Genomic DNA, 56,543 nt, shown 5'->3' on the forward strand with positions numbered 1-56,543 from the left:
CGAGACGGCCCAGGTTGACGCCGAGGCCGTGCCGGGCGCGCAGCGTCTCGGGATCGGCCGGTCCCTGCACCCGGGTGCGGTCGTCGACCAGCGCCCGGTAGAGCTCCAGGGCCTCCGCGCTGCGGCCGAGCCGGCCCAGGCTGATGCCGACCTCGTAACGGGCGGCGAGGGTGTCGGGATGGTCGGCGCCGAGCGCCAGCGCGCGGGCCTGGGCGACCTCTCGGTACGTCTGGAGGGCCTCCGCCCAGCGCCCGAGCTGCCCCAGCGCGTACGCGACTTCGTACCGCGTGACGAGCGTGTCCGGGTGCGTCGCGCCGAGCACCCTGGCGCGCGTCGTGGCGACCTCGTGTGCCATACGGTACGAGTCCTCCAGGCGCCCCAGCCTGCTCAGGTTGAACGCCAGGTTGTGCCGGCAGCGCAACGTGTCCGGGTGGTCGGCCCCCATCGTGCTTTCCCGGGAGGCGAGGACGGCGGCGTACACCTGGTGTGCCTCGAAGTGCCGGCCGAGCTGCCCGAGTACGTACGCCGTCTCCTGGCGCGCGGCGAGGGTCTCGGGGTGGTCGGGGCCCATGGTGCGCTCGCGGCCCTCGGCCACGCGGCCGAACTCGCGCAGGGCGTCGGCGGCGCGCCCGGTCCGGCTGAGGGTGAAGCCGACCTCGTAGTGGCTGGCGAGGGTGTCGGGGTGGTCGGGGCCCAGGGCGTGTTCGCGCTCGGCGGCGACCGCGCGGTGCACCTCGCCCGCCTCGTTCCAGCGGCCGAGGCGGCCGAGGCTGAGACCGGCGTTGTGCCTGCTGTTGAGTACGGCAAGTACCTCGGGCGGGGGTGTCGGCCGCTCCGGCCGGCGCGCGGCCGGGACGGCGGCAGCGGCCCGCAGACCGACGCCGGTGGTCCACTCCCCCGTCAGGCCGGCGGAGTGGTCGGGCGGGGTCTGCGGCAGCGTCCACGTACCACTCGCCTTGTGGCCGGTGGTCATACCGCGCGTCCAGGACGGCAGGCGGGGGGCGCGGGAGGGCGGCTGTTCGGGGCGCACGGCCGACGGGCGCGGTGCGAATGCGGCGGCCGGGCCGGACGCGCGCCCCGCGGTCAGGCGGTGCGCCAGTTCCCTGGAGTCGGCGGGCCGTTCCTCGGGGGTCTTGGCGAGCAGGTCGAGGACGATGCGGTCGAAGAACCCGGGAAGGTCCGGGCGGTGGGTTCGCGGCGGCTCGGGCTGCGTGTCGCGATGGCCTACAAGTACCGCCCAGGCGTCGTCGAGATCGAACGGCGGAACGCCGGTGGCGATCTCGTACAGCACACACCCCAGCGAGTAGAGGTCGCTGCGGTGGTCCACCTCGACGCCGCCGATCTGCTCCGGCGACATGTAGTGCGGGGTGCCCATGGCGATCCCGGTTCCGGTGAGCCGGGACGTGAAGCCGATGTCGTGGCCCAGGCGCGCGATGCCGAAGTCGCAGATCTTCACCGTGCCGTCGGCGAGCCGCATGATGTTGGCGGGTTTCAGGTCCCGGTGGATGATGCCCTGTTCATGCGTGTAGGCGAGGGCCCAGGCGACCTGTTCCGCGATGTCGACGACATCGGCGACGTCCAGCGGGTGCGCCCTGTTGTCTTCCAGGAGCTGGCTGAGGTTGCGCCCGTCCAGCAGTTCCATGACGAGATAGAGCACGCCCTCGTGCTCACCGAAGTCATGGACGACGGTGACGCCGCGGTGCTGCAGCGCGGCCGCGACGCGCGCCTCCCTGCGGAAGCGTTCGCGCAGCACTCCGGTGAAGGACGGGTCGTGCTGAGGCCCCACCGGCTTGAGGCATTTCACGGCGACCTTGCGCCCCAGCGACTCGTCGTGGGCACGCCACACCTCGCCCATGCCCCCGCGCCCGATCAGATCGAGCAGCCGGTACCGGCCTTGGATCAGCCTGGTGTCCGCCATCTCGTGCTGTCGCCCCCGTCACTCCGCTGCGCCCTCCCCGGCCCGTCCAGTATGGCCGCCTGTCTGCGGAGTTTGTACGGTGCGGGGCGCGCATAGGCGCCGAGGCGCGCCATTGCCTTCAGAATGTGACCGGGCGGCAGTTGCCACCGCACACGGGAAGGGATGCAGCGCAGGGCCGTTCCGGTTACGGCGAGCCTGCGCGTCACCGTGTCCGGCGCCGCGGCGGGGCGGCCGTACAGCTCATGGGCGTAAGGGGGCAGTGAGGCGTACGCCAGAGCGGCCACGCGCCGCCACAGGAGTGCGCGCGCCGGTACGAGCAGCGGATGCACCGGGGGTCTGCGGAGGAAATCGTCGACTTCGCGGGCTTCGGGTCCGGCGGCGAGTTCCGGCCGGACCTTCTCGAAGTAGGCGGCGAGCCCGGCCGTCGTCCCCGGGACCCGCGCCGGGTCGAGGCCGACCAGGCGGGCGCCTTCGCGCTGTTCGTCGAGGTACTGGTCCGCCTGGGCGTCGCTGAGCGGGAGGCCGGAGCGGCGCGCGACGTCCAGGTACGAGCCGACCTCGGCGCAGTGCACCCACAGCAGCAGCTCCGGCTCGCCGACGCCGTACCGCTCGCCGGTGTCCGGGTCGGTGGCCCCCAGCATGCTGTGTATCTTGCGCACCCGGGCGCCGGCCCGTTCGGCGGCTTCCGTGGTGCCGTAGGTGATCGTGCCGACGAACGAGGCGGTACGCAGCAACCGCCCCCACGCGTCCCGTCGAAAGTCGCTGTTCTGCAGAACGCCCCGTACCGCGCGCGGGTGCAGTGCCTGGAGATAGAGCGCCCGTACGCCCGCGATCCACATCATCGGGTCGCCATGCATCTGCCAGGTCACCGATTGGGGCCCGAAAAGCCCCGGGTCGGCGTCGCCCATGCCCCTACCTCCTGCCTGGCCGGTACGGCCACGCTAACGCCGACGGCCGTCATGTGGCGCCGGCCGAACGCGCCGGTCAAGGAAGTCGATCACGCGCTGGGTACTCAGAAACCGCCGGCCGTGCGCAGGCCCTCAGCGGCGTACTCGAGGCATTCCCAGGCCGATCCACGAGATGATCTCGCGCTGGATCTCGTTGTTGCCGCCGCCGAAGGTGAAGATGACGGCGCTGCGGTAGCCGCGTTCTAGTTCGCCGTGCAGGACGGCGCCCGCCGAGCCCTCTTTCAACGGGCCTGCCGCGCCGAGAACTTCCATCAGCCAGGCGTAGGCGTCGCGGCGCGCCTCGGAGCCGTAGACCTTTACCGCGGAGGCGTCCTGCGGGGTGAGGGTGGAGTTCTGGAGGGCGGAGACCATCTGCCAGTTGAGGAGCTTCATCGCGTCGAGCCTGGTGTGGGTCTTCGCGAGCCGTCCGCGGACCCAGCCGAGGTCGATGACGCGGCGCCCGTCCGCAAGCTTGGTACCGGCGGCCCAGCGCTGGACGTTGTGGAGCGCGCGGACGGCCATGGTGCCGTGGGCGGCGAGGGTGACGCGTTCGTGGTTGAGCTGGTTGGTGATGAGGCGCCAGCCCTTGTTCTCGTCGCCGACGCGACGGGAGACGGGGACGCGGATGTTCTCGTAGTAGCTGGCGGTGGTGTCGTGCGAGGCGAGCGTGTTGATGAGGGTGCAGGAGTAGCCGGGGTCGCTCGTCGGTACGAGCAGCATGGTGATGCCCTTGTGGGGCGGTGCGTCCGGGTCCGTCCGGACGGCCAGCCAGACCCAGTCGGCGGTGTCGCCGTTGGTGGTCCAGATCTTCTGCCCGTTGACGGTGTAGTGGCCGGTGGCCTCGTCGCCCTCGCGTACGGCGCGGGTCTTCAGGGCGGCGAGGTCGGTGCCCGCGTCGGGCTCGCTGTAGCCGATCGCGAAGTCGATCTCCCCGGCCAAAACCTTGGGGAGGAAGTACGCCTTCTGTTCGTCCGTACCGAAATGCATGATCGTGGGGCCCACGGTGTTGAGGGCCATCAGCGGCAGCGGCACGCCGGCCTGGGCGGCCTCGTCGAAGAAGATGAACTGCTCCATCGGTGAGAGCCCTCGCCCTCCGTACTCCTCGGGCCATCCGACACCCAGCCAGCCGTCCGCGCCGAGGCGGCGGACGGTGGCGCGGTAGAAGCGCTTCTGGGCCGCCGGCTCGGCGTACCGGGCGTACGCGTTGTCGGGCACCAGCTCGGCGAAGTACGCACGCAGGTCGGTGCGCAACCGCGTCTGCTCAGGCGTGTATTCGAGGTGCACGGCCCCTCCAGAGTGTCGCGTTCCCTACGGCGGCGCCACACTAGAACGTGTTGCAAGAATCCGGAAGGGCTTCCCGCACCCGATCGCCGCGGTCGCCGTGCCCGTGAATGCGCGCGACGGAGGCTGACGCGCTCGGCGGGCAGCGCGTGGAACGCGCTGCCCGCCGGATCGGTCCATGACCGGATACCACCAGAACGTCCCTCTGGGCGTCCTCACGGTCAGTCGGTGGACAGGGCCTCCAGGAGGTCACCGACCTGCGGTTCGGGCAGCGCCTTGGCGACGTCCGCCTGGGCGATCATGCCGACCAGCCGGTGGTCGTCGATCACCGGGAGCCTGCGCACCTTGTGCTGCGTCATCTTGCGCAGCACCTGCTCGACGTTGTCGTCGGCCTGTACGAACACCACCTCGCCCTGAGCGAGTTCGGAGGCCTTCGTCGCGTTCGGGTCCTTGCCGGCGCCGAGCGCCCGCACCACGATGTCGCGGTCGGTCAGCATGCCCTTGAGCTTCTCGTCGGTGCCGCAGATGGGCAGAGCGCCCACGCCGAGGCGCGTCATCAACCGGGCGGCGTCCGCCAGGGTTTCCTGCTCGCCCACGCACTCCGTACCTTTGGACATGATCTGGCGTGCGGTTGTCATCGTCTCTCCTGATTCGGGGTTGACGGGCCGTTCGCTGGAACCGTCCGGGTACCCGGGCGCGGGACGGGCAACCGTTCTGCGGCGGTGGCTCGTGTCGCACCAGGGATAGCGGCGGCTGCGCCGGCAGGTGCAGACGGCCACCATGAACCGGTCGGAGCGGGCGGTCGTGCCGTCCTCCAGCGTGATCTCGACCGGTCCCTCAACGAGCACCGGGCCCTGGGGGTCGACGACGACCCGTCGGGCCGGCCGGCCGTCCTGCGCTCGGGAACTCTCAGTCTCGCCAGGCACGGATGACCACCAGTTCCTCTTTCGTCTCGCCCGGGGCCACCAGGCCCTGGGCCTCCAGCCAGGCCGCGTGCCGCCGCATCACCGGTCCGTACGGCACTGTCTCCTGGGCCACGGCCGTAGCCCGCAGCCCCTGGGCGGTCAGGGCCTCCACGGTCGCGCCCGCCCCGGACAGCGCGGACTGCACCAGAAGGAGTACGCCGCCCTCCCTCAGCAGGGGCGGTGCCTGGACGCACAGCCTGTCCAGCACCGCGCGGCCGTCCGCGCCCGCCCACCAGGCCAGGTCCGCGCTCTTCGCCGGTACGCCGCCGGGTGAAGCGACGTACGGTGGATTGGAAAGGATCAGATCGAAGCTCCGCCCCGCGAACGAGGTCAGCAGGTCGCCTCGGTGGACCCGGATGGGGTGTCCTCGCAGCCTGGCGTTGAACCGGGCCGCGAGGACGGCTCTGCGCGACAGGTCGGTCGCGGTGACACTGGCGGCGCCGCATTCGGCGGCCACCAGGGCGAGAGCCCCTGTACCGGTGCCGACGTCGAGCACGTCGGCACCGGGCGTCCGCGGCTCCTCCCGGGTCACTCTTGCGAGGAGTTCGGTGTCTTCCAGTGGGGCGTAGACACCGGGTGGTCTGAGTAGGCGCATGGGACGGGGGTACCTCGAAGAGCCCTGGTCGTAACGGCACCTTCCAGAAGGAGCAGCAAATGAGGGATGTCCCCGTCCGCCCCGGTTCGTACTGGATGGAGTACGGCGACGACCCGGCGCGGCCCCGGCCGCCCGACGGTCTCGACGTGGATGTGGCGGTGATCGGCGCGGGCATCGCCGGGATCTGTACGGCCTGGGAGCTTGCCCGGGCCGGGAGGACGGTCGCACTGCTGGAGGCGAACCGGGTCGCCGCCGGAGTGAGCGGCCACACCACGGCGAAGCTTTCGGCCCTGCACGGGATCGTCTACCAGCGGCTGAACAGCACCCGCGGCGCGCAGGGCGCCGCCCTGTACGCCCGTTCGCAGCAGGACGCCATCGGCCATGTGGTGGCCGTGTGCGAGGAACTGGGGATCGACTGCGACCTGGAGCGCGCCCCCGCGTTCACGTACGCCGAAACGGCCGAGGAGGCCCATACGGTCGAGGCGGAGGCGCAGGCCGCAGGCGCCGCCGGGCTGCCCGCGTCGTACGTGAAGGAGACGGGGCTGCCGTTCCCCGTCGCGGGCGCGGTGCGCGTGGAGGACCAGGCCCTGTTCCATCCGCGCAAGTACCTGCTCGCTCTTGTCGCCGATCTGGAGCGGCGCGGCGGGCAGGTCTTCGAGGGGACCCGGATCGTCGGGCTGCGCGAGGGCGAACCGTGCCGGCTGACGACGGAGGACGGACGCACCGTCTCGGCCCGCGACGTCGTGGTCGCCACGCACTACCCGCTCTTCGACCGTTCGCTGCTCTTCGCACGGCTGAAGCCGCACCGCGAGCTGGTCGTGGCGGGGGTGATTCCGGCCGAGCGGGACCCGCTGGGGATGTACCTGACGCCCGAGGGAACGACGCGTTCGGTGCGGACCGCTCCGTACGGCGAAGGTGAGCGCCTGCTCATTGTGACGGGAGAGAAGTTCACCCCGGGAGCGGGCCGCGTGGAGGAACGGTACGAGCGGCTGGAGCAGTGGACCACGCAGCGCTTCCCGGACGTACGGCTCACGCATCGCTGGGCCGCCCAGGACAACGAGACGACGGACGGCGTCCCCTTCGTGGGCGCGCTGCATGCGCGCGCGCGTCACACCTTCGTGGCGGCGGGCTTCAACGGCTGGGGCATGGCCGGCGGCGTGATGTCGGGCAGGTTGCTCGCCGCGCGGATCACCGGACAGAAGCTGCCGTGGACGGACCTGTACGACCCGGTGCGTTTGCAGCCTCTCAAGGAGGCCCCGTCGCTGATGCGGTTCCAGGCCGCCGCGGCCGGTCATTTCGTGGGCGACAGGCTGCCGTTCGTGACAGGAGGCGGGCCCGCCTCCAAGATCCCGCCCGGCGGGGGCGCGGTGGTGCGCAGTGGAGCACGTCATGTGGCGGTGCACCGCGACGAAGCGGGTGAGCTGCACGCGCTGTCGGCCCGGTGTACGCACCTGGGGTGCCTGGTCCGGTTCAACGACGCGGAACGCACCTGGGAGTGCCCGTGCCACGGGTCGCGATTCGGGACCGGGGGCGAGGTGCTCCAGGGACCGGCCGTGCACCCGCTCGAACGGGTGCACGGCTTCGAGGAGGAGGACGACGACGAATGACGGCCGCACCTGAGCTGCCCTCCGCTCGCGGGCCCCTCTCGGGCGCCGTGCGGGACATACTGGTCGGGTCTCCCCCGTCCCGGCCACCGCTCGACGAAGCCGCTTCCGCGGATCCGTTCGGGGACGATCTCCAGTTGGCTCTTTACATGGCGTACGAGCCGCACTACCGGGGCTTCCAGGGTGTCTCCGACGCACGGGAGTGGGACCTGGAACTGCTGCGGCTGCGCGGCGCCTTGGAGGACGCGTTCCTGGGTGCGCTGCGCGTCGAGGCACCCGGCGGCGACGACGTGACGGCCGAGCTGGACGCGCTGCTCGCCGAGCCGGTCGAAGGGCAGGGTGTTTCCCACGAGCTGATGCACGACGGCACCTGGGAGCGCATGCGTGAGTACCTCGCCCACCGCTCGCTCTACCAGCTGAAGGAGGCCGACCCGCAGGCATGGGTGATCCCACGGCTGGAGGGGCAGGCCAAGGCGTCGCTGGTGGCGGTCGAGTTCGACGAGTTCGGCGGCGGGCGCGGTGAGAACGTGCACGCCAGGCTGTTCGCCGGCCTGATGGAGGGCGCGGGAATGGACGCGCGCTACGGCCTGTACCTCGATTTCGCGCCGGCCGTCACCCTCGCCCCCGTCAACGCGATGTCGCTCTTCGGGCTGCACCGCGCGCTGCGCGGCGCCATGGTCGGGAACTTCGCCACGCTGGAGATCACCTCTCCGCCGGGCGCGCGCCGGATGGCGAAGGCTCTGGAGCGGCTGGGCGCGGGCGAGGAGTGCACGCGTTTCTTCACCGAGCACATCGAGGCGGACGCCGTGCACGAGCAGGTGATGCGGCGCGACGTGATCGGGGACCTGCTCGCCAGGGAGCCGGAGCTGGCCGGGGACGTCGCGTTCGGCATCAGGGCGAGCGTGCTGCTGGAGACGCGCTGGGAGGAGCACGTACTGGGCGCCTGGCGGGAGGGCCGCAGTTCGCTGCGGCCCGCAGCGCCCGGCATCAGCCGCCCGGCATCGCCCCGGTGAGCTCCAGCGCGCGGGTCAGGCCCCTGGGGCGGCGCACGCCCTCCGCGGGGCGCGTACGGCTCCACCAGGACGCGGTCGGCCGTGGGCCGCGTCCTGGACCCGAGGGACGACGCCGGGCGGCCCCGTCCTGCGTACGGCCTCGGACAGGGCGCCGACGTACCCTCCCGCCCGCCTCGTCGCCGATGGTGGCCCAGGTGCGCCGATGGCGCGCAGGGCGGGCGTCATCACGTCCTGCGCCCCGCACAGGACGGCCTGTGCGGGGCGCAGTGCGTGCGTACGGGTGTGATGTCGCGGCACTAAGGAAGCTGCGTGTCGATCGCCGCTCGGCCCTCCTTCTCCAGCCGGCGCCGCGCCCACTCCAGCGTCGCCGGAGTCACGTCACGCCCCGAGGAGAGCACCAGGTCCTCGGGCGTCACGTCGTCGGTGGCACCGGTGTGCAGCAGGCTGTCGGGTGTCACCTCCGACTGCTTCGGCCTCGAAACGGATTCCTCGCTCATACCGCCTCCTTGTTTCGTCGATCAGTCGGCATTCTGGTTCTCGCGTACCCGCACCGCATCCGGTGAACATCTCCTGACCCTGTGGCCTTCTTCTGTTCCGGATGCGAGGGGCGGCTGCCTGCGGGAGCGTGGGCAATGAGGGGCAGCCCAATCGGGCCGGACGAGGCACGGAGTGGGACACATGAGCGAAGACAACACGGTTCCTCCTGAGGACGACGGCGTGCTCGACGCACAGGACACGCTCGAGAGCGACGATCTGGAGTACGACCCGCTCGACGCGGGCATCGCGCCCCCCGAGCACTGGTCCCCCGCGGAGTTCTTCGGCAACACGGCGGAGGAGGCTCATCGGGGCGAGTCGCTCGACCAGCTGCTCTCCGAGGAGGAGCCGGACATCGATCCGGACGCCCCCGACGAGGACGAAGAGGACGACGAACTCAAGGGTCTCGACGAAGAGCTCGAAGGCCTCGACGAGGAACTGGAAGACTTGTAGCCGACGGCTACGCGGGCGACTGGCCCCCAGCGGCCGGACCGCCCTCGCTGCCCTGTCCGTCCTGCCCGCCCTGCCCTTCCTGCCCGTACCGCCGCTCGAACTGCGCGATCCGCCCCTCCGTGTCCACTGTCCGGGCCTTGCCGGTGTAGAACGGGTGGCTCTCCGAGGAGATCTCGACATCGACGACGGGATACGTGTTGCCGTCGTCCCACTCGATGGTTTTCTCGCTGGTGGCGGTCGACCGGGTGAGGAACGCGTACCCCGCGGACCGGTCCCTGAAGACCACCTGTTGGTAGGAGATGCTGGCGTCCGGCTTCACATCTGGCTCCTTGCCTCGTTGCACGGCGAGTACGGGAAGTACGCGCGTACGGGTCGGGCCTTCTCAGGCTAAGCCGGACCGCGCCCGTCGGCATCCGTCGCCGCCGCGCCCGCTCCCCCGCGCACTGCCGCGCCCCTGAACGTGGAGCGGTAGGCGCTCGGCGAGACCCCCAGCGCCGCGTGCAGATGCTGGCGCAGCGAGACCGCCGTACCGAAGCCGACCGCCGCCGCCACCCGGGACCGGCAGGTCCGTCTCCTCCAGCAGCTGCCGTGCGCGGTCGATGCGCTGCCCGGTGAGCCACTGGACCGGCGTCTGCCCGCCCTCCTCGCAGAACCGGCGCGAGAACGTGCGCGTACTCATTGCGGCGCGGTCGGCGAGCTCGCGCAGGCTGATGGGGCGGTCCAGGTGCTCGAGGGCCCACGTGCGGGCGGGCTGCGTGGACGACTGGCGCGGGGCCGTGACGGGACGCGGGATGTACTGCGCCTGGCCGCCGTCGCGGTGCGGCGGGACGACCGTGCCGCGGGCCACCTCGTTGGCCACCCGTGAGCCGTGGTCGCTGCGGATCATGTGCAGGCACAGGTCGATGCCGGAGGCCACGCCCGCCGCCGTGAGGACGCCGTCCTCGTCGGTGTAGAGCACGTCCGGGTCGACACGTACATCCGGGTGGAGCCGCTGGAGATCGGCGGCTGAGCGCCAGTGCGTCGTGGCGCGCTTCCCGTCGAGCAGCCCGGCCGCCGCCAGGACGAAGGAGCCGGTGCAGATGGAGGCGATGCGCGTGCCGGGGCGGATCCGGTCCAGGGCCTTCGCCAGGCCGGGCGGCAGGTGGGGCGCGGCGCGGGGCGTGTAGTCCTCGTCGGAGGCCGGGACGATCACGGTGTCGGCCTCGGTGAGGATGTCCGTACCGTGCGCGACGTGGACGGTGAAATCGGCGTCCGTGCGGATGTCACCGGGCTCGGGTGTGCAGGTGAGGACCTCGTAGAGGGGTTCGCCGCCGGACGAGACGGCTTGTCCGAACAGCCGGTGGACGATGCCCAGTTCCATGGTGAGCAGCCCGTCACGCACCAGGACGGCGACCCGGTGCAGGTCCCCTGAGGTGCGGAAGCTGCGGATTGCTGTCTCGGCCGGCATGGCGAGATTCTTTCACACCACGGCCTTCTCGCCACTGGTACGGGTGCACGTCCCGGGCGCAGGGTCGGACGCATGGTTCAGATTCGGCTCACGGAGAGTCCACACGAGCGGCCGCCGCGACGGGCAGGCGTGCACCGGGCCTGGCTGGTCGCGTCGGTCGCCGCCCTGGCGATCGTCGCGGCCGGGGCCTTCACCACCATGGCGGGGCTGCTGACCGGCCCGCTCCACCGGGAGTTCGGCTGGTCGCGCTCCACGATCGGGCTCGGCGCGTCGGTGAACATGATCCTGTACGGCCTCACCGCGCCGTTCGCGGCCGCGCTGATGGACCGCTTCGGGATGCGCCGGGTCGTCGGCGGCGCGCTGGCTGCCGTCGCGACCGGAGCGCTGTTCACCACGGTGATGACGGAACCCTGGCAGTTCGTACTCGCCTGGGGCGCCCTCGTCGGTGCGGGCTGCGGGTCGATGGCCATGGCGTTCGCCGCGACCGTCACCGATCGCTGGTTCGTACGCCACCGCGGACTGGTCACGGGTGCGCTCACCGCGGCCGGCGTGTTCGGGCAGTTCGCGTTCCTGCCGCTGCTGTCCTGGATCACCGAGCGGTACATGTGGCGCGCCGGGACCGTGACGCTCGTCGTGGCGACGCTGATCACCCTGCCGCTCGTACTCCTGCTGCTGCGCGATCGTCCGATGGATGTCGGACTACGGCCGTACGGGGCTCCACAGGACGCGGAGAGAGCGGAGGAAGCGGAGAACGCTTCCCGGGAACGGCACGCGCGCGTTCCCGGGGCGGCCCTGCGGACCGTTCACGTGCTCGCACGGTCGGCGCGCACCGGTCCCTTCTGGCTGCTCGCCGCGACGTTCGCGATCTGCGGCGCGTCGACGAACGGTGTCATGTGGACGCACTTCACCCCGGCCGCGCACGACCACGGCATGCCCGCCACCGTCGCCTCGTCACTGCTCGCGACGATCGGCGTCTTCAACGTCGCGGGAACGGTCGCTTCGGGCTGGCTGACCGACCGACTCGACCCCCGGCGCCTGCTCGCCGCCTACTTCGCACTGCGCGGTCTCACTCTGCTCACCCTGCCGCTGCTGTTGACGGCCCACGTCGACACACCCCTGGTGGCCTTCGTCGTACTCTTCGGGCTGCTCGACGTCGCCACGGTGCCGCCGACGCTCGCGCTGTGCCGGGAGTTGTACGGCAAGGACAGCGCCATCGTCTTCGGCTGGGTCGGAGCGGCGCACCAACTGGGCGCCGGGCTCGCCGCGTTCGCGGGCGGCGCGGCCCGGGACGCGTTCGGTTCGTACGACCCGCTGTGGGTGGGCGTCGGCGCGCTGTGCGGGGCCGGTGCGCTGCTGGCGCTGATGGTCGTACGGCCGCGAGCGGCGGCCTGAGGCGCGTGGAAGAGCGGAGGACCCGGCCACTTACCCCGCCCCCCGGACTCGCAAGCCACACCGGCCGGAATTCAGGCAAAAGCATTACTACGTTAGGAAACTGACCGTAATCGGCCTGTACGGTGCCCCGCATGGACGGGGTTCGGGGCGCATGCTCCTTCGGGGAAGAACTGCGGCGCCTGCGGAGTGAGCGCGGCGTCTCGCTCACGGCACTGGCCCGGTCGGTCCATTACAGCAAGGGCTACCTCAGCAAGATCGAGAACGGCGGCAAACCACCGACGCCCGACGTGGCCAGGCGCTGCGACGAGGCACTGGGCGCGGGCGGCGCGCTCGTACGACTGGTGGCCGACGTACCGCCCGCGCGCCGGCCGACGACGACGCAGACGACGCAGACGACGCCCCAACTCCCCGCCCCGGCCGACGCGGTGTGCCCGTACCGGGGCCTCGCGGCCTTCGGGCCCGAGCACGCCCAGTGGTTCTTCGGCCGGGAGCGGGCCACGGCCGAGCTGGTCGGCCGGCTCGCCGAACGCGCCGGCGGCGGGCCGCTCGCGGTGGTGGCCTCCTCCGGAGCGGGGAAGTCCTCACTGCTGCGGGCCGGTCTGGTCCCCGCGCTGCGGCGCGGCGCCCTGCCGGTGGAGGGGTCGAGCGGCTGGCCGGTGGTGATGTGCACGCCCACCGCGCATCCGCTGAAGGAGCTGGTGCGATGCGTGACCGAGGCGCTGGGGGCGGAGCTCGGGGTGAGCCCGGAGTCGCTGCCGGTGCGGCCGCGGGCATTCGCCGACGCCGTACGGCCGCTGCTCGCGGCGGGGCGGGGGCGGCTGGTGCTGCTGGTCGACCAGTTCGAGGAGACGTTCACGCTGTGCGCGCAAGAGGCGGAGCGGCGCGCGTTCGTCGCGGTGCTGTCCGCGCTCGCCACCCCCACCGAAGGGGACGTCGAACAACCGCCCGCTGTCGTGGTGCTGGGGGTACGGGCCGACTTCAGCGGCCGGTGCCTCGACCACCCTGAGCTGGCGGCCGTCTTCTCGCACGGTCTGTTCGCGCTCGGTCCGATGACCGGCGCCGAACTGCGCGCGTCCATCACGCTTCCCGCCCAGCGCGCGGGGCTGGCCATGGAGCCCGGTCTCGTCGGCCTGCTGCTGCGTGACGTGGGAGCCAAAGGCACTGGGCAGGGCAGCCAGGACGACCTCACACCGGCCTCGCCCGGCGCACTGCCCCTGCTCGCCCACGCGTTGCTGGTCACCTGGCAGCAACGCACCGACCGCACGCTGACCGTCGCGGGCTACGAGACGACCGGCGGCATCCACGGCGCGATCGCACGGACGGCCGAAGCGGTGTTCACCCGGCTCCGCCCCGGCGAGCAGGAGATGGCGCGACGGGTGCTGGTGCGACTGGTCCAGGTCGGCGCCGGGGACAGCGGAGGCAACGAGGGCGGGGACAGCGACACGGCGACGCGGCGCCGGGCGAGCCGCGAGCTGCTGCTGGAGCAACTGCCCGACCGCCGCGCGGTGGAGACGGCCCTCGACGCGTTCGTACGGGCCCGGCTCGTCACCGTGGACAGCGACGCGGTGGAGATCACCCACGAGGCGCTGCTGCGTGCCTGGCCCCGGCTGCGCGGCTGGATCGGCACCAACCGGGCCGGGCTGCTCATCCACCAGCAGCTCGCCGAGGCCGCCGCGCAGTGGGTGCGTGACGACCGCGATCCCGGGCTCCTGTACCGGGGGACGCGGCTCGCCGCCGTGCACGAATGGGCTCAGCAGACCGACGGGCGGGCCGAACTCGGTCCGTACGAAACCGAGTTCCTGGACGCGAGCAGTGCGCAGGAGGTGGCCGGAAAGCAGGCACAGCGGCGGCAGGTCCGCACTCACCGCAGACTGCTGGTGCTGCTGGGAGCGCTGCTCGTACTGGCGCTCCTCGCGGGCGGAACGGCGTTCCACCAGCGGTCCCGCGCCGTCGACGAGCGCCGGGTCGCCCAGTCGCAGGCGATGGCGGTCCAGTCCGGCGCGCTGGCGTCGGGGCAGCCCGAGGCGTCGATGCGCCTGGCGGCCGAGGCGTACCGCACGGCGCCGACCACCGAGGCGCGCGGCGCGCTGCTCAGTACACAGGCGCAGTCCTTCGCGGGTCGTCTCACCGGGCACACGGGGCCGGTCAACAGCGTGGCGTTCAGCCCCGACGACAAGTTGCTGGCATCGGCCAGTTCGGACGGCACCGTGCGGCTGTGGGGAGGGGCGGGCCACCGCCGCCCCGTGGACACGCTCACGGGCCACGGCGGTCCGGTGATCTCCGTGGCGTTCAGCCCGGACGGGAGGCTCGTCGCGTCGGCGGGCTACGACGGGACGGTACGGCTGTGGAGTGTGCCGGACCGTCAGCAGGCCGGGACGCTGCTCGGCCACGGCGGCGCCGTACGGTCGGTCGCCTTCGGCCCGGGCGGGCGGAGCCTCGTATCGGGCGGTGCCGACGGGACGGTGCGCGTCTGGGACGTGGTGCGCAGGCAGGTCCGGGCGACGTTACGGGGCCACGGCGACGGCGTGTACGGGGTCGCTTTCAGCGCCGACGGGCGCAGCGTCGCTTCCGGCTCGTCGGACCGCACGGTGAGAATCTGGGACGTGGCCGCGCGCACGTCGCGGGCGACGCTGCGAGGGCACAGCGACGGCGTTCTGGGGGTCGCCTTCAGCCCGGACGGGGGCAGCGTGGCCTCGGGAAGTGCGGATCGTACGGTCAAGATCTGGGACGTGCGCCGCCACCGGATCCGGGCCACGCTCACCGGCCACAGCGACGATGTCAACGCGGTGGCGTACGGCGCGGACGGAGCGACCGTCGTGAGCGCCGGCGGGGACGGTGTGGCGAAGGTGTGGGACACGGCGAGCCACCGGGTGACCGCCACGCCGGCCGGGCACACCGACTACGTGCTCGGCGCCGCCGTCAGCAGCGGCAACGTGGTGGCGACGGCGGGCTTCGACCAGTCGGTGGTGCTGTGGGACCTGGACCGGGAAGCGCTGACCGCGCGGCCGTTCGCCGAGGCCTGGCAGTCGGCGGTCACGCCGGACGGGCGGCTGCTGGCGTCGGCGAGCGTGGATCGTACGGTCAAGCTGTGGGACGTACGCCGCCACAGGCTCCTCACCACCCTCACCGGACACACCGGCTCCGTCTTCGGCGTCGCCTTCTCCCCCGACGGACGCCTCCTCGCCTCCGCCGGCGCCGACCGTACGGTCAGACTCTGGGACGTACGCCGCCACAGACTCCTCACCACCCTCACCGGACACACCGGCTCCGTCTTCGGCGTCGCCTTCTCCCCCGACGGACGCCTCCTCGCCTCCGCCGGCGCCGACCGTACGGTCAAGCTCTGGGACGTACGCCGCCACAGACTGCTCACCACCCTCACGGGCCATCAGGATTTCGCGAACGCCGTCGCGTTCAGCCCGGACGGCTCGACGCTCGCGGCGGGCGGTGACGACCTGACGGTGCGGCTGTGGGGCGTGGCGGACCGCAGGGTGCGCGCGGTGCTGCGCGGACACACGGGTTCGGTGCGCGGTGTGGCGTACAGCCCGGACGGGCGGACGCTGGCGAGCAGCGGAAACGACGGGACGGTGCGTCTGTGGAACGCGGCGGACCAGCGCGTCACCGCCACGCTTACGGGCCACAGCGGCGCGGTGCGGGCGGTCGCCTTCGATTCGAGCGCCGGTACGGACGGCGCGACGCTGGCGAGCAGCGGCAGTGACGGCACGGTGCGCCTCTGGGACACCACGCGCCACCGGCTCACCGCCACTCTCACCGGCCACAGCGGCGCGGTCTGGGGCGTCGTGTTCGACCCGCGGACGCACGCCCTGGTCAGCAGCAGCAATGACGGCACGGTACGGCTGTGGAACACCGACGTGAGGGTTGTTTCCCAGGGCGTTTCCCGTTTCCTGTCGCATCAGGAGACAGCCGGCTCCTCGACAGCCGCCGGCTTCACGGCCCAGGCTCGAAGGGCCGGACCGAACGGACTGAACGGACCGAACGGATCTAAGCCGACGAACCGGAAGCCTGACGGAAGATGAACGGGGATCAGAAAATGCGCAGTCGATGGAGAGCGGCAGCCGCGGCAACAGCCGTCGCGCTTTCGCTCATCGCCTGGCCGGCGGAGGCGGGGCAGCCGCCCCGGGCGGCGGTTCCGAGGACGACGGCCGCCACCGAAGGATGCGACGTCCTCGCACCCGGAGCCTCCGTGGCGGCCGAGAAGGCGGTACGGGCAGCCTGTTCGCAGATCGGCGTCTGGTACTCGTGGGGCGGCGGCCACGGCCCGGCTCCCGGGCCCACGTACGGGGTGGTGGACCCCACCGACCCGGCCAGCGAACACGACCCGCAGCGGCGCGGCTTCGACTGCTCGGGTCTGGTCAGGTACGCCTACGCCGAAGCCACCGGCCAGGACATCCTGAACGGCACGGCCCACAGCCAGTACAACACCCCGCACGCCACGGCCCGCTTCGCCGCCGGGGACGGGACCGGGCCGCTGGCCCCGGGCGATCTGCTGGTGTACGGGAACGCCCGCAAGGTGCATCACATCGCGATCTATCTCGGCGCCGGGAAGATGGTCGAGGCGAAGCAGTCCGGCACTCGGATCATGGTCAGCGATGTGCGCCTGGGCGGCGACTACTTCGGGGCTGTACGCGTCAACGGCTCCCCGGGCCAGGGCACGTTCAGCACCTGGGGCACGGATGTGTGGACGCATACGGAGGCGTCCACGACGAGCGCGCGGGTGCACAGGTTCGCGGGGCCGACGTCCGTGCGCGTCGAGTGCCAGAAGCATGCCCAGCCGGTCACCGCCGAGGGCATCACCAACGACGCCTGGTCCTATCTGCCGGACCACAGGGCGTGGATCACCAACATCTACATCAAGGGCCCGGCCTGGCTCGACGGCGTGCCCACCTGCCCGTAACCCACCTGACCCACCTTCCCTTAAGCAGCACGACACCTCAAGGAGAGAACATGTACAAGCACCTGAGCCTGAGCCTCACCAGGAAGCTCGCGATCACCCTCGCCGCGACCGCGCTGACCGCCGGCATGGCCGGCGTCACGGCTCCCGCCACCGCCGCGCCGGCCGGCCCCGCCGCCGAATGCGGGGTCCGTTCGGACGGCAAGCTGTACTGCGGCAACCGGGCCGGTGCCAAGGGCTACGAGCACCGGTCGTACCACTCGGCGGTGCGCGGCCGGATGAACACGACGTTCAGCTGGTTCCAGTGCTGGGGCCGTGGCGACAGCCACCCGGGCGGCAACAACATCTGGTACTGGACCAAGCTGGACAACGGCCAGTGGGGCAACATGGCGGCCGTGGACGTCCACACATCGGTGGACCCGGCACCGGGCCTGCGCGAGTGCTGAGCGCACTTCCGTACTGAAGAGCGGGCCGCCCCTGTGGACTTGGGGCGGCCCGCTCGCGGCGCGTCGCGCTCCCCTACGCCGCGATGGCCACGGCCGCCCTGCTGAGCGCCGGTTCGGCCGGTGCCGGGTGCTCGGCGAAGACGACGAGACGCAGAACCGCGAAGCGGCCGATGCCCGCGAGGGCGGAAGCCGCGAGGTAGACCGCCTGCTCGGTCAGCGCCGAGGGAGCGGACTGGACGGCGTACAGGCCGAGCAGCGCGCCGGTCGTGAACGCGTAGCTCACCAGGACCGTGAGGCCGGACCGCAGGTGGGCCCCCCAGCCACCGCGCCCGCTGCGGAAGGACACCCTGCCGTGCAGCTCGGTCGCGATCAGGGTGGACACGACCGTGACCAGGGCGTTGGCGACGGCCATGGGCATCAGGTCGGTGAGCAGCAGGAGAACGCCGCTGGAGGCCAGCCCGACGCCGCCGCCGCAGACGACGAAGCGTACGAAGGACGCGATCATCGGGCGGAGCGAACGCTGGTGCGTGCGGGTGGTCACGGGGAGCCTCCGGGGAGCGGTTGAACCGTTGCTGCGATTCCACTCCACTACGTGTGGATCACGCATCATCCGAACGGCAGAGCTGGCCCCCCGACTCTCTTAGGGGTCGACCCCACCTTCGGCCCTGGGGAAACCCCCGGCCCGGGGTGTGCCGCGTCCCCCGTACGACGGTCTGCGGTGCCGGTCTGCGCGCACACCGGCAGCCGGGTCGGTGCACGGAATCCGTGGCTCTCTGCGCCAGGGTTGACCGAGCGAACAACCCACGAGCGCACTGTTCCTCAACTGCACCCTCAAGCGCTCACCGGAGGTCAGCAACACGGAGGGGCTGATCGACAGGAGTCGCGGCGTGATGGAGAACAACGGGGTCACGACCGAGGTGATCCGCGCCGTCGACCACGACATCGCCACCGGTGTGTGGCCGGACATGACGGAGCACGGCTGGGAGTCCGACGCCTGGCCGCGGTTGTACGAGCGTGTCATGGCGGCCGACATCCTCGTGCTGTGCGGGCCGATCTGGCTGGGTGACAACAGCTCCGTGATGAAGCAGGTGATCGAGCGGCTGTACGCGTGCTCCAGCACCTCGGCTACACCGTCCCGCCGCAGGCCGACGCCGGCTGGATCGGCGAGGCCGGGCCCGGCCCGTCCTACCTGGACCCCGGCTCGGGCGGTCCCGAGAACGACTTCACCAACCGCAACACGGCCTTCATGAGCTGGAACCTGATGCACCTCGCGGCCATGCTCAAGCAGGCGGGCGGCATCCCCGCCCACGGCAATCAGCGCTCGGCGTGGGACGCGGGCTGCCGGTCGGACTTTCCCAACCCCGAGCACCGTTGAGTACGACGTCACAGGAGAAGCACCATGAGCGCACCCACCATGCGGGCCGTGAGCCAGGACCAGTTCGGTGGCCCCGAGGTACTGCACCCCGTCACACTGCCCCGCCCCGAGCCGCTCCCGACCGAGGTGCTGGTGCGGGTCGTCTCGGCCGGGGTCAACCCGGTCGACTGCAAGACCCGGGCCGGCGCCGGAATGGCCGCGGTCCTGGGCGAGCCGCCCTTCGTCGTCGGGTGGGACGTGTCCGGTGTGGTGGAGGCAACCGGCTTTGGCGTGCATACGCTGAGCGCCGGCGACGAGGTGTTCGGCATGCCGTGGTTCCCCCGCCAGGCCGGTGCGTACGCCGAGTACGTGACGGCGCCCGCCCGGCAGTTCGCCCGCAAGCCGGCCCGGCTCAGCCACGACGAGGCCGCAGCTGTTCCGCTGGCGGCGCTCACCGCCTGGCAGACGCTGGTGGACGCGGCCCGCCTCCAGGCCGGGCAGCGCGTGCTCGTCCATGCCGCGGCCGGCGGGGTCGGCCACTTCGCCGTCCAGATCGCCCACCATCTGGGCGCGCACGTCATCGGCACCGCGCGCGCCGCCAAGCACGACTGGCTGCGCGAGCTCGGAGCCGACGAGGTCGTCGACTACACAGAGGTCCGCTTCGAGGACGTGGTCGGCGATGTGGACGTCGTCATCGACCTGGTCGGCGACGCCCACGACAGCAACAGCACCCGTTCGCTGGACACCCTGCGCCCCGGCGGTCTGCTCGTCGCCGTCCCCTCCGGCGCCTCGCCCGAGCTCATGGAGAAGGCCGGGGCGCGTGGCCGCCGCGCCACCGGGTACCTCGTGGAGCCGGACGGGCACGCGCTGGGCGAGGTCGCCCGGCTGATCGACGCGGGCGTTCTGTCCGTGGAGGTCGAGGAGGTGTTCCCGCTGGAGAAGGCCGCCGACGCGCACCGCCGCGTCGAGTCGGGCCGTACCCGGGGCAAGCTCGTGCTGCGCGTCGCGCCCTGGTGAAAAAAGGCCCACAACAAAAAAGACCCACAGCCTCAAACCGGCAGAAACAGGGAATCAACCAAGGAGCACGTCCGAACGGCGGGCCGCCGGCCGTCCCCTGCTTTGTGCCCGGGGCGGCCGGCAGACTGGTCAAAAGGAGCCGGAGTCATGACGACGAACGACAACCGCACGATCACCGCGGACAGCGAGGCTCCCGTGCACCGGGAACACGACGACCAGTCCTGGCAGGCATCGGACGCGGCGCAGTACCAGGCCGCTCAGGCCGCTCTGGAAGCCGTCCGGGCCCCGGTGCCGGTGCCGGTGGAGAAGGCTCTCAAGAAGGAACTCAACCAGCTCTGGCACACCCTCGAAACCCGCCCGGTGATCGGCCTGGCCCGCAGCATCGTCATGACGCTGGGAGGCTGCAGCCACGAAGAGGCGTTCCAGGTCCTGGTCGACGTCTCCCGGTACACCAACATCGAGCTCCGCGAGATCGCCCAGCGCCTGGTCGACAGCGTCGACGGACCGCCCCCCAGCGGACCATTGCGTACGGCCCTGCACAACGCCTTCGAACGGCTCAACACCACCGCCGTCCGGCCCGACGCCGCGGTGTGAGCGGGCGCCCGCCTCCGTCCGCTCCGGATGCGAATGCTGGATGCGGATGCGGATGCCAGGCGGGCTGCCCCCTTCCCGTACACGAAACCCTTCAAGAACCGCTGGATTACGGAGCCGACGATGCCACGGACACCCCCTCTGCTGGGCCGTACGGCGGTGGTCACCGGCGCCGCTCGCGGCCTCGGAGAAGGCGTGGCGCGCGCTCTCGTGCGGCGCGGAGCCAACGTGGCCCTGCTCGGCCACGAGGAGTCCGAACTCGCCCGGGTCGCGGCCGCGCTCCCGGGAAGGGCCGCCCACTGGCCGGTCGACGTGACCGACGAGGCCGCGATGGCGCGTACCGCCTCCCAGGTGGAGCAGCGCTTCGGGCCGCCTTCCGTGCTGGTGGCCAATGCCGGTGTGGCCGCGGGCGGCCTGTTCCTCGACGACGACCCGGCGACCTGGCGACGGGTCGTGGAGGTCAACCTGATCGGCAGCGCGGTCACCGCCCGGGCCTTCCTGCCCGCGCTTCTCCTCACGCGCGGCTACTACCTCCAGGTCGCTTCGCTCGCGGCGATCGCCCCCGCTCCGCTCATGTCGGCGTACTGCGCCTCCAAGTCGGGCGTGGAGGCCTTCGCCCACGCTGTACGCGCGGAGGTGGCGCACCGGGGTGTGGCCGTGGGCGTCGCGTACCTCAGCTGGACCGATACGGACATGATCCGGGGCGCCCAGCACCACGATTCCCTGCGCGCGCTGCGCGCCCGCATGCCGTGGCCCGCCGACCGGATCTACCCGGCGCAGCCCGTCGTCGACCGCCTCGTCCACGGCATCGAGCGACGTTCTCCCGCCGTGTACGCCCAGCCGTGGCTGCGCGCCGCGCAGGCGGCCCGCGTGTGCCTGCCGGCAGTCGTCGCCCGCCGGGCCCGGCGCGAGTTCGGCCGGCTCGAGGGCCGCGCCGACCTCTCGGCGACCGGACTGCTCGGAGCGGGCGGAGAGGCCGACACCGACGTACCGGGGCCGGGTCCGGGTCCCGGGTGAAGGATGCTCACGCCGAGGCGGGGTCCACGTGTTCGCCGCTCCTGTCGCGCCGGCTGAGAGCGCGCTGGGTACGGCTGAGTACGCCGCCGAGAGAGCGGCTGCGCAGCGCCGCCCGGGCCGCGTTCGCCCCCGGAGCACCGTGGACGCCGCCGCCGGGATGTGCGGCGGCGGAGGCGAGGTAGAGCCCCCGGACGGGCGTTTCGGGGCGTCCCGTGCCGGGGACCGGGCGGAAGACGAGCTGCTGGTGGATGGCCGTGGTGCCGCCGTTGATCGCGCCCCCGTGGAGGTTGGCGTTCATCGACTCCAGCGTCGGAGGGGCGAGGATGCGGCGGGCCCTGATCCGCGACCGGAAGCCTGGCGCGTACCGCTCCACCTGAGCCTCCACCCGGTCCGCCATCGCTTCCTGCTCGCCCGTGTCCCAGGCGCCCGTCAGGCCGTCGTCGCCCGCGTCGCCCTTGATCCGGTGAGGGACATGGGTGTACGCCCAGGCCGACTCGGTGCCCGCCGGTGAACGGGAGGCGTCGGCCGTGGTCATCTGGCCGAACAGCGCGAAGGGCCGGTCGGGCACCTGGCCCATCGCGATCTGCGCGGCGAACCGGGTGAGGCCGTCGACTCCGTCGGCCACGTGCACCGTGCCCGCGGTCGACGCCTGCGCGGCCGTCCACGGCACGAGGCCGTCGAGAGCCCAGTCGACCTTGAACGTGGCGAAGTCCCACTGGAAGCCACGCAGGTCCCGTACGAACCGGCCGGGCAGGTGCCGTACGTCGACCAGCCCGCCGTAGAGGTCCGGCACGGCGACGTCCGCCAGGACGGCCCGCCCCGCCGGAACCGTCTCGCCGCCCGCCGTGCGCACGGCCACGGCGCGGCCCGCCCGCACGACGATCTCGACGACGCGTTCGCCGCACCGCACAGTGCCGCCGCGCGCTTGCAGCCGTCGTACGAGCGCCGCTGTGAGTTCGCCCGCGCCGCCGGTCGGCACGGGAAACCCGTAACTCTGACCGAGCATGGACATGAGCCACCCGAAGCCGCCGCTGCCCGCCGCTTCCGGGGCGAGGTCCGCGTGCAGGGCGTTGCCCGCGAGCAGCAGCCTGCCCGCCTCGCCGCGGAACTCCTCCTCGCCCAGACGGCGTACCGGCAGCAGCAGCGTCCTGGCGAGACGCAGTCCGCCCGCGCCGCGCAGCCGGGCCGCGAGCCGGGCGCCGGAACGTACGGGCGGGAAGGGGGTGAAGAGGGAACCGAGGATGTCGGGGCCGAGGCGGTCCCACACGTCGCACAGTCCCTGCCAGGCCGGGCCGTCGCCGGCGGCGAAGCCGTCAAGGCCCGCGACGGTGTCCGCGGCCCGGCGTTCCAGTACCGCGCACCGGCCGTCGGACAGCGGATGCGCCAGCACGCTGGGGGCGTGGCTCCAGCGCAGCCCGTGTTCGTGGAGGCGCAGGCGCGCCAGGACGGGCGATGCGGCGGCCAGTGGGTAGAAGGCGCTGAAGAGGTCGCTGACGTAGTCGGGGTGGACCCCGCGGTCACTGCGGACCGCGCCCCCGGGCTCCGCCTGCGCTTCGAGAACTTCGACGCTCCAGCCGGCGTCGGCCAGCACGTTCGCGGCGACGAGCCCGTTGGGCCCCGCGCCGATCACTACGGCGTCCGGCATCGCTGCCTCCTGCTCGCCCTGCTCACGCGGGTCAGGACGGCGTGCTCGTGCGCCGTGCGGTGTCCTCGACGACCTTGGCCAGTCTGCCCAGCATGCTGCGGTGGCGCAGTTGGAGTACGGCGTCGAGTGCCACGTTGTGCAGGGCCCCGCCCACTCCGCGCAGGGGATGTTCGTCAAAGATGACCAGCGCGTCGTCCCCCCAGGGGCGGACTTCGATGGCGATCCTGGCCGTGCCGAGGGGGCCGCTGTCCACCTCGAGTTCGAGCTCGTGGGGCGGCGCGCTCCGGCGGACGATCGTTTCGCCCTTCAGCGTCCGCGGCCCGATGCGCACCGTGTACTCGATCGTCGCTCCGACCTCCGGCCAGTGGCCCTTGGCGGGCCGTGAGTCCGAGGTGCCGACGACCCAGTCGCTGTACCGCGACCCGTCCGCCAGGACCTTCCACACCTCCTGGGGTGCGGTGCGGATCAGCTGATGACGTACGGCCATGGGTCCTCCAACGCCTCGAGACAAACGATCACCGGTCCCCGAGTGCCCAGCCTAGGACGCGCCACTCTCTTCGACCTCTCGGAGACAGCGGACGGGCCCGGGCGTCACCGGGTGACGACGTGCCGTTCGTTGGGAACGCAGTGCGTCATGGTCAGCCCGGTCACGTCGCGCGGCGGGTTGTCCCCCAGGTTGGCGAGCCGCTTGCGGTCCTCGTCGGTGAGGTCCTGGCTCGCCAGCGGCTCCAGCCCGGCGACGTCCTGCGGGCTGATCCCGAGGCCGTCGCCGACCCGCAGGCCGAGCTCGTTCTCGACCATCAGGAAGTGCCAGACCATCCGCTCCTGCACGGGACGGTCGCAGTCCGAGAGCAGGGTGACGAAGTTGTGCACCAGGTCGTCCCGCTCCCAGTCCTCCATGAGCCGGAAGCGCTGGCCGGCCTGGAGGTAGTCGTTGGTGCGCGGGATGCGCTTGCGGGTGAGCCTGCCGTGGATCTCCGGGCCCTGCTCGTCGTGCGTCGGGTACTGACCCTCGCGCAGGCCGCCGGTGATCGACGGTTCGTAGTTGACGCTGGGGTTCTCCCCGGCGTGGTCCACGTTGTACGTCATCATGCCGTCGCGCTGGTTGGTGCGTACGTCGGCGTTCTTGGCCTGGTTGACGGGCAGCTGGAGGTAGTTCGGTCCCACGCGGTGCCGCTGGGTGTCGCTGTAGGAGAACGTCCTGCCCACCAGCATCTTGTCGTCGGAGAAGTCCAGGCCGTCGACCAGCACACCGGTGCCGAAGGAGATCTGCTCGTTCTCGGCGAAGAAGTTGTCCGGCATCCGGTTGAGGACCATCTTGCCGACCGGCTTCGGCGGGAAGTCCTGCTCGGGCCACGTCTTCGTGTCGTCCAGCGGGTCGAAGTCCAGCTCGGGGTGGTCGTGGTCCTCCATCATCTGGACGACGAGTTCCCACTCCGGGCAGTCGCCCCGGCCCACCGCCTCGTAGAGATCCTTCGTGGCGTGTCCGAGCCCCTCGGCCTGTACGTTGGCCGCGTCCTCCTCGGTCATGCTCCGTACGCCCAGCTTCGGCAGCCAGTGGTACTTGACCAGGACGGCGTCGCCCGCGGCGTTGACCCACTTGTACGTGTTGACGCCGAACCCCTGCATGTGGCGGTAGTCGGCCGGGATCCCACGAGGGCTGAACAGGTTGATGAGCATGTGCATGCTCTCGGGGGTCTGCGACATGAAGTCGAAGATCCGGCGCGGCTGTTGCTCGAAGCTGATCGGGTTCGGCTTGAGCGCGTGGATGACGTCCGGGAACTTGATGGCGTCACGGATGAAGAAGACGCCGAGGTTGTTGCCGACGAGGTCCCAGTTGCCGTCCTCGGTGTAGAACTTCACCGCGAAGCCGCGCGGGTCGCGGGCCGCCTCGGAGGAGTCACGGCCCCCGATCACGGTGGAGAAGCGTACGGCCAGGTCCGTGCGCTTGCCGCGCTCCTGGAAGATCTTGGCCCGGGTGAACTTGCTGATCGGCTCGTCGCCCCAGGCTCCGTACGCCTCGAAGTAACCGAACGCGGTGACGCCCCGGGCATGGACGACGCGCTCGGGGATGCGTTCGCGGTCGAAGTGGCTGATCTTCTCCAGGAACTGGTAGTTCTCCAGGGTGGCCGGGCCCCTGGCTCCCACTGTGCGCTGGTTCTGGTTGTCGTAGACCGGGTGGCCCTGCCGGTTGGTCAGTACCTTCCGGTCATCCTCTGGGGACGGGCCCTTGCCGGATACATCCGTCACGATCTTCAACCCCTTCTGTGCCTATTTTGCCGGATATTCCACACTATTCCCTTTCAGGTGGAAGCCCGGCGCGCCCGATGGGGTTGGTTGCGAAGGTGCGTCGCCACCCTTCGCCCGGCCCCGGGGAGGCGGGCTCCGCTGCCTGACCGAGATCACCGAGGTCGAGGGCCGTCCGGCGCGGCCCTCGGGCACGGCTTCAGCGCGTCGCTGCCCCGCCAGTACCCACGGGAAAAGAAGTCATACGCCCCCGAGCGGCCGAAGCCGCCATGCCCCCGTCACGGTTCCGGATGCGGTCAGGCGGCGTCGGCGCCACGCCCGCGGGGGCGGGTGCCGGTGGCCCGGGAACCGACCCGCGGCTCGTCGGAGTCGAGCACGTCCTCACCGTAGAGGGCCTGCAGCCAGTTGGTCTGGTAGATCGTGTCGAGGTAGCGCTCCCCGAGGTCCGCGGCGATGGCCACCGTGGTGAGGTCACGGGTGTCGTGCTGGTCGAGCCACCTCATCGCGCCGCTGACCACCGTTCCGGTGGAGCCGCCGAACAGGAATCCGCGTCTGGCCAGCCGACGGCAGGCACGGATGGTGTTCGCCTCTTCCACGTGGATGACCTCGTCCACGCAGGACTCGTCGAGCAGCGGTGGACGCATGCTCATGCCCAGTCCGGGGATCATCCGGCGGCCGGGAGGACCGCCGAAGGACACCGAGCCGACGCTGTCGATCGCGACGATCCGCACCGGACGGTGCCACTCCTGGAAGTAGCGCGCGCAGCCCATCAGGGTGCCCGTGGTGCCGGCCCCGACGAACACCACGTCCACACGGGGGAAGTCGCGAGCGATCTCCGGCGCCGTCCTGCGGTAGTGCGCCTTCCAGTTGCTCGGATTGGTGTACTGGCTGAGCCACACGTACCGGTCGTCGGAGCCGCACAGCGCGCGGACGTAGTCCAGCCGCGCTCCGAGGAAGCCTCCCTGGGCGTTCTGGGCGGCGATGACGTGCACCTGGCTGCCCAACGCCTCCATCATCAGCCTGGTCGCCAGGTTGCAGCGGGAGTCCGTCACGCACAGGAACCGGTAGCCCTTGCTCGCGGCGATCACGCTCAGTGCCACGCCCAGATTCCCGGAGGAGGATTCGACGATGACCGACTCGGGCGTCAGGACGCCGTCCCGCTCGGCGGTCTCGACCATTTCGATCGCGGTCTTCAGCTTGATCGAGCCGGCGAAGTTGAAGCCCTCGCACTTCAGGAAGAGCGAGTGCCCGAAGATCGGCCGGAGGTCGACGTAGAGACCCTCTTCGTTGAAGGCGTGAGGAACGGATATCACTGGCACGATGGCCTCCTCATCTGCGGCGGAGCGCTCTCGGACATCTGTTGGTGGCGCTCCTCGCGGGGTGCGGGAGCTGGCGGAAGAGGCGTCCGGCTGCTCATCCGTAACGCCGCAGTTCGTGGAAGAAGTCGTCGACGACGTGCAGCCCTCCGGAGCGGGCCACCTCGTCGTAGACGTACTTGCCCACCGCCAGGTCGAGAACCCCGAGGCCGAAGGGCGAGAACACGACCGGCCGGTCCCTGGCGACCGTCACCCGTCCGGCCATCACGTCGTCCAGCGTGCCGTGCAGGAAGTCCCGGTTGCCCGTGAGCTGCTCGGCCAGGTGGGGCGAGGTGTTGGCCTTGAGACAGTGCTCGACGTCGTCGACGATGTTGTACGAGGCGAGGATGATCTCCGGCGCCAGGTCTCGCAGGGACACGTGCAGCACCAACGGGTTGTGCTCGAACCACGACAGGTCGCTGACGTGCGGCTGCGCGGCGACGGTGGCGAAGACCACCAGGTCGCTGTAGCGGATCAGCTCTTCTGCGCTCTCGTGCACGCTGATCCGCGCGGTGGTCTGCGACTGCTCCAGGTAGCAGCGGAGCCCGGCCGCACTGTCGGCGGACACGTCGTGCACGCCGACCTCGTCGAACGACCAGCCGGTGGCTGCCAGGAAGTCGTAGATGTAACGGGCGATCAGGCCCGCCCCGACGAACCCGACACGCGTCGGACGCGGTCGGCCACCGCTGAGCCACTGGGCCGCCAGGGCCGCCGAGGAGGCGGTTCTGGTGGCACTGATGATGGAGCCTTCCATACAGGCGAACGGGTAACCGGTGGCATGGTCGTTGAGGATCAGCGCCGCCGAGGCCCGCGGGATGCCGGCCGTCACGTTCTCCGGGAAGCTGGAGATCCATTTCAGGCCGTCCACCCGCATCGGCCCCCCGATCGAGGCGGGCAGCGCGATGATCCGGGAGGACGGGCGGTCGGGGAACCGCAGAAAGTAGGACGGCGGGTTCACGCAGTCACCGGCGCTGTGCAGCCGGTACGTGGCTTCCACCAGCTCGACGATCTGCTTCTCGCGCCCCTGCAGCACGCCCTCGACCTGGGCGCCGGAGACGACGGCGAACGTCGGTACGCCGACCGGCTCGCGCAGGGTGAATTCCATCGCGGGGGAACGCCTGGTGGTCATCGTGTGGTCACCTCCACGGTCGGCGAGCAGTCGGCCAGGCGCAACGGGTCGGCCATCCCGACGAGCACCTCGCGGGGACCCTCGTAGGGCTCTCTGCTGTGTGCGGTGCGTACGTTGTCGACGATCATCAGGTCGCCGGCCTGCCACGGCTCGCGTGCGGTCTTCTCCTCGTAGATCTTGTTGAGCAGTTGTACGACGTCTTCGCCGATGGGATCGCCGCCGCCGAACCGGGTGTTGAACGGCAGACCGTCGGCGCCGTAGACGTCCACGAGGTACTCGCGCACCTCGGGGGCCATCGTCCACTCGTTGAGGAACGCGATCTGGTTGAACCAGCAGCGTGCGCCGGTGACCGGGTGACGCACGACAGCGCTACGACGCTGCCTGGTGTGCAGGGCCCCGTCCGGCTGCCAGGCGAACTCGATCGCGTTGTCGCGGCAGTAGCTCTCGACGGCGCCGCGGTCCTCCGTGCCGAACGCCTCGGCGACGGACGCCCCGATCTCGTCGTTGTAGCTGCGGGTGAGCAGCCAGCCCTCCCGCTCGAACCGCTCGGTCAGCTCGGCGGGCAGCGCCTCCAGCACGGCCGACGAGTCGGCCACAGCGGTCGCCCCGCCCTCGGTGGGTGCGCCGAGGCACGCGAAGAGCATCAGGCCGGGGAACTCGAGGGCGTAACTCAGCTCGTGGTGCATGCACATCGGCTGGTTCGGCGGCCACTGGGCCGAGGAGTACACGCCGGGCGCATAGGCCCGGCGGGGCGCGAAGGCCTCCTTCTCCGGCATCAGGGCCTTGGCCAGCTGCCGGAAGAGGGTGCCGGTCCCGTCCGCGTCGCGCAGCCCGAGGCCGCGTACCAGGACCGCACCGTGCTCGGCGACGAGGGCGTGCAGAGCGTCGCGGTGCTCGGCCGCCCAGCGGCCGGGGTCGCCGGGCGGAGCGCCGCCGCTGGTCCCGGCTCGCAGCACGGGGGGTTTGCCGGATCGCAGTTCGAGGTCGAGCGGTGACGCCGGGGATGAGATCGGCATCTCGTTCTCCTTTCGACTCACGTCGGTTACGTCGGTCACGTCCGTCACGTCGGTCACGTCGGGGAAGCCGGCCATTCGGCCGCGCGCAGCACCGCCTTCGCCGCTTCCGCCGGGCAGGTGCGCGGGAAGTGGTGACCGCCGTCGGCGAGCTCGTGCAGGTCGACGTGGTCGGCCAGCAACTGCCAGTCGCGGTGCCGCTCACGGAACCCGGCGGTGATCGGGTCGTCGGCGGCCACGACCACCGTGACCGGTGCGGACAGCTTCACCGCCCGCGGGTTGTCCAGGGCGTCCGCGAAATAGCGGTGGGCGGACACCGCGTCGTGCCGGTAGGCGGCGGCGACGTGCTCGGCCTGCCCGGCCTCGAGTCCACCGAGCCCGGGGTAGCCGCTGTCCGCGCGCAGTTCGGCGGCGATCCGGTCGTCGCTCCGCCCGGTCAGCTCGGTAACGGCCGCGCGCCGGGCGGCGGCGTCACCGAGCAACTGCGCCGCGACGAACACCCGATGGATGCCGACCCCGCTCTCCTCGAGCCTCCTCGCCGTCTCCATGGCGGGCGCGGCACCCGAGGAGTGGCCCCACAGCAGGATCCCGGTCAGGCCGAGGCGGGTGATCTCTGCGCTGACCTCCTCCACCAGTTGCGCCGTCGACGCGAAGGGGCCGCCCTCGGCGGTCACGTCGTGGCCCGGCGGCTCGACGGCGTACACCGCCGGTCCGGTGCCCTGCAGGGCCCTGGCCATCGGCTCGAAGTTCACGGCGCTGCCGCCGGCGTGGGGGAAGCAGACGAGGGCGCCGGTCCGGGCGCCGTCCGGTTCCGTCAGGGGCTGCAGCAGCCCGGAGGCCCGCTCGGATCCGCCGTCGAGCAGCCGGGCCAGGTCGGCGAGGACCGGGTGGCGTGCGACGTCCTTGAGAGACACCGCGCGGTCCAGGGCGACCGCCAGCTTCACCGCCGACAACGAGGTGCCGCCCCGGTCGAAGAAGTGGTCCAGCCGTCCGATCCGGTGCTTCGGGATGCCGAGCACCTGCGCCCAGGCGGCCGCCAGTCGCTGTTCGGCCGGCGTCATCGGCTCGGCCTGCGTCTTCGGTGCGCCGCGCTGCCCCGGGGCCGCTTCGAGTTCGCCGGCCAGCGCTGTCAGCGTCTTGCGGTCGGTCTTGCCGTTGGCGGTCACCGGCAGACTGTCCCGCCAGTGGACGGCCGACGGGACCATGTACGCGGGCAGCGACTCGCCCAGCCGGTCCAGCAGTACGCCGGTATCGAGCGGCCGCGGGCCGGTGCAGAAGGCCACCAGGTGCGTGCCTCGGCCGGGCCGCTCGGTGACGACCACCGCACCGTCACGGACACCGGGCACCCGCAGCAGCGTGTTCTCGATCTCGCCGATCTCGATCCGGAAGCCACGGATCTTGACCTGGCTGTCCCGGCGGCCGAGGAAGTCCAGCTTGCCGCCGGGCAGCAGGCGGCCATAGTCGCCGCCCCGGTAGAGGCGCCGGCCGGCGTCGTACGGATCGGTCATGAAGGCCTGCCGGGTGCGCTCCGGGTCGTTGACGTACCCACGGCCGACGCAGACGCCGGAGAAGACGAGCGCGCCGGGCGCCCCGAGCGGCACCGGTGACAGGTGCTCGTCGACGACGTACACACGCACGTTGTTGACGCACCGGCCGAGCGGCACCCGCTCCGTGTCCGGCACCCGGTCCATGACCTCGTGGTTGGTGTCGTCCGAGGTCTCGGTCAGCCCATAGGCGTTGACCAGCCGGATCCCCGGCGCGGCCGCGAACCAGCGCTGCGCGAGCTCCTTCTTCAGCGCCTCACCGGTGGCCGACACGTACCGCAGGTCCGGCAGCTCGCGGGGGCGCTGCTCCAGGCAGGACAGTACGACGTCGAGGTAGGACGGTACGACCTGAAGGACCGTGACCCGGCCGTCGACGATCCTGTCCATGAACCGCTGGACGTCCAGGATCACTTCCTGCTCGACCAGCAGGGTCCGTCCTCCCACCACAAGCGCGGAGAGAAGCTGCCACAGCGATATGTCGAAGCACTGGGGTGCGGTCTGGGCGACCACCTGCCCCTCGCCGATCTCCAGGTCGTCGATCTTGGCGTACAGGTGGTTGAGCATGCCCGCGTGTTCGCACATCGCACCCTTGGGCTCGCCGGTGGAGCCGGAGGTGAAGTAGATGTACGCCGGCTGGTCCGGTGCCACCCGGACGCCGAGGTCGGTGCCCGCATGGTCCTCTGCGTATGCCTCGTCGACGTGAAGCTTCCCTACCTCGGGCGACGAGCCGGGGGGCGCTGAGCCGAGGGCCTGGTCGAGCGTGGCGGTGCTGCCGCGTTCGGTCAGCACGAGCCCGCACCCGGCGCGGGACAACGTGGCCGCGATGCGCTCGGCCGGGAAGTGCGGCTCGATGGGCAGGTACACCCCGCCGGCCTTGAAGACGGCGAGGACGGCGGCCATCCAGTCCAGGTTGCGTTCGGTCACCACGGCGACGACACCTTCGCGCCGCAACCCTCGGGCCAGCAGGGCCCGTCCGAGCCGGTTGGCCCGTTCGTTGAGCTCCCGGTACGTCCACTGCCTGTCGCCGTGCACGGCTGCGACGGCCTCGGGGCGGGCCCGTACCCGCTCCTCGAACAGTTCGTGGACCCTGCGCTCCGGCAGGTCCCGGTGCGGTCCGGCCAGCCCTTCGATCTGGAACCGGAGCTCCTCGGCGGAGAGCAGGCTCTGCCGCCGGTGCCCAGCGTCCGGATCGGCGGCCATCAGTGCGAGCGCGGTGAGGTGGTAGCCGGCGATCCTGCCGGCGGCGTCCGCGTCCAGCGCGTCGCTGCGGTACCGCAACCGCAGCGAGAGATTCCCGCCGTCTCGCGACGCCCCCAGTCCCATGACGACGTGCTTGGGGAGGTCGCCGTCGCCGTCGGCCGGGTCGAACATCGCCTCGGCCGACGGTCCGGCCAGGCCCAGCTCGTGTCTCAACTCGTCGACCGGGAAGTCCTTGTGCGCCAGCAGTTCCGACTCGGCCCGGCCGGTTCGTACCAGCAGTTCCCGCCACGAGTCCGGTGCGGTCGTCAGCCGGCAGGGCAGCGGCGGGCCGCCGCCGGCGGCGAGGTAGCCCGTGCTGACCTCGGGGTCACCGGACAGCGCCGCGAGCACCTTGGTGTGCGCGGCGAGCACCACCGAGGCCAACGGGATCGCCAGGTCCTCGGCGAGCCGGTGCAGCGCTGCCACGACGTCGTCCGGGACGGTCGCCTCGTGCGTGGCGATCCCCGGCACCGGCTCCGGCGCCCAACGCGGGAGCGCGGTGGATCCACCTGCGGTGAGCACACCGCTCCAGTACTTCCGGCCGGCCTCGGTCCGCATGCCCGTTCTCCCTCCGCTCACCGTCGCCCCGTCGCGGGACCCTGGTGGCCGTTGCGCGACTCCACAGCGGGATTTCCGCCCCACTGAGCGTGCTGCGGCACGTCCTCGCCCTTCATCAGGAAGGAGTCGGCGGTGAGCACCGCGCCGTCGCCCATCGTCACGCCGTAGTGGACGAGGGCCCCGACACCGACGGTGCAACCTGCGCCGATCGCGCTGTGGTCGGACTTGAAGGTGCCGTCTTCCTGCGAGTGGCACTGGATTTTGCTTCCGGCGTTGAGCGTGCAGTCGCTTCCGATGGTGGTGAGCGTCCGCTCGCTCACATAACATCCGTCGTCGAAGACCCTGTTGCCGATCCGTACTCCGAGCGACCGCCAGACCACGTTCTTGAAAGGAGTGCCGTTGAAGATGTTCAGGTAGTGGTCGGGCACCTTCCACAGGCGTTCGTGCCACCAGAAGTAGGGGTCGTATATCGAGCACAACCGGGGCTTCAACGGGCGGAATCTGGTGAAGGCGCGCTCCAGCAGGATGAAATAGGCCGCGGTGGAAAGGAGGCCGAGGACCAGCGAGACGGCTATCGCCAGCTGTCCGAGTACGCCGTGCAGGTCGACCGCGGCGAGGCCGATCACCGTGAGGAAGAAGAAATGAAGCCACCGTACGAAAAGGCAGCAGCCCATGGTGCGGAGGTTGTAGCGGTTCTTCGCGGCGAGGTTTTCGCGCAGGTTTTCTCCGGTCCGCAGATGGTCGAACCGGGAATCGCGTTCCACCGACCGGGGAATCTCGAAGCACGGGGATCCGAGCAGTCCGACGCCTTCCCGTACATCGCCGTCGAGAGGGACCATCACCTTCGTCCCCAGAAGGCAGTTGTCGCCGGTCCTGGCGCCCGAGGGATAGGCGATGTGGTTTCCCAGGAAGTTGTGCGGCCCGATCGACGTCCGGGACACCCGGAATGACGTGCTGGAAAATTCCGCGTTCATGACCGACAGCCCGTCGGCGACCATCGTCCCGCTGCCCACAGAGGTCAGGTACGGGGTCTCGTGCTGCACTTCCGAGCCGAAGTTCGACCCGGTCTGCTCCACTCGCGACAGGTCGTATCCGAGGCCTCGCAGATAGTCGACGACGTATGAGCTGTCACCGAAGAGCCAGAGGAAGAACCTCACGTTCGTCAGACGCGTGATCGCCCTGTGCACCGAGTAGTGGAGGCCGTAAAGCGGATATACCCTGTCGGGCTTCATCATCCGGTGCAGCAGCCGGGGAACGGTGAGCAGCGCGGCGAGGCCGACGACGACCAGGCCGGAGAACAGGACGAGGGAGACGAGCAGCGCGTCGAGGTAGAGCTCCGGCGACGTGAAGCCCACGGTGCCGGGGGCGAGCGCGTCGCCCAGCGCCGGGACCTGCGTCAGCAGCATGTACGTGCCCCCCACCGTCAGGGGCACGTACAGCAGGAAGAGCTGGAGCACGGTGACCAGGCCGTACCAGGCACGGCGCCGCGTGCCGCAGGGCGCTGGCGCGACCCGCATGTAGTCGACTTCGGAGCGCTGGGCGGGCGACCCGTGCCAGCGCTCGCCGTCCGGGACCCGCTGGCCGCCGTACAGCGCCGACGTATGGCCCAGTTGCGCGCCGTCACCCATCGCCGTGTCGATGTCGAGGACGGTCTTCTCGCCGACGAACACGCCCCGGCCCAGGGTGACCGGGCCGGTCTCGATACGTCCGGCGTGCGCCCGGTAGCACAGGAAGTACGAGTCCTTGCGGATCACCGTATCGGCGCCGATCCTGAGCAGGTCGGTGCAGACCGGAACGGTGCGGGAGAGGATCGTGACGTGCGTCCCTATCCGGGCGCCGAGCGCCCGCAGGTACAGCACGTACAGGGGATTGCCGACGAACAGGACCATCGGGTTGGCGTGGAGCAGGACCTTGACGGTCCAAAAGCGCAGGTACGTCAGACCCCAGACCGGGAATTCACGGGCCTTCCACCGGCCGACCAGAATCCATTTGGCGACGACCGGGAAGGCGCACAGGCCCACGAAGCCGGCACCGCCGAAGACAAGCGAACGCAGGTAGATCTCGGCCGGCCCCCGGCCGTCGGAGACCCATGCGTACCCCCGCGCGGTGACGATTCCCGCCAGGAACGAATAGCCGAGGAACAGCAGCAACTGGCCCGTTCCGCACAGGACATACCGCAGCGTGCCGACCGGCTCCACCGCCTGGGTTCGCACCGGGATCGACGGCTCCGAAGCGGCCGGGGCGGATTCCTCGAGTGCCACCGCGAGACTTCGGATCGTCGGATTCCGGTAAATGTCCTTCATCGAGACAGAAGGAAGGTCCGCGCGCTTCCTGATCCTCGCGCAGAAATGAGCCATGACGAGGGAATTCGCACCCAGGTCGTCGAAGAAGTGACTGTCGACCGAGACCCGTTCGACGCACACGACGTCGGCCAGCACTTCGGCAAAGTCCTTCTCGGTGTCGGTCACCGGGCTTACGCATCCGCGCCCGGCGAATGCGGATTCTTCCGGCGCGGACGGCAGAACCTCGACAAATTCTTCTTCCATGCGGACCCCTGAAGAGAATTCCTCCGGTCGCAAATCATCATCTCCCAGTCTCCGTCGTCCACCGCCGGGATGCCACTCGAACCCGGCTGGCCCGTAAAACGCGTTTGACCACGGAGAGTTGACGAATGGTCAGGGAGGAGTTACGCCGTCATGGGCCGGTCCGCCGGGGAGATCGGGGCCGGGAGCGCCGTGGAACCGGTCAGGTAGCGGTCGGTGGCCGCCGCAGCGGCCCGTCCCTCCGCGATGGCCCACACCACCAGCGACTGGCCCCGTCCCGCGTCACCCGCGATGAACACGCCCTCCGCGTCGGTGCGCCGCCCGGCCCGTGTCCACTGCTGCGCCGGCTCGGCGGCGAAGGCGGTGTCCCGGGCGAAGTTTCCCCGGTCGTCCAGCGTGAGCCCGAGCTGCTCCATCAGGCCGCTGTCCCGCTCGGGGCCACAGAAGCCCAGGGCCAGCAGCACCAGCTCGGCCGGGATCGTCCGCTCGGTGCCCGGCAGCGGCCTCCTGGACGCCGGCTCCACCTCCGTCAGGTGTACGGCGCGCACGTGGCCCGCCGGTTCCCCCGCGAAGCGGAAGGTGGCGCTGGAGAAGACCCTCGGATCCGCGCCGTGGCGCTCCCGGGCCTCGTGGTGGGCGTGGGAGATCCGGTAGACCTTCGGGTACACGGGCCACGGCTCGGTCGCGTGCCGGGCGTCGCCCGGCACGGGGTTGATGTCCAGCTGCGTCACGGAGGCCGCGCCCTGGCGCAGCGCGGTGCCCAGGCAGTCCGATCCGGTGTCCCCGCCGCCGACGATGACCACGTGCTTGCCCTCGGCGGTGAGGGGCGGCGAGGCTCCGTCGCTCTCCCTGGTCCGGTTGGACAGGCACAGGTAGTCCATCGCTTGATGGATGCCGCGCAGTTCCCGGCCGGAAACAGGCAGTTCCCGCCGCTCGGTGGCGCCGACGGCGACGATCACCGCGTCGTGGCGCCTCCGCAGCTCGGTGGCATCCAGATCGCCACCGACCCGCACTTCGGTGCGAAATCTCGTACCCTCGGCCCGCATCTGCTCGATACGGCGGTCCAGGTGCCGCTTCTCCATCTTGAACTCGGGAATGCCGTAGCGCAGCAGCCCGCCGATGCGTTCGGCGCGCTCGTACACGGCGACGGTGTGGCCGGCCCGGGTGAGTTGCTGCGCCGCCGCCAGTCCGGCCGGTCCCGACCCGATGACGGCGACGGTCTTCCCGCTCAGCCGCTGCGGCGGCTGTGGTGGCGCGTACCCCCGCTCCCAGGCGCGGTCCGCGATGGCTTGTTCGACGTTCTTGATCGTGACCGGCTCGGCGTTGACGGCCAGTACACAAGCGTCTTCGCACGGTGCCGGGCACAGCCGCCCGGTGAACTCGGGGAAGTTGTTGGTCGCGTGCAGCCGCTCGGCCGCGGCGCGCCAGTCGCCGTGCGCCGCGTACGCGTTCCACTCCGGGATGAGATTCCCCAGCGGGCAGCCGCTGTGGCAGAACGGTATGCCGCAGTCCATACAGCGCCGCGCCTGCTCGGACACGAGAGGAAGCAGCGGCTGTCCTGCGTGGACCTCGTTCCAGTCGCTCAGCCGTTCCTCGACGGGGCGTGCCCCGCTGGACCTACGGGGAATTCTGAGGAAGCCGTAGGGATCTGTCATGTGCGCCGCCTCCAGACCGGGGCCGCGGTGCATTACGACACTCTCGCCACCTTACGCCCGCTTTATTGCCTTTTCCGTCGAATAGCGACTATGCAAGAAAAGGGCCATAATGCGGCTTTATGCTCCGGCGCGTTGCATGCAGGGCGCACGGCCCACGCTCGCTCCTCAGCCGGCCAGGTAGTGGAAGCCCGGCCTCGGATGCATCAGGAAGTCGTGGTGCGAGATGTTCCACGCATACGCGCCGGCCAGCGAGAAGGCCACCCGGTCGCCTGCCCGCAGCCCTGTCGCCGGGACCCGCCGGGCCAGGACGTCCTTCGGAGTGCACAGCTGGCCGGCGAGGGTGACCAGGTCCTGCCCGGCCTCCGAGCGCGGCCAGGGGTGGGGCCAGTCGGCCACGGGCAGTACGGAACACGGCTGGTCGTGGCCCTTGGTCGCCGGGGTACGCAGGTGGTGCGTACCGCCGCGGACGACCGCGAAGTCCTCGCCCCTGCTGTGCTTCACATCGAGCACCTCGGTGGCGTACCAGCCGCAGTAGGCGGTGAGCGCGCGTCCCGGTTCGACACGGAGGGTCACGTCCGGATGCGCGTCGGCGAGTTCGCCGAGTCCCTTGCCGTACGCCGCCCAGTCGAACCGGCTCTCCGGCTCGGCGTAGTCCACCGTCATGCCGCCGCCGACATTGACCTCGGACAGCGAAAACCCGTGCCGGTCCGCCAGGCCCACCGCCCAGCCCACGACGGACTCGGCGACCGCCAGCTGCTCCTGCGCCTCCAGGCCGCTGGCGAGGTGGGCGTGGACGCCGGCCAGCTCCAGCCGCGGATACGTGCCGTCGGTGAGCAGCCGTACGGCTTCGTCGGCCTCCGCCGGGTCCAGGCCGAACGGCGTCGGGCGGCCGCCCATCGCCAGCGCACTGTTCTCCAGCGAACCGTCCGGCAGCGGCAGGTTGAAGCGCAGCAGCACAGCCGGCCGCGCGTCCGGGGCCGTGCGCGCGGTCAGTGCGGCCAGCATGCGCAGCTCGTAGGCACTCTCCACATGGAAGCGTCGTACGCCCAGCTCCAGCGCGGCCGTGAGCTCCGCAGGTGTCTTGCCGGGCCCGCCGAAAGCCAGCGGTTGTCCGGGAACGGCCCGGTGGACGTGGGCGAGTTCGCCTCCGGACGAGACTTCGTAACCGTCCACGTACGGCGCGAGCGCGGCCAGGATCTGCGGCTCCGGGTTGGCCTTGGCCGCGTAGTACATCTCGACACGTCCGGGCAGGGCGGCCCGTACCGCCTCGGCGTGCTCGCGCAGCGCCGACAAGTCGTAGATGTAGGCCGGAAGTCCGGCGGAGGGAAGGGAGAGGATGCGGTCGCGCACGGCGGGGGTGGGGTCGGTCATCGGGCGCTCCAGGGGGTGTCGGTGCCGGTCGCCCCGGACAGGACGTCCTCGGCGAGCGGTGAGGGGAGCCGCACGTAGCCGGCCTCCCGGTCGGCCCTGCGCTCCCAGCGGGTGAGGAGGTTGGCCTTGGCGGGCAGCGGGACGCCTGCGAGCAGGGCGGCGAGCCGGGGCGGGCAGCCGAGGCGGTCCGCGTAGTTCCGGAGCGTGGCGCGGACCTTGGCCCACAGGGCGGGCTCGGTGTCCGGGTACAGGTCGGCCAGGGCGGCGAGCATCTCGGCGACGTGGTTGACCAGCAGACAGTAGACCACCCGGTCCCAGCCGCGCTCGGCGTCGTACGTCATGGGACCGGCAACCTCGGCCGGGAGCGCGGCGAGGGCGTCCGCGTGGTGCTCGGGGAGGAGTTTCGTGCCCTCCAGGTCGCGCAGGAGCACCTGGGCGGGCATGCCGTCGTCGTCGACGCAGACGACGACGTTCTGGAGGTGCGGTTCCAGAACCAGGCCGTGGTCGAAGTAGGCGGCGAGGACGGGCGGCAGGAGGAGTTCGAGGTACGCCTCCCACCAGTCGAGCGCGGCCTCGGGACCCGCCCCGTCGACGAGGTGGGAGATGTGGCCTGGCCCCGTCGGGTACTCGTCGGCGACGGCCGCGGCGAGCAGCGCCGTGGTGCCGGGCAGCCGGCGCCGGGACAGGCCCTCGCGGACGATCACGCCGAAGCCTTCGAGCAGGGCGAGATCCGGTACGCCGTCGGGGCCGGGGAGTGCGAGGCTGCGGTAGGCGGGCTCGCGGAGCACGGCGGCGCCGGGGAACCGGACGGCGAGGTCGGCCAGGGCCGGGCGCAGGAGGCGGGTCAGGGCGACGGCCCCGGCCAGCTCGTAACTGGCGTTCTTGCGGACGCAGTTGGTGATGCGGATGTTGAGGCTGAACTTCAGGAAGGTCTCGCCGTCGTACAGCGTGCGCACGGACGCGGTGGCGGCGAACGGGGTGGGCCCCTCCCCCAGGTCGATGACGTCGCCGCGTGCCACCGCCTCGCGGAGCGTGGGGTGCTCGCGCAGCAGCTCGTACTGCCAGGGATGGGCCGGCAGCAGCCGGTAGCCGGCGGGGACACCCGGGACGGCGCCGTCGTGCAGCCGGTCGAGCGGGTCGGCCGCGCCCGGCTCGGCACTCTCCTCGACGATCACCTCCTCACGTACGGCGAGATGGCGCAGCGGGAAGGACGCCGCTGCCTCGGGGGCGTACGACGACCAGGTGCCCGGGGCGCCGGAGCGGGCCTTCGGGGTCGGGTGGAAGCGGTGACCGAGGACGAGCGACTGCTCGGACGCGAGGTACGAGAGGTGGCGGTCGGCGCCCGCCGGACGTGGCCCGGCCGCGAGCGCGGCGCGGACGCCCCGGTGGCTGGAGGTGATCTGCTCCAGGAACTCCTCGTTGCGTACGCCCGTACGGAGCGAGAGTTCGGCGTGCGCGTAGTCGGCGAACCGGCGCCAGCCGACCTCGGCCCACACGCCACCGTCCCGCTGTTCGGTCACCGGTCCGGTGAAGCGGTGCGCGCCGAGCAGCGAGGTGCGGCGCAGCGCGACCCGAAGGAGTACGCCGCACCGAGGCAGACGCAGCAGCAGCCGGCCGTCGGCGACGGCGGTCTGGTGCTCGGGTCCCGAGACCTCGCGCAGCAGGCAGTTCAGGAGGGTGTGGGCCACTGCCTCGTCGGCGGTGGGCAGACCACTGGGGGCGGACGCGTGCCGGGGGGCGGCGCCGGTCGGCAGTGTCATCAACGGCTCCTGCGGGAACGTAACGAACGGCGGGTCGGAGCGCGGAGGGCGGCCAGGAGGGCCGCGGTAACGGCGGCGACGGCCCCGGCCTTGGAGAAGAACTCCAGCGCCCCGGACATCCTGCCGGGCGCCCGGCCGTTGGCGCATTCGGCGGTCGGCAGCGAAAGGCGGACTCCGGACAGGGCGGGGCGCAGGCCCCGAGCGGCGGAGGACGCCAAAAAGTAGCAGCCCGCGACGGTGTGCACCTCGCGGCGGCCGGGAACGGTACCGGCGGGCGCGGGGGTCCCGGCGACTGCGGGCGTCCCGGTGACTGCGGCGGCGGTACGGCGGGTGGTGGTCGGTGTCGGCGCTCTCATCGTGCGTCCCCCGCCCGCATAAGGTAGTTGGGGCCGTCGGTGTAGTGCTTGTTGATGTCGGCGGCGCCCGAGCGTTCCTTGCTGAGCAGGGTGCCCGCCGTGACCATCGCCTTGACCGGGAGGCTCGGCGCGTCCAGTACGTGTGCGCGCAGCACCGCGCCGGGCTCGCCGGCCCCGGTACCGAGGCGTTCCACGGCCTCGGCGAGCCGCTCGCGCACGAGCCCCAGCAGCGTGTCGAGGGGCGCTCGGCCGTGCCGGGCGAGCCCGAAGGCGTACGCACCCGCGCACAGGTGGACCGTGATGGTGGTGAACAGGTCGGTGAGCTGCCGGTCGTCGTCCGTGAAGATCCGCCGGTCGGCGAAGTCGGACGGCGCGGGGGCATCGGCTCCGAGAGTTTCGCGCAGCCGGGCGGTGTGGACGCGCGGCCCGTCGTTGTCCTTCAGCAGGAGCCGCAGCCGGGTCGACGTACCCGCGCCGGATTCCAGCACCAGGGAGATGTTCTGCTGGTGGGATTCCAGTGCGATGCCGTACCCGAAGAGCGTGGTCTGCCAGTCGAAGAGAAGGGTGAGGCAGGCGTCGAGCAGCGCGACGGGGTCACCGCCGTAGAACCGGTCGGCGAGATGGTCGATCACGAGCCTGCCGTCGGGTGCTTCGCTCAGCAGCGCGGCCATGGGGACGACGGCCGACGCGTCGAGGCCTGCCGGGTAGCGGCGGCAGAGTACGGCGAGGAGCTCATGACCGGCGTGGGCGTACGTCGTCTCGTCCGCGAGCAGGACCGAGCCCCCGAACCGCGCCTCGCGGGCGATCACACACTCCAGGAGCCGCTGCCCCGCCGCACCGTCGACGAGGGTGCCGGGCTTGATGGTGCGGCGGTTGCGCAGCCCGAGGGACGCGGTGGCCAGGGGCACCTTGATGTGGAGTGCGGAGTCCGCCGCGAGTGCGACCGTACGCATCGACAAGGTCGGTACGGCTTCCAGGTACGGGCGGTCCGCCAAGGCCGTACGGTCCGTGAGCCCGCTCTCGCGCAGGGCTTCGCGCAGCGGCGCGCCGGCCGACAGTGGGTGGACCGGGAGCGCGAGATGACTGCGGTCGAGCTCGGGAAGGCCCAGGACCGCGGGGCTGGGCCAGCAGCCGGGCAGCGACGTGGTACCGCCCGGCAGGGTGACCGCGTCCCGGGGCACGGCGATCCAGTGCAGCGCGAAGCGGGGGTGGAACTCGGGTGCGTACGCCCGCAGTTGGTTTCGGCCGAGGCCGGACCGGCCGCGTGCGGTCGGGTAGACGGGGTGGTCGAGGCGGGCGGCGAGGGTGTCGTGGGCGAGGCCGTCGGCCAGGCCGGTCCAGTCGGCGGGTGTGGCGCCGTACCGGCCGGTGAGGGCCTCAGTGACGTCTTCACGCGTCTCGGCGTGCAGACGGATGGTGCCGAGGGTCTGCCGGCACTCTTCGGCGAAGGCGTCGAAACCGCCCCGGTCGGCGGGGTCGGCGAGGGCGCGCAGCGCCGCGACGACCTCGTCGGTGGTGGTCAGTTCGGCGCCGTCGCGCTCCCGGCGCAGCAGCGGCAGCCTGGCGGCGTCCGCGCACTGGAAGCCGTCGGCGGTGACCGGGAGCAGCAGCGCGTCACGGTCGTCCCCGCCACCGGCCGCCAGCCGCAGCCAGCGGCCGTCCGGCAGGTGTACAGGGGTGCTGCGCGTCCGCAGGCCGACGACGTCTTCGCGCAGCAGTGCGCCGAGGACCCGCAGCAGGAGTCCGGCGGCGTCGGCGTCCGGCCCAGTGGCGGTCACGGTGTGAACTCCCAGCGCTGTTCGGCGAGGAAGCCGGACACGGCCCGGTCGACGGCCTCCTGATCGTTCCCGGTGGCCCGGAGTACGCCGATGTAGTCCCGGTTGGTGTGGTGCAGCTCGTGCCGCTCCCCGACCTCGCGCAGCGGCCGGTAGGCCAGCCGTACGCCGTCCACCGTCAGGTCGGCGGCCGCCGGGGCGGCGGTGAGCGTCCCCGCCCTCTGCGCACACGGGTAGTCGACGCGGGCCCATCCGTCGGAGCGCGCCCCGAGATCGCCGGGAAGGGGCTCGCCCAGGTGCGTACGCAGGATGTGCTCGAACAGCGGGATGCCGAGCAGCTCCCGCAGCAACAGGTCGCACTGGTCGCCGATCACCCGGTAGTTCACCTCGATGATCCGCGCCCGGCCCTCGTGCACCACGAACTCGGTGTGGCAGGCACCGAATCCGACGCCGAGCGCGTCGAGCTGGGTGAGCACCTGGGCGACGACGGGTTCGGGGTGCGCGGGGACGTACGTCAGACGCGTCTCGATGAAGTACGGCGGCGGGGAGAGCCTTGTGTGGAAGCCGCCCAGCACATGACGCAGCCGGCCGTCGCCGAGGGTCTCCAGCGTGTACAGCTCCCCCGGGAGGTACTCCTCGACGACCAGGGCCGCGCCCGGCCGCCGCGCCTGGATCTCCTTGCAAAGCAGTACCAGTTCGTCGTCCGTACCGGCCAGCACGACGTCCTCGCTGGCGACACCTTCCCGCGGTTTGACCACACAGGGGTACGGAACGGGGTGCACCGGCAGCTCCGCGGGGTCCTGCCCGGGCGCGAGTTCGGTCGACCACACCGCGTCGGCGCCGACGGCTGCGAGGTGCCTGCGCATCTCGGCCTTGTCCTTGGCGCGCAGAGTGGCCCGCCAGTCCTTGGCCGGGAGGCCGAAGTAGGCGGCGGCCAGGGCCGCCTGGGTCTGGAGATGGTCGCTGTTGGTGAAGACCGCGTCTGCCCGGTGGTGCGTGGCGATCCGGGTGATGACGGCGCGGTGGTCGCGTACGTCGCACCTCAGGACCTCGATGTCCGGAGCGAGGCGCCGGTGGGGCTCGGGCCGGTCGGTCAGCAGGGTGATGTCGATGCCGAGCCGACGGGCCGCGGGGAGGAAGCCCTCGGAGACGGAATCGGTCGGGTTGAGGGCAAGCAGGTACATCCGCACGGACGGGAGCCCCTTCCGGGCCGGGGGTGGGGGGAAACGATGGCGCCGGGCCGGAGCGGACCGGCTCGCGGCCCGCCCCGGCAGGGGCTACTTCTTGGGGAGTTCCACACCTGCGGCCTTGGCCACGTCGGCGAGCATGTGCTCAGGGGCCCGGACACCGATGCCGGACGTCCAGGGCTCGGTGGTGCCCCTGGCGTGCTCGACGGGGCGCGGGAAGCCTGCGTCGGCTTCGGCGCCCGCCTTCCGGGGCTTGCCCTCTGGGAGGGGAGGAGCACCCGCGAGGGCACCTGGCTGGATCTTGGACACGAGGCGACAGGTTAGGTTAGGTGCACCTAAGTTTGTCAACTTCCGCGCGCCTCCTGAGACGCGAGGCATCTCCTGATCACAACGGCGCCCACATGGGACTAAGGTGAGCCTCACCTTAGTCCCATGATGTTGGAGGGGAGTTGACGATGCCTGCCCCGGCACCCACCGCACCCGCCCCGGAGGCGAGTCGGTCCGTAACACTGACCGGCACGTATCAACGCCTCGCACACATCTGCGGATCGCTGCGCCTGGAGGTCGCACGATCGGCGCACCCCGCCGACGGATGGACCGACAGCGCGCGCCTGGTGGCCGGCCCGGCGCAGCTCGACGACTTCGTCGGCGGGGAGTCAGCGCGCATCGAAGCCGCCCACGGGCACACCGCGCGCCCGGACGTGGCCGCCTCGCGGGCGCTGCACCACTACCTCTGGTCGGTCTGCCTGCTGCTGAGCGGCCCCTGGTACCTCGAAGGGCGGGTGCCGCATCTGCGGCCGCAGGACGTGCACATCGAGCCCCGCGCCGGGGACTTCGCCGTCGTACCCCGTACGTTCACGTGCCTCCCCGACGATCCGGCAGCCGCGTCCCCCGGTGTACGCGTCGCACCCGACGAGGAGGCGCTGCGAGCCGAGTTGCGGGCGGCCACGGCAGAGCACGTACGACCTCTGCTCACCGCGCTCGCCTCCCGACTGCGGCGCAGGCCACGGGTGTTGTGGGGAATGGCGGGCGACGACCTGGTGTCCGGGATCTGGTACCTCGGCCGCATGCTCGGCGAGGAGGACCGGTCGGTCCGGGCCGCCACCGAACTGCTTCCCGGCCCGGTCGCGCCGTTCCCCGGCGGCGCGGACTTCCGCCGCCTGCGCGACAGCGACGGCCTGCCGCACACGACCCGCACCCGGCTCGGCTGCTGCCTCTATTACACGATCAGCCCCGGCAACGCGTGCCTGACCTGCCCCCGCGTCTGCGACAGCGAGCGCATCGAGAGGCTCGCCGCACCGCGCTAGGCAGGCGGGGCCGTCGTGAGCGTCACAGCCGCGTCTCCGGCCCCCAGTAGTCCGGGCCGCCACCCCGCCAGTCGATCAGCGGAGACACCACGACTTCGGTGTCCTCCATGTCGAGTCCGGCGCGGCTCAGGAACTCGACGAGGTCGGGAAGGCCCGAGGCGCGGCCGAGGTCCTCACCCCGCACGGTCACGCGACGGCCGCCGCCGCCGAGCGGTGGATGAACGATCACAGGCATGTGTCCGGACATGGCTCCAGCGTCCCCCCGGATCACCACGGACGCATGTCGACGAAGGTCGCTTCTGCCGCCGCTGAACCCGTTGACCCGCTCTTGAGCATCGCCGTAGTGTTACTGGAACCAAAACCGCCAATCGCTCATTAGGGCGCATTATGGTCATTACGTTCCATGCCCGCCGCCGCGCCACCGCCTTCGTCGGCTCAGCCCTTTTGATCACGGGCCTCCCGTTCACGCTGTCGGCGTGCGGTTCCAGTGAGCCGGCGGCGAAGCAACGGGCCGCCGGACCGGCTCCCGCGTCTGCGCAGTTCAGCCCCTCGCTCAATGGTGCGCTGAAGGCTCAAGTCACGGCGCAGGACGCAGCGGCGCAGAAGGCCGCGGCGAAGGAGCAAGCTCGCCTCAAGGCCGAGCGGTCCGGCTCCGGTACGGCCGACCGGAAGGTATGCACCACGGACCCGGCCGACCGGGCGGCCTGCCGCAACCCGAGCGGGACGATCGACCCCGATGGCGGAGACGTGGACGGCGACGGCGTCTACGAGCAGCACGAGCCCGTGGGCCCCGGATACAAGGACCCGCGTGCATACGACGGCGGCAAGACTTCCGGGGAAACCCAGTGCGAGTGGCTGCGCTCGCGGGGCATCGCCTGCTGACCGGCGCGCCTTCGCGTCGGCGGGCCGCCGACCGGACGACTCAGGGCAGTCGTACCGCCTCGACCTCGGCGTCGTTCAGCAGGGCTTCGACCAGAGGCGCGGGGCCCGCCACCTTGGAGGCCCACAGGTCGTAGTCGGTGCAGATGCGTCCCGCACCGGGCCGGAGAGAGGCATGCGGGCCATGGACCCGCTCGGGCCCCGGCCCGGGGGTTACGACTTGCGGCGGGGTTTGCCGCGCTTGGCGCCTTTCGGGGCACCGGAGCCGCTCCGCGAGCTCCTGCCGGCCGCTTTCCCGGCCGCGCCCTTGCGCGGTGCTGCCCCGCGTGCGGCGGTGCCCTTGCGCTTCGGCTCCGCCGGGGCCGGGGGACGCCCCCGTGTGCTGTTGACGGTCCGCCCGCGGACGATCCCGATGAATTGCTCCACCAGGTCGGTGGTCTCGTCCTGCGGCCACGACAGCGCGACGCGGGACTGAGGGGCGTCCGGCACCGGCAGGTATGTGAGGTCCTTGCGGTGGTGCAGGCGGGCGAGTGACTGCGGGACCACGAGTACTCCCACGCCCGCCGCCACGAGTTCGACGGCGTCCGCCGTCGTGGCGGGGCGCTCGTTCGCGGGCTGTCCCGGCCGATGCTCCCAGACGAGGGTTTCGTCGAGGGGATGCAGCACGATGTCGTCGGCCAGATCCTCCGTGGACACCTCGTCGGCCGCCGCCAAGAGGTGGTCCTTCGGGAACACCACCACAGTCGTCTCGGTGTAGAGAGGGATCGCGCTCAGATCCGTCCGGTCGACCGGCAACCGTACGAATCCCGCGTCGGCGCCGCCGTCCCGCAATACGTCGAACACCTCGGCGGCGGTCACGCCGGCGAGGGTCAGTGGGACTTCGGGCAGCCTCTCCTTCCAGATCCGAACCCACTTCGTGGGCATCACTCCCGGCACATAGGCGAGGCGGAACGAAGGGGATGCTTCCGAGCCTGTCACCCCGCCAGGTTACCTGCATGGTCGGAGGCAGCACGCACGCTCGATACTCTTGACCCCATGACGTCGCACCAGAGCACCCAGACCATGAAGCCCGCTACCGCGGCGAAGAAGTTGGGTGTGTACCTCGAGGCCACCCCCGCCGAGTTCCAGGAGGGTGTCGTTTCGCGCACCGAGCTGAACGCGCTCCAGACCGATCCGCCCGAGTGGCTGGTGGAACTGCGACGCAACGGCCCGCATCCCCGGCCCGTGGTCGCGGCGAAGCTGGGCGTCTCCATCGCGGGTCTCGCGCGCGGCGGTGTCACGGAGCCCCTCACCACTGAGCAGATCGAAGCCCTGAAGGCGGACGATCCCGAGTGGCTGCAGAAGGAACGCGCCACGCTGGCCGAGGTCCGGAAGGAAGCGGTGCGCATCAAGGAGAAGAACGCCGAGCGAGCCGCCCAGAATCGCGAACCGCGTTCCTGATCCGCCCGGCCGCCACTGCGTGGGTCGCCCCAAGCCTTGGCGACGCAGGCCTCGCCTCAGACACCTGTCGCGGACGATGACGGGGCTTCGAGCACCGCTTTGAGGTTCTGCAAAGTGGTCCGGATGTTTCTGCGCTGGAAGTCGGCGAAGGTGTGACCGCGCGTGGCGACCCTGTCGAACGCGTTGGCCACGAAGTCGGGCCAGGAGCGCCGGTCGTCGGTCCATGTCTCCGTCACCTTGGTGCCCTCGGCGGCCGGCTCGAAGCGGTACTCCCAGGTGGCGATCGGGCCCCGCAGCCGTGGCTGTTTCAGGCCGATGGCGTGGACGCGGAATCGGAACAGCTCGCCTTGATCGGCTGCGGTCACCGTGCAGCGCGTGGTCCATCGGAAGGAGCCGCGCTTGTTGTGGCCGTCGAAGACCATGCCGACGTGAGCCGGCCCCTGCTCGCCTCTCAGAGTGGCGCCCAGATTCTCCGGGCTCCAGTTGCCCATGAGAGCCGGGTCGCAGACATGCTCGTACGCCCTCGACGGGCTGCACTCGATCATGATGCTGTCGGAAATACTGAACGTGCGAGCCATGGGACTCCGCTCCTCGGGTGCCTGACGCTGCGGACTGCTGGGCGACCCTAACAAGCCCTGCAGCCAGCTGCCTTCGCGCAGCCGGGCCCGGTTGTCCGCGGCAGGCGCCGCAGGGCTTGCTGACCGGACGGAGTTGGTCTCCGCCCAATTCGGAAGACGGACCAATCCGCACAGCGGTCGGTTCCGAATGAGGGGCGTGAGGATCTCTCGTACGAACCTGGCCCGTGGCGCACTCGCCGCGCTCAGCGGCCTGCTCTCCGGCTACGCCGCACTGGCCGTCGCTGAGCTCGCCTCCGCGGCGGTCCGGCCCGAAGCCGGGCCGATCACCGCCGTAGGTGGTGCGGCGATCGACCGCACCCCGGCGCCGGTGAAGGACTGGGCGATCCGGAACTTCGGGGAGAGCGACAAGCTCGTTCTCCAACTGGGCATCCTGGCCACGCTCGCCGCCCTGGCGCTCGTGCTCGGCGTGGTGGCGCTGCGTTATCGGCGTATCGGTGCTGCCGGTGTGCTGGCGTTCGGCGTGGTGGGCGCTGCGGCGGCGATCAGCCGCCCGGACTCGACCGGCGTCGCGGACGGCCTGCCGTCCCTGGTGGGCGCTGTGGTGGGCGCCGTACTGCTCTATGTGCTCATCGGCAGGCTCACCGCCCGGCGGCACGCGGCCGAGCAGGGCCGGGAGAGCGGCTGGGACCGGCGGAGGTTTTTGATCGCCGCATCGGCTGCGGCGCTCGCGTCCACCGGTGCGGGCGCTCTGGGCCGGACCCTGAACGGGCGACGGGCTCAGGACGCGGTGGCCTCGCGCGCCGCGGTGCTGCTGCCCGAGCCCGCTTCCCCGGCGGCCGCCATTCCGTCCGGCGCCCAGCTGCGTGTGGCGGGGGTCAGTTCCTTCACGACCCCCAGCAAGACGTTCTACCGGGTGGACACGGCGTTGGTGGTGCCCAAGGTCGATGCGACCAGCTGGCGTCTGCGTATCCACGGAAAGGGCGTCAAGCGCCCGCTGACGCTCACGTTCCAGGACTTGCTGGAGCGGGAGTTGATCGAGCGGGACATCACGCTGACGTGTGTGTCGAACGAGGTCGGCGGTCCGTACGTGGGCAACGCGCGCTGGATCGGCGTACGACTGGCGGACCTGCTGCGCGAAGCCGGCGTGAAGCCCCCCTCACGCGGCGGGCCCGCCGATCAGCTGGTGGCCCGCTCGGTCGACGGCATGACGCTCGGTACACCGGTCGAGGACATCATGGACGGCCGCGACGCGATGCTCGCGGTCGGGATGAACGGCGAGCCACTGTCCTTCGTCCACGGCTTCCCCGTCCGCATGCTCGTCCCCGGCCTCTACGGATACGTCTCGGCCTGCAAGTGGATCGAAGACATCGAGCTGACCACCTTCGACGACTACGACCCGTACTGGGTCAAGCGCAAGTGGGCCAAGAAGGCTCCGATCAAGACCCAGTCCCGCATCGACACCCCCAAACCCTTCGCCCGCCCCAAAGCCGGCACCGTCATGATCGCCGGCGTCGCATGGGCCCAGCACCGCGGCATCGAAAAGGTCGAAATCCGCATCGACGACGGCCCCTGGCGACCCGCCGACCTCGCCGCACAAGACACCGTCGACACCTGGCGCCAATGGTCCTTCCCCTGGAAGGCCACCCCCGGCGGCCACACCCTCACCGTCCGCGCCACCGACCGCACCGGCGAAGTCCAGACCGAGAAGCGCACAGGCACCGTCCCCGACGGCGCCAGCGGCCGGCACTCGGTGGTCGTCACCGTCGACTGACCCGCCGTGAGCCGTGCGGCTAGGGCCGACCGGCTCGGACCCCACAAACCCTTCTCCCCTTACGCACAGTTACAACGCAATCACTCAAGGAGAACCCAATGAACAACCTCCGCTTCCGCCGCGCAGCCATCGCCGTCGCCGCCGCAGCAGCACTTCCGCTGGGCCTGACCGCGTGCTCCGACAGCGGCTCCGACTCCGCGTCGGACAGCTCCCCCACCTCGGCCGCCTCCACGCCGCAGGAGTCGACGCCCACCGCTGACGACACAGCGATGACGGACAAGCCGTTCGGTCCCGGCTGCGCCTCGGTGCCGAAGGACGGCGCGGGCAGCTTCGACGGCATGGCGCAGGACCCGGTCGCCACTGCCGCGTCGAACAACCCGGCCCTGTCCACCCTGGTCACAGCCGTGAAGAAGGCCGGTCTGGTCGACACGCTCAACAACGCCGAGAACATCACGGTGTTCGCGCCGACCAACGACGCCTTCGCCAAGATCCCGAAGGCGGACCTGGACAAGGTCCTCAACGACAAGGCCATGCTCACCAAGATCCTCACCTACCACGTCGTCGGTGAGAAGCTCACCCCCAAGCAGCTCGAGAACGGCTCCTACGACACGCTCCAGAAGAGCAAGCTGACCACCTCCGGTTCCGGTGAGTCGTACAAGGTCAACGACTCGGCGAGCGTCGTGTGCGGCAACGTCCCCACCGCCAATGCCACCGTCTACATCATCGACACCGTCCTGATGCCCAAGTAGCCGCAGCCTTCGGGCCGACGGGGAACTTGCCGGCCCGGAGTTCCACGGCCCCCACTGCCGAAAAGACCGCTGCACGGCCCTCACCCGGGCCGGGCAGCGGTCCTGCCGTGCGTCAGGATGGCCGACAGCCTGCTCGGGGTACCTCCTGGAGAACGCCGCGCGCGCTGAGCACCGCGTCGTCCCCGGCCTGCGCCGCTTTCACGCCGGCCGGCAGCGGCAGCACCCCGAGGATGCCCGCCGTCAAGGCTGCGGTGAGACGGTGCCAGGTGCCCGCGTCGCGCAGCATGGCGTGTCCGCCGCGCGGCATGGCGATGGCGCAGGCATTCGCCCCCGCGCTTCGGGCCCTGCGTACGAAGTCCCAGGAGTCGTGGGCATGGGTGACGCGGTCTTGTTCGTCGTGCAGCACGATGACGTGCTTGTTCCTGAGGTGCGCCACCGGTTCGCCCGGCGGGCACCATGGGGCGAGGGCCACGACCCCGCTCACGTGGGAGTGTTCAGCGACGCGCAGCGCCGCTCGGGCGCCCATGGAGTGTCCGACCAGTACGACCGGCCTGAGCGGGGCAAGCAGCTTCAGCTGGTCGAGGGCCTCGTACGCGTCGTGCACGGGGTCGGTGCGCGATCCGTTCCAGCCGCGGTAGCGGTAGCGCACGGATGCCAGCAAGACATCGTCTTTCCCCGCCGCTCTCAGGATCGCGGTACCGAACAGCCTCATACGGGCACTTGGCAGATTGAGCAGCGGCGGTGGCGTCAGCGCGTCCGAGCGGCCGCCGTGCAGGAGCAGGACCGATCCCCGCGGTGCGGGCGGGACGGCCCGTGAGCGCAGCGCCCGACCAGCGTGGCCTCTCTCGTCGCGGCCTCTGTCGTCGCGGTGCTCTGCGGGCATGGTCATCTCGCGCCTCACTGTTCCTGTTCCTGTTCGGACGGGCGGCGGGGCGGACGCGGGAAGAAGCCGCTCGTACGTTTCACGTACGCGGCGTAGCCCGGGCGTCCGGCCATGTGGTTCTCCAGGAGCCTCTTACCGCTGCCCCGGGTGAGGAGGAGGGTCATCACCACGGGTGAGACGAGGGATACGGCTGCGGCCTGCCAGTTGCCGCAGGCCATGAGGTACAGGCCCCACCAGACGAGGAAGTCGCCGAAGTAGTTGGGGTGGCGCGTCCAGCTCCACAGGCCCCGGTCCATGATGCGTCCGCGGTGGGCCGGGTCGGCCTTGAAGCGGGCGAGCTGGAAGTCGCCGACCGCTTCGAAGACGAGGCCGGTCGCGAAGACCACGAGGCCCACCACGGTGAGCGGTCCGACCGGCTCGGGCGCGTACTGGGCGGCCTGGACCGGCAGGGAGACGAGCCACACCAGTGCGGCTTGCAGCAGATACACGGTGCGCAGGGCGTACAGCGTCCGGTTGCCGGGCGCCTTGGCCAGCATGCGGTCGTAGCGTGGGTCCTCGCCGTGCCCATGTCCGCGCCACGCGATGTGGGCTGCGAGCCGCACACCCCACGCCGCGGTCGCCACTGCGATCAGCAGACGTCTCGTGTCGTCACCGTGGTCGGCGGACATCACGTACGAGATGACGCCCACCGCCGTGAAGGCGAGGCCCCAGGCGACGTCCACGAGCCGGTGGGTTCCCTTGACGGCGGCCAGGGCGAAGACGAAGAGCATGACGGCGAGCGCGGCCCCGGCGGCCGGTGCCAGGTTGGCGGCGAACGCCGCCCACGGATATCCGTTCATCACGATGCCTCCGGTGCGTACCAGTGGTGAAGCCGGGCGCGCGGGGCGGCTGGACCGGCCTCGCTGCCGTCCCGGGCTCGCAGCCGTACCGGCACGGGGTCTGGGAAGTATCGCCCGAGGAACGCGAACAGACGGTTCGTGACAGACGTCATCGGGCCGCTCCCTGTTGCGTAGTGTTCTCGGTCAGCAGCAGTTGCCGTACGTCCAGATAGCGGGCGCGGAAACCTGCCTCGGAGTACGCCAGATACAGCTCCCACATGCGGCGGAAGACGGCGTCGAAACCGAGCGCTTCCACCCGCTCCGTCTCCTGCTGGAAGCGCTCGCGCCACAGCCGCAGCGTTTCGGCGTAGTGCTCGCCGTAGCCGTGGTCCGCCGCGATGCGCAGGTCCGCTCGCGCCGACTCCCGCTCGATGGCGGTCATCGAGGGAATGAGCCCGCCGGGGAAGATGTACTTGCTGATCCAGGTGTGGTTCCGGCCGGTGGCCAGCATCCGCTCGTGCGGCATCGTGATCGCCTGCAGCGCTATCCGCCCGCCCGGGGCGAGTCGCTCCCGCAGGGTCGCGAAGTAGACCGGCCAGTAGTCGGCGCCGACAGCCTCGATCATCTCCACACTCACCACCGCGTCGTACGTGCCGCGGACATGGCGGTAGTCGCACAGGTCCACCGTCACCCGCTCGGCCATCCCCGCCTCCCGGATTCGGCGCTGGGCCAGTTGACGCTGCTCGGCCGAGAGAGTCACCGTCGTCACGTGTGCGCCGCGCGAGGCAGCCCGCAGCGCCAGCTCTCCCCACCCTGTGCCGATCTCCAGGAGGCGGGTGCCCGGTCCTACGCCCGCGAGGTCGAGGAGGCGGTCGATCTTGCGGTGCTGGGCGGACGCGAAGGTCTTCCCGGTCGCCGGAAGTGCGGGGAAGACGGCGGAGGAGTACGTCATGGTCGGGTCGAGGAACAGGGCGAACAGCTCGTTCGACAGGTCGTAGTGGCTGCGGATGTTGTCCCGGGCCCCGGCGACGGTGTTGCGTTGCGCGGCCGGCCGTCGTCGTACCCAAAGCCCCCGCAGCCGTCGCAAGGGCGCCGGCACCAGGTCGTCCACGTGGGCGGCCAGCACGGTCAGGACGCCGACCAGATCGTCGGCGTCCCACTCCCCGGCCATGTACGACTCACCGAAACCGACCAGCCCGTCGGCGCCGATCCGCCGGAAGAACGCCTGGGGATCCAGGACACGCAGGAGTGGCCCGCTTCTTCCCGTCGCGGGCGTCTCTCCCAGCTGCACGCGCAGTGGCAGCCGCCTGAACGCACCCCGCAGGATCAGGCGAGTGGCGGCGGTCCGTGCTCGTGAACCACGAGGCAGCCGGGCAGCGTCGGGCCACCTGCCGCCGCCGGTCGCCGCTCGCTGCCGGGGCACGAGGAGGACCCGGTCGGTGTTACGCGTTGTCGGAACTGTCACTTCATGCCTTCTTGTGTCCGGTGGGGAGGTCGGCGATGTACGGGAAGTCCGCGAAGGAACAGCCGTATGCCGTGCCGGCGGATACCGGCGAAGACCGCTGCCGTGGACCAGGGGCGACGCATCGCCGCGCCGAGGAGGTGCCGGGCGGTCGCCGGTCGCCGCGTTCCGCGGACCGTAGCGGTGAAGGGGGCGGCCTCACCGCGCCGCAACTGGACGGTCAGGTCCAGGCGTTCGCGCGGTGCCGGCAGGCGCATGCGATAGGTGCCGTCGACGGGGAAGAAGGGCGAGACATAGAAGTCCTTCGCCACTTCCGCCCTGCCGTCGGCGTCGGTGCGCAGCAGGTAACAGTGGCGCTGCCCATAGGTGTTGTGCACCTCGGCGACGACACAGACAAGGGAGCCGGTGCGATCGTGACACCAGTACACGGTGATCGGGTTGAAGACGTAGCCGAGCACCCGCGCGTGCGCCAGCATCAGCACCTGGCCGCCGTCCAGGCTCACCCCGTTGGCCGCGAGGTAGGCGTCCAGGCCACGGCGGATGGCCGGCGCCGTACCACCGAAGTGATCGCCGGGATCGAATCGCGCCAGCGGGCGAAGTACGCGGGGCAGTACGGGCATCCGGTCCAGGTCGACCAGCCACAGGTAGGTGCGGTGCCGGAAGCTGTGGCGCAACGGCGCGGTGCGGGCGTGGGAGACGACACAGTCGTAGAGAGCCGGTGCCCGTGACCGGACCGGTGCGCCGGTCACGGGCGTCACCACCGCACACCGAGAGCGGCCGCCGCCTCGACTCCCGAACGACAGCCGTCCTCGTGAAAGCCCCAGCCGTGGTACGCGCCGGCGAACGCGGTCACGGTGGTGTTCAGCTCCGGCAGGTGCGACTGCGCGGCCACCGACTCCGGCGTGTAGACGGGGTGCTCGTACACCATGCGGTCCAGCACCTTGCCGGGGTCCACTCGTCCGTCACCGTTGAGGGTGACGACATGGTCGTTCCCGGCGCCCAGGCGTTGCAGGCGGTTCATGTCGTAGCTGACCTGTACGGCGTCGGCCGGCGACTCGCAGGAGGGCATGAAGTAGTTCCACGACGCCCGTGCCTTCGGGGAGCGGGGCAACAGCGTGGTGTCGGTGTGCAGGACCGTCGGGTTGCGGGAGTAGCGGAACGCTCCGAGAAGCCGTCGCTCGTTCTCCGTGGGGTCGGCCAGGATGCGCAGAGCCTGATCGGGGTGGACCGCCATGACGACCGCCGCGTATGCCTGGACGTCGCCGTCGTCGGTCACCACACGGGCGCGGTCGGCAAAGCGCCGCACTGAGCGTACGGGGGCGCCTGTACGCACCGTGCTGAGCTGTTTCGCGACCCGGTCGACGTACTCGACGGAGCCGCCCGTCACCGTCCTCCACTGCGGGGAGCCCTTGACCGAGAGAAGGCCGTGGTGCTCCAGGAAACGGAACAGGTACCGGGCGGGATACCGCATGGCGGTCTCGGGCGCGCAGGACCAGACGGCTGAGACCAGTGGGGTGACGAAGTGGGCGACGAAGTAGGCGGAGTAACCGCCGTCGTCCAGGAACCGGCGCAGGGTGTACGTCGGTTCGCCGCCGGAGGCCAGGACGCGGCGGGCCGCCCGGTGGAACACGGGCACCTCCGTGAGCATCCGGAGATATCCACCACGCATGGCATTGCGTCCAGTGAACAGGCCCGCGAGCCCGCGAGCTCCCGCGTACTCGAGTCCGCAGCCCTCACATCGCACCGACATGCTCATGTCGGAGTCCTGGGTGGCGACGCCCAGCTCGGCGAACAGCCGGAGCAGCGTCGGGTAGGTGCGCTCGTTGTGCACGATGAAGCCGGTGTCGACGCGGAGCGGCCGTCCGTCGGTCGTGGCCAGCTCGTGCGTGTGCGCGTGTCCACCGAGCCTGGTGTCCGCCTCGTACAACGTGACGTCACAGGCCTGCTGGAGTACGTACGCCGCGGTCAGGCCCGCCACTCCCCCGCCCACCACTGCTATGTTCCGCCGCTCCATGGTCCTCCGCCGCTCACGCTGCCAAGTGGGTACGGCCTCGCAGCCCGCTTCTGCTGCCTCGAGGCCGTACCGCTTCCCTCACGCCCCTTATTCGTCACCGGAGGCGATCCGGATTGGTCGGGGAGCGATCGCGTCGCGCGGGGGCACACAAAGTCGGACGTTGAACCCATCCGCGACGCCGACGGCTACGAATCAACCCAAAGGAACCTTGGGAAAAGTCAAGACGTGTCTGCGGGACGGTCCGATCCGGCTTCCGGACTGCATGGGAGTGAACGCATGATTGACGAACACGTGCATGTCCTCACCGGCGCCTACGCCCTTGACGCGGTGTCGGACGGCGAGCGCGAGACGGTCGAGCGCCATATGCGGGACTGCACGGGCTGCTCGCAGGAAGTACGGGAGTTGACCGCGACCGCGGCCCGCTTGGGAGCGGCCGTGGCCGCCGCGCCCCCGCCCGCGATGAAGCGCGAGGTCATCACCTGGATCCAGACGGTGCGCCAACTGCCCCCGCGTGTGAGGGACGGTGATGCCGTACGTCGACCGGCGACTCCCCCCGCACGGCACGTGCCCCGTCTGGTCCTGGCCGCCTGTGTGGCGGCGGCCACCGCGTTCGGAGGGACGGCGGCCTGGCAGTTCCAGGAGGCGCAGCAGGCCGGACAGCGCGCCCAGCAAGCCAGGGAGGAGACCGCGGACATGGCGCGGGTACTGGCCGCTCCGGACGCCCGTAGCGCCTCCGGGAGCGTCAAGGGCGGCGCGCGAGCCACCGTGATCGTCTCCTGGACCCAGAACAGCGCGGTCTTCCTGGCGGCCGGCCTGCCGACGCTGTCCGGCGGCAGGACGTACCAGCTGTGGTTCGACGACGGGGGCCCGATGAGGCCGGCCGGTCTCGTCGGGCGCGACGGTGGTGTGGTGATGGAGGGCGACGTGGACCGGGCCACGGGCATGGGCATCACGGTGGAACCAGCCGGCGGCTCGTCCCGGCCCACCACCACACCCCTGGCACTCATGACACTCCCGGCTTGATGCGCGCGCGGAGTTTCGCAATCGACTCGCGATACGGGAAGGAACACTCGGCCGGCCTAACGACCGGCGTCGTGTCGCCGTCGATTGTCACCACTCGGGGTGCGCACCACACCCCCTGCCACCAGCGGTTTTGGGGGGATCGGCCGGCCAGGCCGAGCCATCGGGCGCGAAACACCGGCGTGACGCCGCCTCCGGCGTGGTTTTCTTCGCTTGCGCATCTGATGCGTGGTGACAGTCACGACCGGCGAGGGCCGCCATGCCCTCGTGGAAGCCGCCCGGACACGTTCTGATGTCCCGCCCGCTGGGTCGCCGCATCACCCTCCCCACGTGATGAACCCACCCCTTCCGCGTGCCCGCGCGGCCGTTCGAGGGCGGGTTCGCAGCCGAGAGGATCAGTCTTGACGTCCCCTTCCACGACGCCCCGCAATCGGCGTGTTCTCGACCAGTCGCTGCTTGTGCTGGGTGCCGGAGCCCTGGCCACCAGCATGGCCGTGCTCACGCTCGCGCCGGGAACAAGTGCCGCCTCCAGCCACCGCGAAGCACCCCTGATCGCGGGTGACCCGCGGGCGGACAACACGGACGTGTACGCGTTCACCAGCCCCGACCGCTCGGACACGGTGACGCTGGTCGCCAACTGGATCCCCTTCGAGGAGCCGAACGGCGGCCCGAACTTCTACGCCTTCGCGGACGACGCCCGCTACCACATCAAGATCGACAACACCGGCGACGGACGCGCCGACGTCACCTACACCTGGCGCT

At 71.0% G+C, this 56,543-nt stretch carries 49 protein-coding genes and 3 pseudogenes (2 of these 52 running past the window's edge); 18 read left to right on the top strand and 34 right to left on the bottom strand.

Annotated elements, in window-relative coordinates; all coding sequences use genetic code 11:
* The 6 genes and pseudogenes from AC1P0E_RS01395 to AC1P0E_RS01420 all read right to left on the bottom strand — a co-directional run.
* On the bottom strand, positions 1-1,918 hold the 5' portion of the coding sequence (locus AC1P0E_RS01395; RefSeq protein ID WP_482740300.1) for a tetratricopeptide repeat protein. The gene continues 329 nt to the left of window position 1, outside the view; only the first 1,918 of its 2,247 coding nucleotides appear in the window; the start codon lies at positions 1,916-1,918; its stop codon lies off the left edge, out of view.
* The gene (locus AC1P0E_RS01400; protein WP_482740301.1) at positions 1,900-2,826 is read right to left on the bottom strand and encodes an oxygenase MpaB family protein; all 927 of its coding nucleotides are present in this window, start codon (positions 2,824-2,826) and stop codon (positions 1,900-1,902) included. Before AC1P0E_RS01400 ends, AC1P0E_RS01395 begins: the two co-directional genes overlap by 19 nt.
* A gap of 132 nt (positions 2,827-2,958) precedes the next feature.
* Positions 2,959-4,149 carry an acyl-CoA dehydrogenase family protein gene (locus AC1P0E_RS01405; RefSeq protein WP_482740302.1) on the bottom strand — a complete coding sequence of 397 codons (1,191 nt, stop codon included), beginning with the start codon at positions 4,147-4,149 and terminating at the stop codon, positions 2,959-2,961.
* 218 nt (positions 4,150-4,367) lie between these two features.
* The gene (locus AC1P0E_RS01410) at positions 4,368-4,784 is read right to left on the bottom strand and encodes a CBS domain-containing protein (RefSeq protein WP_482745613.1); all 417 of its coding nucleotides are present in this window, start codon (positions 4,782-4,784) and stop codon (positions 4,368-4,370) included.
* A gap of 93 nt (positions 4,785-4,877) precedes the next feature.
* A pseudogene (locus AC1P0E_RS01415) lies at positions 4,878-5,072 on the bottom strand (CDGSH iron-sulfur domain-containing protein); the annotation flags it as partial.
* On the bottom strand, positions 5,056-5,706 hold the full coding sequence (locus tag AC1P0E_RS01420; RefSeq protein ID WP_482740303.1) for a HemK2/MTQ2 family protein methyltransferase: 651 nt from the start codon (positions 5,704-5,706) through the stop codon (positions 5,056-5,058). The gene AC1P0E_RS01420 and the pseudogene AC1P0E_RS01415, both read right to left, overlap by 17 nt.
* A 59-nt stretch (positions 5,707-5,765) precedes the next feature.
* Between AC1P0E_RS01420 and AC1P0E_RS01425 the strand changes: the two genes are divergently transcribed.
* Positions 5,766-7,313 (top strand): FAD-dependent oxidoreductase, encoded by a 1,548-nt coding sequence (locus AC1P0E_RS01425; protein ID WP_482740304.1) that lies wholly within the window; start codon positions 5,766-5,768, stop codon positions 7,311-7,313.
* Positions 7,310-8,323, top strand: a complete 1,014-nt coding sequence (locus tag AC1P0E_RS01430; RefSeq protein WP_482740305.1) for an iron-containing redox enzyme family protein — start codon at positions 7,310-7,312, stop codon at positions 8,321-8,323. Before AC1P0E_RS01425 ends, AC1P0E_RS01430 begins: the two co-directional genes overlap by 4 nt.
* Before the next feature lie 296 nt (positions 8,324-8,619).
* Here the strand turns inward: AC1P0E_RS01430 and AC1P0E_RS01435 are convergent, their stop codons facing one another.
* A complete protein-coding gene (locus AC1P0E_RS01435; RefSeq protein ID WP_482740306.1) occupies positions 8,620-8,820 on the bottom strand; it encodes a hypothetical protein in 201 nt (66 codons plus the stop codon).
* A gap of 181 nt (positions 8,821-9,001) precedes the next feature.
* On the opposite strand from AC1P0E_RS01435, the gene AC1P0E_RS01440 reads away from it, so the two are divergent.
* The gene (locus tag AC1P0E_RS01440; RefSeq protein WP_482740307.1) at positions 9,002-9,310 is read left to right on the top strand and encodes a hypothetical protein; all 309 of its coding nucleotides are present in this window, start codon (positions 9,002-9,004) and stop codon (positions 9,308-9,310) included.
* Positions 9,311-9,317: 7 nt separating this feature from the next.
* On the opposite strand, the gene AC1P0E_RS01445 is transcribed toward AC1P0E_RS01440, so the two are convergent.
* Both AC1P0E_RS01445 and AC1P0E_RS01450 read right to left on the bottom strand, forming a co-directional pair.
* Positions 9,318-9,653, bottom strand: a complete 336-nt coding sequence (locus AC1P0E_RS01445) for a type B 50S ribosomal protein L31 (protein ID WP_482740308.1) — start codon at positions 9,651-9,653, stop codon at positions 9,318-9,320.
* Between the two features lie 44 nt (positions 9,654-9,697).
* A pseudogene (locus tag AC1P0E_RS01450) lies at positions 9,698-10,757 on the bottom strand (GlxA family transcriptional regulator).
* A gap of 72 nt (positions 10,758-10,829) precedes the next feature.
* On the opposite strand from AC1P0E_RS01450, the gene AC1P0E_RS01455 reads away from it, so the two are divergent.
* The 4 genes from AC1P0E_RS01455 to AC1P0E_RS01470 all read left to right on the top strand — a co-directional run bounded on the left by AC1P0E_RS01455 (position 10,830) and on the right by AC1P0E_RS01470 (position 17,504).
* On the top strand, positions 10,830-12,149 hold the full coding sequence (locus tag AC1P0E_RS01455) for an MFS transporter (RefSeq protein WP_482740309.1): 1,320 nt from the start codon (positions 10,830-10,832) through the stop codon (positions 12,147-12,149).
* Positions 12,150-12,280: 131 nt separating this feature from the next.
* Positions 12,281-16,183 carry an nSTAND1 domain-containing NTPase gene (locus tag AC1P0E_RS01460; RefSeq protein ID WP_482740310.1) on the top strand — a complete coding sequence of 1,301 codons (3,903 nt, stop codon included), beginning with the start codon at positions 12,281-12,283 and terminating at the stop codon, positions 16,181-16,183.
* Positions 16,184-16,197: 14 nt separating this feature from the next.
* Positions 16,198-17,061, top strand: coding sequence for a C40 family peptidase (locus tag AC1P0E_RS01465; protein ID WP_482740311.1), 864 nt, complete (start codon positions 16,198-16,200; stop codon positions 17,059-17,061).
* Positions 17,062-17,111: 50 nt separating this feature from the next.
* A complete protein-coding gene (locus AC1P0E_RS01470; protein ID WP_482740312.1) occupies positions 17,112-17,504 on the top strand; it encodes a hypothetical protein in 393 nt (130 codons plus the stop codon).
* Positions 17,505-17,577: 73 nt separating this feature from the next.
* Here the strand turns inward: AC1P0E_RS01470 and AC1P0E_RS01475 are convergent, their stop codons facing one another.
* On the bottom strand, positions 17,578-18,009 hold the full coding sequence (locus AC1P0E_RS01475) for a GtrA domain-containing protein (RefSeq protein WP_482745614.1): 432 nt from the start codon (positions 18,007-18,009) through the stop codon (positions 17,578-17,580).
* 307 nt (positions 18,010-18,316) lie between these two features.
* Between AC1P0E_RS01475 and AC1P0E_RS01480 the strand changes: the two are divergent.
* The 4 genes and pseudogenes from AC1P0E_RS01480 (at position 18,317) to AC1P0E_RS01495 (ending at position 21,483) form a co-directional block, all read left to right on the top strand.
* Positions 18,317-18,879 (top strand): annotated as a pseudogene (locus AC1P0E_RS01480) (flavodoxin family protein).
* A gap of 24 nt (positions 18,880-18,903) precedes the next feature.
* Positions 18,904-19,875, top strand: coding sequence for an NADP-dependent oxidoreductase (locus AC1P0E_RS01485; protein ID WP_482740313.1), 972 nt, complete (start codon positions 18,904-18,906; stop codon positions 19,873-19,875).
* A 147-nt stretch (positions 19,876-20,022) separates the two neighbouring features.
* On the top strand, positions 20,023-20,469 hold the full coding sequence (locus tag AC1P0E_RS01490; protein ID WP_482740314.1) for an ANTAR domain-containing protein: 447 nt from the start codon (positions 20,023-20,025) through the stop codon (positions 20,467-20,469).
* A 120-nt stretch (positions 20,470-20,589) separates the two neighbouring features.
* Entirely contained in the window at positions 20,590-21,483 is an 894-nt protein-coding gene (locus AC1P0E_RS01495; RefSeq protein ID WP_482740315.1) for an SDR family oxidoreductase, read from the top strand.
* 7 nt (positions 21,484-21,490) lie between these two features.
* Here the strand turns inward: AC1P0E_RS01495 and AC1P0E_RS01500 are convergent, their stop codons facing one another.
* From AC1P0E_RS01500 to AC1P0E_RS01570, 15 genes are all read right to left on the bottom strand, one after another.
* Positions 21,491-23,128 carry a phytoene desaturase family protein gene (locus tag AC1P0E_RS01500; RefSeq protein ID WP_482740316.1) on the bottom strand — a complete coding sequence of 546 codons (1,638 nt, stop codon included), beginning with the start codon at positions 23,126-23,128 and terminating at the stop codon, positions 21,491-21,493.
* A gap of 31 nt (positions 23,129-23,159) precedes the next feature.
* A complete protein-coding gene (locus tag AC1P0E_RS01505) occupies positions 23,160-23,615 on the bottom strand; it encodes an SRPBCC family protein (RefSeq protein ID WP_482740317.1) in 456 nt (151 codons plus the stop codon).
* Positions 23,616-23,719: 104 nt separating this feature from the next.
* Complete coding sequence (locus AC1P0E_RS01510; protein WP_482740318.1) at positions 23,720-25,378, bottom strand: catalase; 1,659 nt, start codon at positions 25,376-25,378, stop codon at positions 23,720-23,722.
* A gap of 293 nt (positions 25,379-25,671) precedes the next feature.
* A complete protein-coding gene (sbnA, locus tag AC1P0E_RS01515; RefSeq protein ID WP_482740319.1) occupies positions 25,672-26,694 on the bottom strand; it encodes a 2,3-diaminopropionate biosynthesis protein SbnA in 1,023 nt (340 codons plus the stop codon).
* Between the two features lie 94 nt (positions 26,695-26,788).
* A complete protein-coding gene (gene sbnB, locus AC1P0E_RS01520) occupies positions 26,789-27,859 on the bottom strand; it encodes a 2,3-diaminopropionate biosynthesis protein SbnB (RefSeq protein WP_482740320.1) in 1,071 nt (356 codons plus the stop codon).
* Positions 27,856-28,875, bottom strand: a complete 1,020-nt coding sequence (locus AC1P0E_RS01525; protein ID WP_482740321.1) for a TauD/TfdA family dioxygenase — start codon at positions 28,873-28,875, stop codon at positions 27,856-27,858. The genes sbnB and AC1P0E_RS01525 overlap by 4 nt, the downstream gene beginning before the upstream one ends.
* 53 nt (positions 28,876-28,928) lie before the next feature.
* Complete coding sequence (locus tag AC1P0E_RS01530; protein ID WP_482740322.1) at positions 28,929-32,213, bottom strand: non-ribosomal peptide synthetase; 3,285 nt, start codon at positions 32,211-32,213, stop codon at positions 28,929-28,931.
* A 17-nt stretch (positions 32,214-32,230) separates the two neighbouring features.
* Positions 32,231-34,759 (bottom strand): Pls/PosA family non-ribosomal peptide synthetase, encoded by a 2,529-nt coding sequence (locus tag AC1P0E_RS01535; RefSeq protein WP_482740323.1) that lies wholly within the window; start codon positions 34,757-34,759, stop codon positions 32,231-32,233.
* Between the two features lie 140 nt (positions 34,760-34,899).
* The gene (locus tag AC1P0E_RS01540; RefSeq protein ID WP_482740324.1) at positions 34,900-36,411 is read right to left on the bottom strand and encodes a glutamate synthase subunit beta; all 1,512 of its coding nucleotides are present in this window, start codon (positions 36,409-36,411) and stop codon (positions 34,900-34,902) included.
* Positions 36,412-36,576: 165 nt separating this feature from the next.
* Positions 36,577-37,782, bottom strand: coding sequence for a type III PLP-dependent enzyme (locus AC1P0E_RS01545; protein WP_482740325.1), 1,206 nt, complete (start codon positions 37,780-37,782; stop codon positions 36,577-36,579).
* Positions 37,779-39,542 (bottom strand): IucA/IucC family protein, encoded by a 1,764-nt coding sequence (locus tag AC1P0E_RS01550; RefSeq protein ID WP_482740326.1) that lies wholly within the window; start codon positions 39,540-39,542, stop codon positions 37,779-37,781. Before AC1P0E_RS01550 ends, AC1P0E_RS01545 begins: the two co-directional genes overlap by 4 nt.
* The gene (locus AC1P0E_RS01555; protein ID WP_482740327.1) at positions 39,542-39,898 is read right to left on the bottom strand and encodes a hypothetical protein; all 357 of its coding nucleotides are present in this window, start codon (positions 39,896-39,898) and stop codon (positions 39,542-39,544) included. The genes AC1P0E_RS01550 and AC1P0E_RS01555 overlap by 1 nt, the downstream gene beginning before the upstream one ends.
* Positions 39,895-41,676 carry an IucA/IucC family protein gene (locus AC1P0E_RS01560; RefSeq protein ID WP_482740328.1) on the bottom strand — a complete coding sequence of 594 codons (1,782 nt, stop codon included), beginning with the start codon at positions 41,674-41,676 and terminating at the stop codon, positions 39,895-39,897. Before AC1P0E_RS01560 ends, AC1P0E_RS01555 begins: the two co-directional genes overlap by 4 nt.
* Positions 41,673-42,863, bottom strand: a complete 1,191-nt coding sequence (locus AC1P0E_RS01565; protein ID WP_482740329.1) for an ATP-grasp domain-containing protein — start codon at positions 42,861-42,863, stop codon at positions 41,673-41,675. The genes AC1P0E_RS01560 and AC1P0E_RS01565 overlap by 4 nt, the downstream gene beginning before the upstream one ends.
* A gap of 87 nt (positions 42,864-42,950) precedes the next feature.
* Complete coding sequence (locus AC1P0E_RS01570) at positions 42,951-43,169, bottom strand: hypothetical protein (RefSeq protein ID WP_482740330.1); 219 nt, start codon at positions 43,167-43,169, stop codon at positions 42,951-42,953.
* A 146-nt stretch (positions 43,170-43,315) separates the two neighbouring features.
* Here AC1P0E_RS01570 and AC1P0E_RS01575 point away from each other — a divergent pair, with 146 nt between their 5' ends.
* Complete coding sequence (locus tag AC1P0E_RS01575; protein WP_482740331.1) at positions 43,316-44,167, top strand: (2Fe-2S)-binding protein; 852 nt, start codon at positions 43,316-43,318, stop codon at positions 44,165-44,167.
* A 22-nt stretch (positions 44,168-44,189) separates the two neighbouring features.
* Here AC1P0E_RS01575 and AC1P0E_RS01580 read toward each other — a convergent pair whose 3' ends face one another.
* Complete coding sequence (locus AC1P0E_RS01580; RefSeq protein WP_482740332.1) at positions 44,190-44,414, bottom strand: hypothetical protein; 225 nt, start codon at positions 44,412-44,414, stop codon at positions 44,190-44,192.
* Between the two features lie 140 nt (positions 44,415-44,554).
* On the opposite strand from AC1P0E_RS01580, the gene AC1P0E_RS01585 reads away from it, so the two are divergent.
* Complete coding sequence (locus tag AC1P0E_RS01585) at positions 44,555-45,049, top strand: hypothetical protein (RefSeq protein WP_482740333.1); 495 nt, start codon at positions 44,555-44,557, stop codon at positions 45,047-45,049.
* 210 nt (positions 45,050-45,259) lie between these two features.
* On the opposite strand, the gene AC1P0E_RS01590 is transcribed toward AC1P0E_RS01585, so the two are convergent.
* Positions 45,260-46,024 (bottom strand): LysR substrate-binding domain-containing protein, encoded by a 765-nt coding sequence (locus AC1P0E_RS01590; protein WP_482740334.1) that lies wholly within the window; start codon positions 46,022-46,024, stop codon positions 45,260-45,262.
* A gap of 57 nt (positions 46,025-46,081) precedes the next feature.
* Here AC1P0E_RS01590 and AC1P0E_RS01595 point away from each other — a divergent pair, with 57 nt between their 5' ends.
* Entirely contained in the window at positions 46,082-46,486 is a 405-nt protein-coding gene (locus AC1P0E_RS01595) for a DUF5997 family protein (RefSeq protein WP_482740335.1), read from the top strand.
* 56 nt (positions 46,487-46,542) lie between these two features.
* Here the strand turns inward: AC1P0E_RS01595 and AC1P0E_RS01600 are convergent, their stop codons facing one another.
* Positions 46,543-47,064 (bottom strand): SRPBCC family protein, encoded by a 522-nt coding sequence (locus AC1P0E_RS01600; RefSeq protein WP_482740336.1) that lies wholly within the window; start codon positions 47,062-47,064, stop codon positions 46,543-46,545.
* 187 nt (positions 47,065-47,251) lie between these two features.
* On the opposite strand from AC1P0E_RS01600, the gene AC1P0E_RS01605 reads away from it, so the two are divergent.
* Entirely contained in the window at positions 47,252-48,835 is a 1,584-nt protein-coding gene (locus tag AC1P0E_RS01605) for a molybdopterin-dependent oxidoreductase (protein ID WP_482740337.1), read from the top strand.
* Positions 48,836-48,933: 98 nt separating this feature from the next.
* Positions 48,934-49,584, top strand: a complete 651-nt coding sequence (locus AC1P0E_RS01610; RefSeq protein ID WP_482740338.1) for a fasciclin domain-containing protein — start codon at positions 48,934-48,936, stop codon at positions 49,582-49,584.
* Positions 49,585-49,696: 112 nt separating this feature from the next.
* Here the strand turns inward: AC1P0E_RS01610 and AC1P0E_RS01615 are convergent, their stop codons facing one another.
* Genes AC1P0E_RS01615 through AC1P0E_RS01640 form a run of 6 tightly spaced genes read right to left on the bottom strand, consistent with a single transcriptional unit; the run spans position 49,697 to position 54,761 of the window.
* Positions 49,697-50,473 (bottom strand): alpha/beta hydrolase, encoded by a 777-nt coding sequence (locus AC1P0E_RS01615; protein WP_482740339.1) that lies wholly within the window; start codon positions 50,471-50,473, stop codon positions 49,697-49,699.
* Between the two features lie 8 nt (positions 50,474-50,481).
* Positions 50,482-51,306: a DUF1295 domain-containing protein gene (locus tag AC1P0E_RS01620; protein WP_482740340.1), complete on the bottom strand. Its 825-nt coding sequence runs from the start codon at positions 51,304-51,306 to the stop codon at positions 50,482-50,484.
* The gene (locus tag AC1P0E_RS01625; protein WP_482740341.1) at positions 51,306-51,458 is read right to left on the bottom strand and encodes a hypothetical protein; all 153 of its coding nucleotides are present in this window, start codon (positions 51,456-51,458) and stop codon (positions 51,306-51,308) included. Before AC1P0E_RS01625 ends, AC1P0E_RS01620 begins: the two co-directional genes overlap by 1 nt.
* Positions 51,455-52,750: a class I SAM-dependent methyltransferase gene (locus tag AC1P0E_RS01630; RefSeq protein ID WP_482740342.1), complete on the bottom strand. Its 1,296-nt coding sequence runs from the start codon at positions 52,748-52,750 to the stop codon at positions 51,455-51,457. The genes AC1P0E_RS01625 and AC1P0E_RS01630 overlap by 4 nt, the downstream gene beginning before the upstream one ends.
* Positions 52,747-53,496 carry a DUF1365 domain-containing protein gene (locus AC1P0E_RS01635; protein ID WP_482740343.1) on the bottom strand — a complete coding sequence of 250 codons (750 nt, stop codon included), beginning with the start codon at positions 53,494-53,496 and terminating at the stop codon, positions 52,747-52,749. Before AC1P0E_RS01635 ends, AC1P0E_RS01630 begins: the two co-directional genes overlap by 4 nt.
* Before the next feature lie 5 nt (positions 53,497-53,501).
* Positions 53,502-54,761 carry an NAD(P)/FAD-dependent oxidoreductase gene (locus AC1P0E_RS01640; protein ID WP_482740344.1) on the bottom strand — a complete coding sequence of 420 codons (1,260 nt, stop codon included), beginning with the start codon at positions 54,759-54,761 and terminating at the stop codon, positions 53,502-53,504.
* Between the two features lie 276 nt (positions 54,762-55,037).
* Here AC1P0E_RS01640 and AC1P0E_RS01645 point away from each other — a divergent pair, with 276 nt between their 5' ends.
* Together AC1P0E_RS01645 and AC1P0E_RS01650 are read left to right on the top strand one after the other, a co-directional pair.
* Complete coding sequence (locus AC1P0E_RS01645) at positions 55,038-55,784, top strand: anti-sigma factor (protein ID WP_482740345.1); 747 nt, start codon at positions 55,038-55,040, stop codon at positions 55,782-55,784.
* A 398-nt stretch (positions 55,785-56,182) separates the two neighbouring features.
* Positions 56,183-56,543 carry the start of a DUF4331 domain-containing protein gene (locus tag AC1P0E_RS01650; protein WP_482740346.1) on the top strand. It continues 1,208 nt past the right edge of the window, so 361 of the gene's 1,569 nt are visible here — the first part of the coding sequence; the start codon lies at positions 56,183-56,185; its stop codon lies off the right edge, out of view.

The organism is Streptomyces sp. TRD_SC_5 (assembly GCF_056836825.1).

Bases quoted from the DNA above. Each gene is read 5' to 3' on its own strand.
- AC1P0E_RS01460 (WP_482740310.1), top strand. From the start codon at position 12,281: ATGGACGGGGTTCGGGGCGCATGCTCCTTCGGGGAAGAACTGCGGCGC.
- AC1P0E_RS01525 (WP_482740321.1), bottom strand. From the start codon at position 28,875: ATGCCGATCTCATCCCCGGCGTCACCGCTCGACCTCGAACTGCGATCC.
- AC1P0E_RS01550 (WP_482740326.1), bottom strand. From the start codon at position 39,542: ATGACACTGCCGACCGGCGCCGCCCCCCGGCACGCGTCCGCCCCCAGT.
- AC1P0E_RS01470 (WP_482740312.1), top strand. From the start codon at position 17,112: ATGTACAAGCACCTGAGCCTGAGCCTCACCAGGAAGCTCGCGATCACC.
- AC1P0E_RS01545 (WP_482740325.1), bottom strand. From the start codon at position 37,782: ATGACCGACCCCACCCCCGCCGTGCGCGACCGCATCCTCTCCCTTCCC.
- AC1P0E_RS01640 (WP_482740344.1), bottom strand. From the start codon at position 54,761: ATGGAGCGGCGGAACATAGCAGTGGTGGGCGGGGGAGTGGCGGGCCTG.
- AC1P0E_RS01490 (WP_482740314.1), top strand. From the start codon at position 20,023: ATGACGACGAACGACAACCGCACGATCACCGCGGACAGCGAGGCTCCC.
- AC1P0E_RS01500 (WP_482740316.1), bottom strand. From the start codon at position 23,128: ATGCCGGACGCCGTAGTGATCGGCGCGGGGCCCAACGGGCTCGTCGCC.
- AC1P0E_RS01425 (WP_482740304.1), top strand. From the start codon at position 5,766: ATGAGGGATGTCCCCGTCCGCCCCGGTTCGTACTGGATGGAGTACGGC.
- AC1P0E_RS01620 (WP_482740340.1), bottom strand. From the start codon at position 51,306: ATGAACGGATATCCGTGGGCGGCGTTCGCCGCCAACCTGGCACCGGCC.
- AC1P0E_RS01475 (WP_482745614.1), bottom strand. From the start codon at position 18,009: ATGATCGCGTCCTTCGTACGCTTCGTCGTCTGCGGCGGCGGCGTCGGG.
- AC1P0E_RS01605 (WP_482740337.1), top strand. From the start codon at position 47,252: ATGAGGGGCGTGAGGATCTCTCGTACGAACCTGGCCCGTGGCGCACTC.
- AC1P0E_RS01420 (WP_482740303.1), bottom strand. From the start codon at position 5,706: ATGCGCCTACTCAGACCACCCGGTGTCTACGCCCCACTGGAAGACACC.
- AC1P0E_RS01430 (WP_482740305.1), top strand. From the start codon at position 7,310: ATGACGGCCGCACCTGAGCTGCCCTCCGCTCGCGGGCCCCTCTCGGGC.
- AC1P0E_RS01530 (WP_482740322.1), bottom strand. From the start codon at position 32,213: ATGCGGACCGAGGCCGGCCGGAAGTACTGGAGCGGTGTGCTCACCGCA.
- AC1P0E_RS01595 (WP_482740335.1), top strand. From the start codon at position 46,082: ATGACGTCGCACCAGAGCACCCAGACCATGAAGCCCGCTACCGCGGCG.
- AC1P0E_RS01455 (WP_482740309.1), top strand. From the start codon at position 10,830: ATGGTTCAGATTCGGCTCACGGAGAGTCCACACGAGCGGCCGCCGCGA.
- AC1P0E_RS01485 (WP_482740313.1), top strand. From the start codon at position 18,904: ATGAGCGCACCCACCATGCGGGCCGTGAGCCAGGACCAGTTCGGTGGC.
- AC1P0E_RS01610 (WP_482740338.1), top strand. From the start codon at position 48,934: ATGAACAACCTCCGCTTCCGCCGCGCAGCCATCGCCGTCGCCGCCGCA.
- AC1P0E_RS01440 (WP_482740307.1), top strand. From the start codon at position 9,002: ATGAGCGAAGACAACACGGTTCCTCCTGAGGACGACGGCGTGCTCGAC.
- AC1P0E_RS01625 (WP_482740341.1), bottom strand. From the start codon at position 51,458: ATGACGTCTGTCACGAACCGTCTGTTCGCGTTCCTCGGGCGATACTTC.
- AC1P0E_RS01465 (WP_482740311.1), top strand. From the start codon at position 16,198: ATGCGCAGTCGATGGAGAGCGGCAGCCGCGGCAACAGCCGTCGCGCTT.
- AC1P0E_RS01580 (WP_482740332.1), bottom strand. From the start codon at position 44,414: ATGTCCGGACACATGCCTGTGATCGTTCATCCACCGCTCGGCGGCGGC.
- AC1P0E_RS01435 (WP_482740306.1), bottom strand. From the start codon at position 8,820: ATGAGCGAGGAATCCGTTTCGAGGCCGAAGCAGTCGGAGGTGACACCC.
- AC1P0E_RS01575 (WP_482740331.1), top strand. From the start codon at position 43,316: ATGCCTGCCCCGGCACCCACCGCACCCGCCCCGGAGGCGAGTCGGTCC.
- AC1P0E_RS01400 (WP_482740301.1), bottom strand. From the start codon at position 2,826: ATGGGCGACGCCGACCCGGGGCTTTTCGGGCCCCAATCGGTGACCTGG.
- AC1P0E_RS01600 (WP_482740336.1), bottom strand. From the start codon at position 47,064: ATGGCTCGCACGTTCAGTATTTCCGACAGCATCATGATCGAGTGCAGC.
- AC1P0E_RS01410 (WP_482745613.1), bottom strand. From the start codon at position 4,784: ATGACAACCGCACGCCAGATCATGTCCAAAGGTACGGAGTGCGTGGGC.
- AC1P0E_RS01540 (WP_482740324.1), bottom strand. From the start codon at position 36,411: ATGACAGATCCCTACGGCTTCCTCAGAATTCCCCGTAGGTCCAGCGGG.
- AC1P0E_RS01615 (WP_482740339.1), bottom strand. From the start codon at position 50,473: ATGACCATGCCCGCAGAGCACCGCGACGACAGAGGCCGCGACGAGAGA.
- AC1P0E_RS01495 (WP_482740315.1), top strand. From the start codon at position 20,590: ATGCCACGGACACCCCCTCTGCTGGGCCGTACGGCGGTGGTCACCGGC.
- sbnB (WP_482740320.1), bottom strand. From the start codon at position 27,859: ATGACCACCAGGCGTTCCCCCGCGATGGAATTCACCCTGCGCGAGCCG.
- AC1P0E_RS01505 (WP_482740317.1), bottom strand. From the start codon at position 23,615: ATGGCCGTACGTCATCAGCTGATCCGCACCGCACCCCAGGAGGTGTGG.
- AC1P0E_RS01645 (WP_482740345.1), top strand. From the start codon at position 55,038: ATGATTGACGAACACGTGCATGTCCTCACCGGCGCCTACGCCCTTGAC.
- AC1P0E_RS01535 (WP_482740323.1), bottom strand. From the start codon at position 34,759: ATGGAAGAAGAATTTGTCGAGGTTCTGCCGTCCGCGCCGGAAGAATCC.
- AC1P0E_RS01585 (WP_482740333.1), top strand. From the start codon at position 44,555: ATGGTCATTACGTTCCATGCCCGCCGCCGCGCCACCGCCTTCGTCGGC.
- AC1P0E_RS01555 (WP_482740327.1), bottom strand. From the start codon at position 39,898: ATGAGAGCGCCGACACCGACCACCACCCGCCGTACCGCCGCCGCAGTC.